Below are 57671 nucleotides of genomic sequence, written 5' to 3'. Positions count from 1 at the left end.
GATAACATCCAGCACTTTACCGCGAGTTACACGTACAAGCTTTCCCTGTGTATAAGGAGGTGTTTGAAAGTGCATACCGCGAATAACGCCAACATCACGGGACAGGGACTGGTTATCCTGTACAAAATTTACGCCTGGAACAACTTCTTCGAATGCACGTGCATTAAAAGTTTCGGAGAAAAAGCCCCGATCATCACCAAACTTTTTAGGTGAGAACAGGTAAACTCCGGGTAGTGAAAGTGCTTCCGCTTGCATAAAATATCCCAATTATTATTGGCTTTAAGAATGTGCCCTTTATACTGACCGCAATTGGCAAATAAAAGAGCCATGATGAATATATTCTGAATTAGGCTCAATAGGGAAGAAAACGGCGTTTATGTCAGCGGTTATGCGGCATTGGGATGATGGGGTAGACCTCAGAACATTCAGTGAAAAATGCATGGATGGATTTATTGGGCTGTCTGACGCTGGCTTCAGTGCGGATGAGTGCGAAATATTGGCCTACCACCCTGGTGTTGAAAACAACCCATTTCAGAGAATGTTGTATTCCCGTGCTATGCAATTTGGCATGGCGCCTATTGCTGTAAAGCAGTTGTCTGAATTGGAAGATGTACCGTCTGGTATTAAGCTTTCTGTACATTTTCATTGGATACATCAGGTCTTTTCAAAGATTAATACAGAAATAGAGGCTCATGATGCAGCTGATAAATTTCTAAAGAATGTGGAAAGTCTGAAAGATAGGGGGATTAGAATTGTTTGGACCATCCACAATGTAATTTCCCATGGTTCGCAATATGAAGCTATTGAATTGAACTTACGTATGCGGTTTGCAGAGTTAGCAGATATCATTCACGTAATGAATCCCAGAACTGCAGCACTTTGTGCACCGTATTATATGCTTGATTCCCAAAAAATACTTGAAGTACCACATCCATCATATGCGAATGTTTATGGTAGTTATCTGTCAAAGGCTCAGGCTCGGTTAGAGCTGGGGCTGCCTCCTAAGCAGCCTGTATTTCTTTTGTTTGGCTCGTTGATGCCCCAAAAGGGTACACGGCAGTTTCTTCAGGGAATGGACGAACTTCAGAAATACTTCGGTGGAGAGGCTATAGCACTGGTTGCTGGTAAAGCACGCCTTGGCAGTTTCTATGAAGAAGTACTAAAGCTTTCATCGCCCCGAATTGATGTAAAACTCATGGCAGGGCATGTAGATGATCAGCATATCCAGATGTTGTTTAAGGCCGCTGATGTGGTGGTTTGTCCGTATATTAAAGGATTGAATTCCGGTGTTGTGATGACAGCAGCCAGTTTTGGCAGGCCAGTTGTAGCACCGTCTTTTATTAAACCAACGCTCCGTGAAGTAACGGATGCTATTACGGAATTCGACCCCGCTGATTTTATCAGTTCATATGAAGCGTGTGCCGCAGCGTATGAAAAATCACAGAATTCAAATTTGGAATTAGAGCTGCTCACCTGGGCTGAAGCGAATGCTGCCCATGCTGTATCGGATAAGTTTTTTGGTGAGTTGAAAGCACGTTCATGACAGAACTTCCAGGATATAGAGCGCTAAGAAAAAGGGATTTTAGAGCTTCTCGGATTGGTGCTTTTGGCTCAGTTAAGCGGCAGAAGGTACTGCTGCCACGTAAAGGACTTAGTAGATCTTTTTTTATTGGTAGCGCCGATAATTGGTTTCTTGATCTGGAGATTGTTGCTGGTGGTAGAGAAGCGATAAGGAACGCGGTTTCGATTGAGTGGAGTTTTACAAATTCTTTTGGCAAGCCGCTTGAAATTGGTGATCAGGAATATACTGATTACCTGTTTGCTGATCCGGTAGGATTTTCTTCTCCACAGAGAGTATGGGTGAAACGCCCAAGAGACGCGGTTTTTGCAGTGGCAAAAATTTCTCGCTTAATAAAAGGCGTGGATGTTGGTATGTCCGCGAAGTTGAAGCTTCAGAAGTCCCTCTTGGGCTCCGGAGAAGCAAAAGAACGTTTGTCGCGTGATCGAGCGACACTTGGGAAGTTGCTTGTACAGGCTACCGAAGAAAAGCGGTATTGTGATGCAGGCGATATTTTAGCGCGGATGGTTTATCTGTGGCGTATGCCGGAGGATCGACGTCTGCTGGAAGCTTGCATCGATGCAAGGAAGCTTATTGAGCAGGATTTCCGCTTACCTGTCCCGAAGCAATCATATAAAGCAGGTCAATGTACCTGGGAATATACTCAGAGCTTAAGTGGCAATTTATCTGCAGATGGTCTTTTGTCACGTTGGCTCCTAAGCGAAGTATTATTGCTGATTGCTAACCTAAAGCAGCAAAAAATTAAAACTGTGGTGGTTAAAGGAAATGGTTTGCTGCTTGGCAGAACTTTAGCTCTTACGTTAGCTCAGCGAGCCTGTAATGAGGCCTTCGAAATTACGAGGGAAGCAGATATCCCGCTTCTTGAAGTCGAACAGGTTTCTCAGTTTATTTCCCTTGAAGAAGTCTACAGTTATTTATAGCCGAAGCTTGTTTCATCTGCCGATTTGCATAGAATATTTAGAAATTGATTTATTTGGAGATTTTATATGAAAAAGACCATCTATCCTGTGATTTTATCAGGTGGTTCTGGCTCGCGCCTTTGGCCGATGTCGAGGTCTAAATTTCCAAAACAGTTCCTGCCAATGCTTGGCAATAAGAGCTTGTTTGTGCAGGCACTTGAACGAGTTGGGACAGATTATGGCTTTGGCATGCCTTTGGTAGTCGCTAACGAACATCACCGTTTCATTGTAAATGAACAAGCAGATAAAGCTGGAATAGAATTGCAATCTGTTATTCTTGAACCAGTGGGCCGGAACACTGCACCAGCTATCGCGGTGGCTGCTCTTCAGGCCGCTAAGGCAGATCCTGATGCGTTACTTCTTTTCCTTGCCTCTGATCATGTGATTCTTGATACGCCGGGTTTCCATAAAGCTGTGAACGCAGCCGCTTGTGCCGCTAAAAAGGGTTACCTCGTATGTTTTGGTATGAACCCAACACGTGCGGAAACCGGATATGGGTATATTCAAGCTGGTGAGGCGATCGAGGGCGCTAAAGGCACATGTGTGATCGAAAGTTTTAAAGAAAAACCAGATGCTTCAACAGCAGCAGCGTACCTCGCAGATGGTGGTTACAGCTGGAATAGCGGTATGTTTATGTTTGCGGCTTCTACGATCCTTGAGGAATTTGAAAAATTGCAGCCTGAAATGCTCACTGCCTGCAAGATGGCGCTTGAGAGCGCCAAACCAGACCTGAATTTCCTCCGCATGGGGGAGAGGGAATTTGGTGGAGTTCCTGCTGACAGTATTGATTATGCCATTATGGAAAAAACTGACCGCGCAGCGGTGGTGCCCGCAGAATTTGGTTGGTCTGACGTAGGTAGTTTTTCTGCGCTTGCAGGTGTTCAAGATGCGGATGCAGATGGTAACGTAACCGTGGGCGATGTGCTCACTGTAGACACTAAAAATACCTTCGTGCACGGTGACGGGCATTTGATTGCCACAGTAGGTGTTGAAAATTTGGTTGTTGTCGCTACCGATGATGCAGTGATGATTGCTAACAAAGACCGTGATCAGGATGTAAAAAAAGTTGTGGAGCAACTGAAAGCCGGTAAACGAGCCGAAGTTGATTTTCATTCCACCGTCTACCGCCCTTGGGGTAATTACCGAACACTAGCAATGGGTGACCGCTATCAGGTAAAAGAAATTGAGGTTTATGCAGGCAAACGCTTAAGCCTTCAGAAACATCATCACCGGGCAGAACACTGGGTGATTGTAGAGGGTTCCGCTGTAGTCACCCGCGATGAAGAAGAAATGCTTCTCACTGAGAACCAAAGTGTTTATTTGCCGGTTGGAGCGGTGCACCGTCTTTATAATCCGGGCAAAATCCCGCTCAGATTAATTGAGGTGCAATCCGGTAGTTATCTGGGCGAAGATGATATTGTACGCCTTGAGGATGATTTTAATCGGGAAAACGATAAATAGGAGACTGCAATGCCTGTTGACCGTGTACCAGAGGGTTATTCAACCGTTGCACCTTTTATGGTGGTTTCAAACGCTAGAAAAGTGATTGATTTTCTGAAGCATACATTTGGCGCAGAAGTTAACGGACTTGTTTATGGTGATGTGGGACCAAGTGGCGAACGGCTCATCATGAACGCGGATATAACTGTGGGGACAAGCCGTGTGTTTGTTGCTGATGCACGAGACGGCAACGCGCCAGCCCCAACCTCGTTTTACTGTTATGTTGAAGATGTTGATGCTTGCCACGCGAGAGCGCTGGAGGCAGGTGGTGTTGAAATGATGCCGCCCATGGATATGTTTTATGGTGACAGGCATGGCGGTGTGATCGATCCGTGCGGTAACACTTGGTTTATTGCCAGCCATATTGAAGATGTTACAGATGAGGAAATGCAGCGCCGTGCCGATGAAGTGAATGCTGAAAGGCGAGTATTTGGATAAGATTACGGAAAGACTATATCCAACATGGATGCAACTACCGTTACCAAGTAATGTGGAACGAATAACGGCTTTGGAAGAAAAGCCCTATTTAAATAGGGCTAGTAACATACTTGAGCGAAGATTGTGGCCTTCTCCGTTATACCCAAATCGCGAAATATATTGGCCTAAACCGAATATAGAAGCACGAGCCGTTAGAGAGACTATTCTACCTCTGGACTATGACGACGGATTTGATGATGCGGAAAAAATTGATCGTTTTTTTAAAACAGCTACACCGAAGGGTGTTGTTGTATGGGGATTAGGGTGTGAAGAGTATGGCTTATATCAAGGTTGTTATACAAACTCATTTCGTGAATGGATAACTACTCAATTAGTATTTCAACCCGTTTGCGTGTTAGCTGTTGAACAGGAACTATGCTTGATTGTTGAGCACGCAACTCGTTTTTCCGTTATTGGAGGCGATTCTTCATTGATAGAATTGTTTGAGGAAATATGGGGAGGCGCAAGTGTGCTTAGAGGGGATTTTCTGAGTTATCTTGAGGAGGGATCTGTTGGTTTTGGAGCGGAGGATAATGAGGCAACGAAAAATTGGATTCTTCCATGGTGTGGTTGGTAGGCTTTATTATAAAAGCCCGCGGTCATATGGAAGCGGGCTTTTCTTTGTTCTTTTGTGAAGGATTACTGGAATGTAATCAACTGGCGCATTTGAGAGGCGAGGATTGGATCATCTCCGGCCATTGAAAGGTTCGCCATCAACCAGCCGATTTTACTACCGCAGTCAAAGCGCTTACCCTCAAAGTTAAGGGCATGGAAAGGTTGATTGCCGATCAGCTTATCGAGCGCATCCGTAAGCTGGATTTCACCGCCTGCACCAATTTCCTTGGCTGCCAAGTGTTCCATCACTTCAGGCTGAAGAATATAGCGTCCCACCACGGCTTCTGTGGATGGAGCATCTTCTGGGTGAGGTTTCTCCACCAGCCCTTTAACTTCCGTTAGCTTGCCACTGCTTTCCCCTGGGGTGATTACACCGTATTTGCTTGTATCTTCCTTAGCCACATCCATTGTCGCGATGATATTGCCGCCAACTTCATTGTAGGCTTGGATCATCTGCTTCAAGACACCTGGTTTACCTTTGATAAGGTCATCAGGAAGGGCAACAGCAAATGGGCTATCATTCACGAAAGAACGTGCACACCAGATAGCATGGCCAAGACCACGTGGGCGCATTTGTCGAACGTATGTGATACGGCCTTCTTCCAAAAGCATAGAACGGGAAAGCTCCAGTGCTTCTTCTTTGCCTTTTTCCTGCAGGATGCGTTCAAGCTCGTAGGCATGGTCGAAATGATCTTCCATCACTTGCTTGTTGCGGCCTGTAACCAGAATGATTTCTTCAATGCCAGCTTCAAGCGCTTCTTCAACCGCATACTGAATAAGCGGTTTATCAAGCACAGGCAGCATCTCTTTGGGAATAGCTTTAGTAGCAGGCAGGAAACGAGTGCCGAGACCTGCTACTGGTAATACAATTTTCTTAACGGGTTTAATCATGAGTATATCCTAAAGGAAATGTCTTCCGTAATTAGGCGATTATAATTCACCTAGGTATTTACGAGTAAGCCTTTTTCCTTCTTCTACCGCTGGTTGGTCATAAGCGTCAACGCCCATTAGGTGCGCTGTCACCACTGTTTCCAGCATGAAGGAAATAAATAAACCACCAAGGTTTTCTTCCGTCAGGCCGTCCACAACAAGTTCCCGCACCATTCTGCCTTTTGAACGCAGCGTATCCTGTGTCGCCTTACTTTGGCAGGTAACCATGTCACCAATAGTACGAGCCGCCATATAATCCAAACCGTATTTGCGGGCCTCTTCAGGATCAATGCGCGGACCTTTGCCGTAACTTGGAATTGTTACAATTGTGCAAAACTTATCGTTTGGACCGTCAAGATACAGCTGCAACTGGCTGTGCTGATCAACAGGGCCAACCGCGCGAACAGGCGTTGTGCCATGGCCGTCCTTACCAAGACTTTCCGCCCATAGTTGCCCGTGCCAGCGGGTAAAGGAACGAAGGCTTTCTGCATACGGCATTAAGAGAATTTGGGAAATGCCTCGATGCTTGGAAAGAGTTTGTGTGGCGGCTGCTCCCACAACAGCAACTGCTGTTTCCGGATTGTTTGCGAAATCCCTGCAAACCTCAGCTGCACCATTTCTGAAACCCTCAACAGATAGACCAGAAGCCGCAACAGGAAGCATGCCTACATTTGTCAGTACGCTGAAACGGCCGCCAACATCATCTGGGTGATCCAGAATAATACTGCCCATATCTTCGCCATAAGTGCGAAGGGCACGCTCACCCGGCTCTGTGATGAAAGAGAAATGGTCTTTGATTGGTTTGATCAGAACTGCACGTTCAAGCCAACTGCGACAAGCGAGGAGCTGCGCTAGTGTTTCACCTGTTGTTCCTGATTTAGAGATTGCAATGATGTGCGTGCGTGCAGGGTTTAGGCGGTTGAACAGACGATCCATCAGGAATGGATCAAGACTGTCTGGCGTATGAATATCAACGCCCGCTGCTCCTTGGTAGGGTGCAATAGCGATGGCCGCTTGTGCGCCCAGACTGGAGCCACCTGTGCCGAGAACAATTAAGTCCGTGAAGTTATTGCGTATATGGCTTGATAGTTCACGAATACCAACCATGTCTGCGGCATCGGATGTTTGTCGGGCAAAAGGTAAGAAGCCGTCTGCGGCAAATTTTGTTGCGAATTTTGTCGCTTTGTCGAGGTTTGCTAAATATGCATCCTTAAGACCAAGTTTATCAAATTGATCCAGTGCGCTGCTATCGCCGAATGAATAGCTAAACATTTTTATCCTTAATATATCAATAGAATGGCATGAAGCCTATTTACAGTCGCCCAACTATGAAACCGTGACTGAATGCAACCTTAACCAAATGGTCAAGATTTGCCAGTAATATAGCAGATTTTATAAGTATGACTGTCAATTAGCAAGTAAATGCATATTGTTACACCTGTGAGACAGATTACTTCTGACTTTGATGCTGATAGGGGCCTTCACGAAACCACAAGTTAAAAGCCCATTTTTCTCCCTCTAAAACCGGGCAGGCTGCATGTAAGCTTTTGGGATGGCGAATTTTAGTACCGGGGTTACAGTTGTGAAATACCAGTAGTTTTCCTCTTTCAGCAGGTACCTTTATATCCAATTTAGGGAAAGTCGTTTCACCACCTTTAGGTACGTCATTTAAATAGCCCAGGACGGTGATAAGTCTCTGACCCCAGTTTTTCATGTTTCGTGCTGCTGATGGTTCCTGAGGGTTAAAAGCATCAAAATGAGCACGGTATTCCTGGCCAGTTTCATAGTGGATAACTTGAAATCTCTCAGCATAATTGATCGGCAAGCCAAGAAGCCCTGCAATACGGGAAGCAATACGTTTTGTGCCAAGATCATGACTATGATCCAACCAGCATACTGAGTTTGTTCGTGCTTCTGTAACTTTGCCTTCATCAGTGCCTGAAACCTTGGCGCGCTTCATTCCTGCCCCATTTGCTGAAGCAATCAGATGTTTACATTCCATGGATGAAAGAAAATTATCCACGGAATAGACCCGAGGTTCTACACTTAGGTCAATAATAGCACGCTGCATAAATCCCCCTATAAGCTGCAGGCTACAGCCTAAAATTTGTAATTTATAATAGTAAAGCATATGCTGCTCTATATTCAAAGCGTTGGGGAGGCTATGGGGGAAATGATGAACGATTCCGTACTTGAAACTTTATGTAAGAAGCTTTCATCTACGAAAGTATTGATTGTTATGGGGATTCTAAGTGCCGCAACGATGTTTTTGGTGTTTCCGAACCTGCCTTATAACGGCGTGAAAACACTTGATGCGCGTTTCAGCTACGATGCCATAACAGTTATGCAGGTGTTGGATGGTTTGGGCGCAGATGGCAGAGAGTTTTATAAATGGGGCAGTAGCTTCATAGATATGGCCTACCCTTTCATTTACGGCAGCTTTTTTGTGGGTTTGATATATAGGTTAAGCCCGAACGAAAAATTTCGCATTTTAGCTATTATTCCAGTGATTACAGCGATGCTGGATTTTACTGAAAATTCTATGATCACTGCCATGATCTATAACTTCCCAAATATCCCGGAAAAGCAGGCTAGTATTACTGCTACTCTTTCTACTGCAAAATGGAGCAGTGTGTTTCTCTTTGAAGCGATTGTGGTTTTGTTTATTGCCATTCAATTGATCAGAAAAATTGCGCTTAGAAAAACAGCTTCATGATATTGCCATACTTATGTTTATCTTAACGAAATCAGCCCTTTGTGAAAGGGGTGAGAGTAGAAAGCGGGTGACAGGAGTTGTTTTTCTGCTCTAAGATCATCACAGGTTAAGTTATTTCGGGGAGCGAATGATGGTTCGCATGTTTATTGGCGCACTTGCTGTTGCTTTTATTTCATTTGGTGCTTCCGCACAGGAAGATGTTGATAACTATAAGGGGACAGGGGTTCAGCCACCTGCTGAAATTACCCTCGAGCAAGGCCCTCTTGTAGGTGATGTGCGATTACCTGCCGGTACTAGGGTTAATACAGACAAAACGGTTCTAACCGGTAGTGGCGTGAATTCTTATGGTCGGATTATTGCTTCTACCAAGGGATCTTCTTCTAAAGTTGTACGTTTTTTCCTTGATAATATGCCAGCTGCAGGTTGGAATCTGATTAGTGAGCTTCAAGATGAAGATATCATGCTGGTATATACAAAACCAAACCGAGTAGTGGTGATCATGCTTGAACGTGGTTCGCGGGCCACGGAAATTCGGATTACGATGACACCGCGTAGTTAGATATATTTCTATAGCAGAAAGATAAGGCGGCTTTGAGCCGCCTTTTTATTTAGAAAATTCCTCCGATAAACAGGAAGAAGGATGTCCGGCCCGCATTATTGTGGCTGCCACCTATAAAGATAGGGCCGATCGGACTTTCAACACCTGCGAATAAAGTTCCGCCCAGTATCAGGTCATCGGCGCTGAAATCATCCAGATCCGCCCATACGTTTCCAATTTCTGAGCTGAAACCCAGATAAAGCGGGGAATCAAACAATACTTTGCTATCGTCGCCCATACGTCGATAGAAGGTGAGACCCGCCTGTGTGATGTGTGAACCAGCCAGTTCATTTCTTGAAAAACCGGAAAGGCTTCTAAAGCCACCTAACTGGAACACATTTTGGAATTCTTCGTTATCTGAGAAATTCGTTCCGAATTCAGAGAAGAATGCGAGTGTATTTCGGCCCCAGCTTTTTGCCGCAGCGAATTCAAGCTGCAGTGAACCGTTAGAAAAGGCATCCCCCTGACCAACATCAACAATATAATTGGCATTCAGGATCATACCTTTGCGAGGGAAGGTAAGGCTATCAAGTGTATCAATGCGGAAATTAGCAAAAGCGCCAAGATCATCTACAATATCATTATCAATAATGGCTTGTAGTTGAGGATCTGTAATAAGGCCGCTTCTGCGCTCAATATCAATTAAGCTATAAGCGGCACCAACAGAAAAACTGCCCCACTGGCCAAAGTTTCGGCCTGCTGACAAACTGAAATCAAGCACATTAGCACCAAGTTCAAGTGTGATGATGCCATCTTCATCCCGAAATGGAACCCCCGTGCGCTGGAAACGGGCAGTGGCCTGCAAGAAGTGTTTTTCTTTATAGTCTAGTGGTTGGTAAAGCTGGGTTTGAAGGCGCTGGTTAGAGCCAATTTCCACTTCATTTCGCCATTCACCGCCAAGACCATTTAGGCCATTTCGCGTGTGTTGGAGACTAAGCTGGACGGAGCTTTCTCCGTTAAAGTTATCATCAAAAGCAACACCAAAGCGGAGTGTATCTTTAGCCCATTCCCGGTACTTGGCATCAATCGCCAACTTGCTGCCGCCAAGTTCGTGTTCATCAATAGTGTATTTTATGCGGTCAAAATACCCGAGACCGTATAGCTGGCTCAGCCCTCTTTCTAGCTTTGCTTTATCTAATTTATCGCCAGCGGTTATACCTAGAAATGCCTCAAGTTTTGCGGTGACGAGAGGGCTATCGTTTGTGATCTGGATTTCCCGGATGTAAGGGTCTGCATGCTGGGTCTTTGCTTCCCGTGCTTCTGCGAAAGCGGTCCACTGGGTATCATCAACACTGTAGGCGGCCAACTTGCTCTCGACTTGTACTGCGGCCTCCTTCCCAATAGCGGCAATTTCAAGGGTTTTTTTGAAATCTGTAAAGCTAAAGCCTTCCATATCGGGGGTTATGATAATGTCCCCGCTTTCTTCGTTGATGGAAGCAAGTTGGATGCGAGCATTTTGGTAAGTTAGAAGCGCTGAAATTTGTTTAAGTGCGCCAGTTATGCCACGGTTTTCGTGTGCATCTTTTTCTGGGTCGACTGCAAGGTTCACTACAATCACCCGGTCTGCGCACATATTACGGGCAACGGATACAGGTACGTTGTTAGCGATGCCGCCATCTACCAACAGCTTGCCGTTTAATTCAAATACAGGGAACAGGCTGGGGACAGACATAGAAGCCACGATAGCATCTGCCAGATTACCGTCACCTAAAACTACTTCACTGCCGTTCGAAAAATCAGTAGCAACTGCGCGAAACGGGATGGGAAGGTTATCAAAATCAATATTACCGTGACTACTTTTCAGCAAGCCTCTTATCACCTGGCTCAAGTTAGCGTTATCGATAAAGGCAGGTGGGTTCACTACTTTGCCGTCTACTATGCCGAACTGGTAAGGGATCAGGAAACTATCTGTATCCTGCTTTCGGCGGAAGGTTTGCTGTTGGCGGGGAATGCTGTTTGAAAGCACCGTATCCCAATCAATATCCTGAAGGGATTTTTTCATCTCGTTCACGGAAACACCACTAGCGTATAACCCGCCAACGATGGCTCCGAAACTGGTGCCTGCGATACAGTCTACCTGCACATTCATAGCTTCAAGCTGCTCTAGCACCCCGATGTGCGCTGCGCCTTTAGCACCGCCGCCAGATAGCACAAGGCCGATTTTAGGGCGCTCTACCTCTTGTTTTTGGTCGTGGCTGTCTGCCGTGAGTGATGTTGATAATAGTCCCATAAGGCACGCCGCTGAGGCCAGCCTTTTTACTGATGTTTTAAAACACACCATCCGTAAGATATCCGCTTCATTCCCTTATCCAGACTCTCTTCATATCTGGTTCTTGAGGGAACGGAAACATAAGATTATGGCAGCGATTGGAACTCAAACTAAGATGGCGCCTTAGAAGTTCCATTTCAGCTGAAACTGCACAACTGATTCAGTGATGCCTTCTATGCCAAATTTATTATGCCAATACTGTAATTCGATGCCAGTGAATAGCTTGCCTGGTCTTTCAAAAAATAGGGCACCGGTATCTACCAGAAGCCTTGGAATAATAAGCTGGTTGGCGCGGGTATGGCCTTCACTGCCTGCGAAATCTGCTACACCTTCGGTTAGGAAGGAGATATTTCCTATTTTAAAAGGGAGGTTCCAGACTGCCGTAATTTGGTGTGTGCTACCGGGTAAGTCCGGGTTGTCTCGGATATAGGCAATAAGGCGAAGGAAATTGAAGCCGGGAACATCAATATCTGTGGAAAGACCATAGAGATAGCGCGGGTTTTTGCCTTTAGGAAGTTCAAGCGAGCCTGCGAGATATAGATCACTGAAAGGGCCAAGCTTCAGCTTTGACTCTGTCATTTTGTTGAAGCTTAGGCGGAGAATACCTTCTGTATAGTGGCTGAAATCACCACCGTTTGGGAAGGATAAATCAGAAAAGGCGAAGAAATTACCATATTTGAAGGCGTTGGCATATTCGAGTGTGATGATATGCCGTTCATTGGGACCAAGCTCAAAGTTATTTCCGTACAGATACTGGATATTAGGAGCGTGGAACTTAAAAAAATCATCTGCTCGAACAGTGATAGAGGATACTAGCAACACAAGAACAACGAGGAAAACTTTCATCGGGTGTGACCTTGGCTAACGGTTTCTAAACCAAGGATACAGGAGGAAAGTAAACACTCTCTTGCTTGAAAGGGGGCTGAGAGCGCGACGCGAGCAGAGCGACCGCGCTCTCATACTTGAGATCAACTGTTAACTGATTTTGGCGAAACCAATCCAGTTTAGTTTCCAGTTAGTATCAAGCGACCTTATTTGAAGGTGATGCCTACCTGCTGTCAACCTTATTGTATCTCCCGGTTGGGTCTTCCATTTCCAATACCCGCCAGTGTTGAGTATTTTGCTGGTAGTTAGCTTCTTGCCATCAAGCCATAATTCAAAGCCTTTACCGTCACGTATGCTTGCTACACGGTGAGATAATTCGAACGTTCCAGCTTCTTGAATATCTACTTGATAATCTAATACAGCGTTTTCGCCGATACCGCCGCGGCCAGTGACACCAGCTGTCAGCCGGTGCTCATCGTGGGAATAAGCAGGGGTGGTGCCTTCTGCCTTACTGAAATGCTCGGCTTCCAGGCGGTTGGTAAGAGGAATCCAGCCGCCTTTGGTGATAACAGAATTGCTGTAGTCGCCCTGTCGGTTTTCCTGGACTGCAACTACACGGTATTCATAAATGTGTGGTGCCGCGTTTGCGTCCCGGAAAACAGGCTTCATAAGATTATCAGCAATCAAACGGAAACGCCCACCTTCGAAGAAGTTTCGGTAAACACGATAAGTGTGCAGGCCTTCACCAGTAACTGCATCCCAGCTGAGAGTTACCATATTTTCATTTTGGTCTAGTTTGAGGTTTTGAACAGTTGCCGGATATGCAGGTGTTGCCGCATAACGTTTTTTCGCACGGGTTTGTTCCGCAGCCAGTTCAGTTTCAAAGAGCTGAGTTTCGGCCGTTTTCGCAGGTGCTTCGCCATCCAGTGCAAGGCGGAAGCCTTCTATACCGCCAACAAAATCAGTAAAGCCAGCGCGGTGGGTTAGAGGGTTAGCTTTCCAGTGCCAGCTGTTACCGCGCACCACACGGCGTTCACATGTGCCATCTGTTCGAGCGCTTCCATCTGCGGGCGCATCTTCATAGTTGGGGTGATAACAATCTGCCAGAAATTCAAACACATTGCTGATCATATTATAGAGGCCAAATTGATTGGGCTTATAAGTGCCCACGATGGCAGTGAAACCTTCATGGTCAACACAGTTGAATTTACCGCCCGCGAAATTCACATAGCTTGTGTTTGTCGAGCGCTGGAGGAAGTTTTCACCAGCTAAATCTGATGTGTTTGCATAAGCGCATATTTCAGTGCCGTCTGGATCATCACCAAAATGAAATTTGGTGCGAGCACCGCCAAGAGCTGCATATTCCCATTCCGCTTCTGATGGCAGGCGATAAGGTTTTCCGGTTTCTTTTGCAATCCATTCTGCATAAGCATTTGCGCCTTTCCAGCCAATGCATACAACAGGCATATATTCACTGCGGGTTGGGAAATTACTGTCCCAACTGCCTTCTGAAAAAGGCTTCATCCAGTCATCTACCTCGTGGCGGCAGTTTTGTGGGGCATCATAATTTGTGGCTTCCACAAAGCGCCGGTATTCTTTCACCGTTACTTCGTAAATCCCCATGCTGAATGTTTTCAGGTTAACTGTGTGAACGGGTTTTGTCGTTTCCTGATCTTCACTGCCCATTTCAAATATAGCTGCGGGGATAGTTACCATAATCGGTTCGATAGGTTCCTGCGCCTGCGCACTGATGCCGCCAAGCAGGGCAGCTGCTGCTAGCGGGATGTATTTTGTTATTTTCTGCATACTCATTTCCTTGCTGTACGTAACTCTGGCGCGAAGCATGGTGAGCAAACCGTTGGAAATCTTATTGAAATTCTTAAAAATACAGAAAATAGAAAAATGATAGAAAAATATCGGGTGAAATCTATAGTGTGGCCCAGCCCGGTTTGAGGAAGTGTAAGGCGATTGAATAAGATGGTTTTGTTTGGGGATTTCAGATTTGATGAAAAGCAGAAAGTGCTTTTTAAATTTGGTAAACCTGTATCGCTTACGCAAAAGCAAACTGAACTTTTGGCACTTTTTATCAGTGAGCCGCAAACCATTTTCAGCAAGGAAGATATTCTTGATAAGGTGTGGGAAGGGCGCGCCGTATCAGAACAGGTGGTTTTCCAGAATATCAGCAAGCTGCGCAACGTGATCGCCAGCGATGCTATCAAAACTTTCTCAAAGCGCGGGTATCAGTGGCAAATTCCTTTTGATGAAGAAAAACCATCAGGTACACCTCCGCTTCCACGAAAAAAGAAAATCTGGTTTCCGTATATCTGGGGGCTTTCGTTAATCAGTATAATTTTTGTGTTTTTCTTTTCCCAGTCAGATAGCGCAGAGAAGGTATTCACAGAAAACATCAATTTCATTCCAATCATGGAACGGCATGAAGGGTTGATGACTGATGAAGTACAAACCATAAATCAGCGCCTGTCTGAGATTGCTCATACAGTTGAAGCTGATGATATTTCCGCCATACAATTTCTGAATTCTTCATTCATTGAACGATCAAAATTGCAGCTTGATAATGATGGCTTGTTAATGTCTGGCATGCTTCGCCAGAAGACTGGAAAATATATACTTTCGTATCGCATTCAGGGGGCATACAGGAATTGGGAAGCTCTTGTTATTGCATCGTCTCCGAAAGAACTTGCTGAAGCAGCAGCGCTACAAATTCAGCGGATCACCGTATCCAAATATTTCAGCCTTGAAGATGAGGCATTAGTTACATCAGAACTTGAGCTTTTGCATAGTGAGAACCCAGCGGATATTGATATATTAATTTCTCTCATCGGGCGGCATCTGGAAGAAGAAAATCAAGACGTAGCGGGTGCTTATATTGATGCCCTTCTTGGTATGGATGAAGTGCGAAAAGAGCCTGCCTACAAGGCTATTGGCTTTATGCTTAAAGGGAAACGCGCACTTGCACTAAGCCAGTTTGTGAATGCAGAGCCATATCTAAGGGAGGCTGCTGCTATCGCTTCCGGAGCTGATTTGCTTTTCATTCAGTCAGAAGTTTTGAAAGCATTGGCAGAGGTTGCTATCTCTGAGCGTAAGTATCCGGAGATTAAGCGTTTGCTTCTTGAAGCGGCATCTTTGGCCCGAATGGCGCAGGAACCCGTTAAGGAAGTGAGAGCATACACGCTCCTTTCCATTATGGCAGGCAAGCTGGCGCAGCATCAGGATAAATATGATTATCTCTATCAGGCGAAGCGTTTGATGCTGGATTACCGTTTTGATCGGTCACACTTTATGCTGGTGGATTATCATTTTGCTCTGTTTTCGGAAAATGTTGAAGAGCAGAAAAACTGGTACCGGCAAGCGTTGAAGAGGCCAGAAACACCGGAAAATGCATGGGTGCTTAAAAGTGCGGCTGATAACCTTGTAGAATTATTGATCAGTGAAAAGAACTGGGACGAAGCTTTTAATGTGTCTGAGCAGGTAGAGCATGATGCCACCAGTCACAAACTCAAGGCTAATATCTATTTTGGGCAAAGGAATACTGAAAAAGCGCTGGCTGAAGCTGAGGCCGCGTTTAATATCGCTCGTGTAAGCGGTGATCGCTGGGTGGGTGTTTATGCCGCTCTTATGTTGCTTGAGCATGCTGTGACGGTGGGTGATGAGATTAAAGCAGCGGAATACAGGCAGTATTTTCAAAGTAATCTGAAGGGGCGTTGGAAAGGTTGGCGTAAGGAACAGCTCGCTACCCTTGGTGTGTCATAAAGTATGAAATTGATAATACGCCATTAAAGACCATCATTGTGAAATCAATGATAAAGATAAACAGCATCAGGCCCTTAAATACATTCCAAACACCTTCGCCGCGCTTGTTTGCAAGAGCGGTGGGTACATTTCCGGCAAACTGTGAACCATGGGCTACAGCATTTACCAAAAGTAAAATAGCCCACTGAATATCTTTATCAAAATCGCTGATAAATATCAGAAGTAGAATATTCAAAATTGAGAGCGCCAGGTTAAAACCGCCAAGAAACGGCCCGGTTGCGATAAGTGTTTGAAACACAGGAGTGTCTCGGTGTTCCTTGGGGACAATGATTTTTGCAAAAATTTCCCGGCGAATATGAAAAACATGAAAAGCTGAAGCAAACCACAAAGCGTTTAAGATAAGCACCAGCTTCAGCATAGTATCTTCCTATTCAACCGTTACTGATTTTGCCAAGTTTCTTGGCTGGTCCACATCCGTGCCTTTTTCAACTGCCACATGATACGAGAGCAACTGAACAGGCAGTGCGTAGATCAGAGGCGCAGCAAGTTCACCAGCGGACGGCATTTTAAGTTTTGCGAAGAAACCTTCCTGACCCTCTGTATCATCAGACAAAAGAACAACTTTGCCTTGGCGAGCCATGATCTCTTGCAGGTTGGAAACGGTTTTATCAATCAGGTCATCTTTTGGTGCAATGCCAATAACCGGTACGTTTTCATCAATGAGCGCGATAGGGCCGTGTTTCAATTCACCCGCCGCATAGCCTTCTGCGTGAATATAGCTGATTTCCTTAAGTTTCAGGGCACCTTCCATAGCGATAGGAAAATGGATGCCGCGGCCCACAAAAAGGATATCCTGTGCTGTTGCAATTTGGCGTGCGATATCGGCGATAGCATCATCATTATGTAGCACTTTCGCCATCAAGCTTGGTACATGCTCAAGCTCTGCTACATACTCTGCTTCTTCGGATGCAGATAGTTTGCCTTTGGCCGCTGCCAGTTTGATGGAAAAGGCCGCCAGTACCGAAAGTTGGCAAGTGAAAGCCTTGGTACTAGCCACACCAATTTCGGGCCCCGCATAAATCGGGAATACCACATCGGCTTCACGGGCCATGGATGAACCAAGCACGTTCACAAGTGCCATAACATGCTGCCCAGCCGCTTTTGCGTGCTTAAGTGCCGCGAGTGTATCGGCGGTCTCGCCAGACTGGGAGATGAAAATGGCCAAGCCGCCATCAGGGTAAACTGGGTCGCGATAACGGAATTCCGACGCAATATCCACTTCAACCGGCACACGCGCCAGCTTCTCAATCCAGTAGCGCGCAACCTGAGCTGCATAAAAGCTGGTGCCACATGCGATGAGCGTTACCTTTGTAAGCCCTGCCAGATCAAATGGTATTTCCGGTAGCTTCACAGTCCCGGCGTTCGGGTCCAGGTACCTGCCGAGTGCTTGCGCCACTACTGTTGGCTGTTCGAATATCTCTTTTTGCATAAAGTGGCGGTGGTTGCCTTTATCCACCATGGTGTGCGCCACTTGGCTTACGCTTACAGGACGGTTTACTGCACTGCCATCCGCTTTGAAAACCTCTACAGAAGAATGTGTGATTTCAGCCCAGTCACCTTCTTCCAGATAGATAAGTTTGTTGGTGAGGCTCGCAAGCGCCATAGCGTCTGAGCCGAAATAGTTTTCACCGTCACCGATACCCACCACAAGTGGGCTACCGACACGAGCACCATACATCAGATCATCTTCACCACGGATGAGTACGCAAAGGGCAAAAGCCCCTTCAAGCCGGGAAACGGTTTTTTGGAATGCAGCACGCACTTCCATGCCGTCTTTCAGATATTCCGTTAGAAGCCTAGCTACAACTTCAGTATCCGTTTCACCTTCGAAATGAATACCTTTGGCGAGGAGTTCATCCTTAAGCGGTTTGAAGTTCTCAATGATGCCGTTATGAACAATAGCAACCCTGTCTGTCATATGTGGGTGGGCATTGGCTTCTGTGGGTTCGCCGTGTGTGGCCCAGCGTGTGTGACCAATACCTGTATTGCCTGTAAGTGGATGGTCTCGGAGAGCCTTTTCAAGATTAACGAGTTTTCCGGGCGCGCGCGTGCGGTTCAATTCACTCTTTTCAAGGGTTGCAATACCTGCGCTATCATAACCCCGATATTCAAGCCTGCGGAGACTTTCCAGAATGCGAGGGGTAGCAGGGGAAGTGCCTAGAATACCAACAATACCGCACATTATTTTTTCCCCTTCTGAGCTGCTTTTTTAGCAGCCTTTTCTTCTCTGAAGTTAGCGGCAAATTCCGGAATACCCCGTTGTCGGCCACGTGCCACTGCAAGGCTGTCTACCTCAACATCTTTGGTGATAATACTACCGGCACCAACAATGGCGCCATCACCAATAGTGACAGGGGCAACCAATGCTGAGTTTGAGCCAATGAAAGCGCCTGCACCGATAGAGGTTTTATATTTCAGAAAACCGTCATAATTACAGGTGATAGTGCCTGCGCCGATGTTGGCATCCGCACCAATTTCTGCATCCCCGAGGTATGTCAGGTGGCTTACCTTCACGCCTTCATGCAATTTGGTTTTTTTAATCTCTACGAAATTACCGATTTTGGAACCTTCACCAATATCAGCAGCAGGGCGTAAGCGCGCAAATGGTCCAATAGAGCTGTTTGCCCGAACATGGGCACCTTCAATATGGCTGTTTGCTTTTATGGTTACGCCGTTTTCGATAACTGAACCGGGGCCGAAGAAAACATTCGGTTCAATGGTAACGTCAAAGCCTAGCTTGGTATCGTGGCTGAAATAAACCGTATCAGGATCAGTCATTGTAACACCGCCATCAAGGGCTTGCTTGCGCCACTTTTTCTGCATGGCCAACTCAGCGCGGGCTAAATCTTCACGGCTGTTAATGCCAAGAACATCATCTTCTGAAGCTTCAACAACAGCTACATCAAAGCCGTCTTTCCGGGCAAATTCCACTAGATCTGTCAGGTAATATTCGCCAGCGGCATTATCGTTTGAAAGTTGATGCAGCCATTTCTTCGCATGCGAGCCGCTGATAAGCATCATACCGCTGTTACAAAGCGTGATGGCGCGTTCTTGTTCTGAGGCATCTTTGAATTCAACAATACGTTCTAATTTACCGTCTGTACTGGTGACAAGGCGGCCGTATTTCGCGGCATCTTCAGGGCGAAAGCCTAAAACGGTTAAGCCGTTTCCAACTTCAGACCCGCCTTTTGCGATCATTTCTTCCATCACAGAAAGTGGGATGAAAGGGACATCACCAAACAGGATGATAACATCACCACTGAAACCTTCAGGCAGGCTATCCACGGCAATACGTGCGGCATGGCCTGTGCCTAATTGTTCTGTTTGTTCAACGAAGTCAGCACCTGAAACGGCGTTCATCAATTGCTCTTTGCCGGCGCCGACAACCAGTATGTTTTCAACTGGATCAAGCTTATTTACAGTATCAAGCAGGTACATCAGCATTGGCTTGCCGCCCACACTGTGCAGCACTTTATGTGTGCTGGATTTCATGCGGGTGCCTTTACCTGCGGCGAGTATGATAGCTGCAAAGTTGCTGGTGCTCATGAAATAACGCCATCCCTAATTTCTTAAATAATGCGTGTACCTTAACGGGTTTAAGACGAATGTTCGAAAGAAAAATGGTGTTATTGTGCAAATATAGTGGCTATTTCAGCATTTCTTCTTCGGAAATAAGATGCCAGCTGGGTTTGCTGCCTTTTGCGGCCGCTTTCTTATCTTTCCGGTGAAGGAAAGCAGTCATCACTTTATGTTTGATGTGCGGTACAAACGGTATGTTAAAGCCCGGGTAAGGATTGAATGGATTATGCCTGCTGTAGGCCCAAATCTCCAGGCGGTTTGCACCAGCCTGTGCCTGACCACGCCCGTGAAAGCCGTTGGTGTTTGCTATCACAAGTGTGCCCGCTTTTGCGGTTAGGCCTTTAGGGGATGGTAAACCCATTTCTTCTAAATCTTCAGGGCCAGCTCTGAGGGAGCCTTTTTCTGAGTATTTATCATTCATTTTGGCGGCACCTGTGGATTTACGGTACTCCCACTTAAGACGCGCCGAGGTGCATTTGCTGGAGCCCGGTACATAGGTGAAGGGACCCATCTCCTCTGTAACATCCTCAAGGAAAAGCCATGCTTTCATCGTTGGATGAAATGTATCAGAATGCATGTTTTTCTGTGGGTCAGCCTTTTCCTGCCTGAAGCCGTTCCTGATACGCTGGATATATAGCATCGGCAGGGTAGCTTTGGCTCCCGTATAGGAGAGATAGTTTCTGAATTCCGTGTTTTCAGTTATGGCTTTAAGGGTTGGGGCCTTGCTGAGAGTATCTCTATCCAGAAGAAAGCGTTGAGTGGCTGTATCACCTTGGGTCATTTGCCGAACTTCACCCTTGTAGGCGGCGATTTCTTCCCTGATTGTGGCTACCTCTTCAGTTGTTATGAAATCTTCTATCGCGATAAAACCATCCGCATGAAAAGATTTGCGGTATGTTTTGGGCATCAAGCCCCTTAAGAGGAACCAGCGGATGTGGATGGCGCCTTGTGCGAGGAGTATTCTGCCTACATGTAAACCAAGCGTATTTAAAACCCTGGAGCCTAATATTGGATTCGCTTTGAAATTCTTGGCCTGGGTGCCAACTTCAAAAAGCCAGATCGGCCACATATGAACTTTAAATAGATTATACATATTAAGGTTTAGAGGTTTTCGCTAATAATGTCGACGAGCATACTTTTGACAGAAAAAAATACATGATCAAGCAATAGTTGCTGGTTTTATAAGGATATTTTCTGATATCCTATTTATCTGGTTCTCAGTGGTTTTCAGTTAGTACTGTGTTGCAAGTTTTTAGTCGGGGGCAACATATGTGGATTAACACTGATTAAGGTGATTTTGTGCAATATCTGCACCCTGAATTACTGGTCTTTATTTGTATAACGATAATTCCTATCGTTCTGCTGCATCACTACAAGCATATCAAACATATGGATAAGGGATTTATCTATATTTTTGCTGGTTGTATTTTCCTTAGCTTGTCTTCCGGTCTTGATTACGCAGATACCTATATCGATGTGGTGAAAAACTGGATCAGAAACGACATTGACCAACGCTTGTATCGCAGCGGTATTGTGATTTTTGGATATTTCCCGGGCATCGTTCTGATGGGGTTGGGGTTCAGAAATTGGCTCGCGCTAACCTTTCGGCTTGAGGAAGAAATCAAGCAGCGCAGTGAAATTGAGCAAGAACTGAAAGAACTTGCAAAAAGTAATGAAGAAATGGCGGAAAAAGCGAAAGCAGCAAACCGTGCCAAAAGTGATTTCCTCGCCAATATGAGCCACGAACTGAGAACGCCTCTTAATGCTATTATTGGGTTTTCAGAATTGATGGCCAGTGAAGTTTTCGGGAAGCTGGGAGCACCGCAATATAAAGAATATCTGGATATGGTGCACCGAAGTGGAAGCCACCTTCTTGATATTATTAATGATATTCTGGATCTTTCTAATATTGAAGTTGGCCGCATGCAGATGGTGGAGGAGGTTTTTTGCCTTAGTAAGCTGGTGCGTGACTGTGTGAAATTGCTTGATCCCATTATCCTGAAAGCAGGGCTGCAGACAGAGATATCTTTGAAGGAAGGGCTTATTGTTAAAGCAGACAGGCGTATGGTTCAGCAGATGGTCTTGAACCTCATATCTAATGCCATCAAGTTTACAGACCCCGGCGGGAAAGTAACAGTGGCTACACTGCCGATGCCTGATGATAGCTGTGCCTTTATGGTAAAGGATACAGGGTGCGGCATGAGCGAGGCCGAGGTTGTGCATGTGGTTCGGCCTTTTAACCAGCTTGAGGGCGCTATGACCCGTAGCCACGAAGGCGCGGGCCTCGGTCTTACGCTGGTGAAAACATTCGCCGAACTTCATGGTGGCGACATGTTCCTTGAATCTCTTAAAAATAGAGGCACATCCGTATGCCTGAAGTTTCCGCCCAGCCGTATGGTGCAACCTTCAAGTTTGGAGGCTTCAGCAAAATTAGAGACTTCCGCAGAAGCATATGACGAGCTAAGCTCCTATCAGCGGGTAACGGAAAATCCGGAAGATAAGTTTCAGGAGAATTTATAATCTCTGTGGGGTGAAGCTTATGAATATGTGCTGAGTATTATTTTTCTGAGTATTTAACGGGTTGTTTTAAGTATTTTAGTGTATTTTTAAGTTATTGAACAAATATGGGGTTTTCTATTGCATCCTGATTTGCTGATATTTTTAGGCATTTCCATCGTCCCTGTGCTTATTTTGGCACGTTACCGACGTGTTATGCGTCTTGATCGTGGTGTATATTTCATTCTTGTTGGTACAGCGCTTCTTAGTCTGGCAGCTCTTGTAGATTATCTTGAAGAAACGCTTCTTGAACCTTTTATGCTGATGATGGCGGATAAAGGGGAATGGAACCTGCTTGTCGCAGTGCTTGGGTATATCCCTGGTGTTTTCTTAACAGGTCTTGGGCTTTCAAGATGGTTTCATGTAACCCTCAAGCTGGAAAGCGAAATTAAAAAGCGTGAACGTGCGGAAGAGAGCCTGAAACGTCGCAGTGAACAGCTTAAGGAAGCGTTGGTTGCCGCGAGTGAAGCCAATCAGGCAAAGAGCGAATTTCTGGCGAAAATGAGCCACGAACTTAGAACGCCTCTAAATGCTATTATCGGCTTTTCTGAAGTAATGAATAATAAAGTGTACGGCAGTCTTGAAGTGCCTGAATATGCTGAATACGCCGAACATATTCATGAAAGCGGCAAGCTTCTTCTTGGTATCATTAATGATATTCTTGATTTAGCAAAGGTAGAAGCTGGGCAGATAACTATCACTGAGGAAGCGTTCTTTCTCCGGTCGCTCGTAACGGATTGCTTGCCAATTGTGCAGGCCAGAGCTAGCGAACAGGGGATTTATTTTGTCTCTAAAACAGAAGATGATCTTGTGCTGTGGGCCGATAAGCGCATCGTAAAACAGATGCTTCTTAACCTGCTTTCTAATGCGATTAAGTTTTCCCAGAAGGGTGGCGAAATTCTCGTTAAATCCTATGCGCGAACGGATGGTAGCCATGTGCTTGAGGTGTTCGACCACGGCGTTGGTATGACCAACGAAGAGATTGATTTAGCACTGGAGCCATTTTCGCAGGCGCAAGCTTCAAAAGTATATGGTGATAATGCGGGTGCTGGGCTTGGACTGGCGCTGGTGAATACTTTTATGGGGCTTCATGATGGCACTGTGGAACTTACATCCAAGAAGGGAAGAGGAACGCATGCACGCCTTATATTCCCTGCGTCCAGAGCTGTTAAACCATCTGATGATGATAGCCTTAATCATTCAATTATGGAAGATTTCCGGGCAAGTTAAAGCCCGCTCTGCGAAATGCAAAGCGGGCTTCATATTTTAACATTCAGCGAGTGATATCTTTATTCGTATTTCTTGATGAAATCGCGGATATCATTCAGGAATTTAAGGCGGCTTGGCTCATGCACATACATCATGTGGCCTGCTTCGTAATATGTGTATTCCACGCGGTCTTTGACAATATCTACTTCCGCCAGTGCGTTTTCTGCACCAAAGAAAGGTGTTGCGAAATCATAATATCCGCTGGTTACGAGAACACCCATATCCTTGTTGCGGCGCATAGCTTTGCCAAGGTACGGGATCACATTCACGAAACGACCGCCGTTCGGCACGCTTTTGCCCCATACGTTCCAGTTCCATTTCCAGCCTTTAGAAGCGCGCGCCGACATATTGTAAATGCGGCGACCAAGTTCCGGCTTTGAGAAGTCAACGCCCATAAAGTCAGTCAGGTGGCTGTTAATCGCTACATTGAAAGCATTGCCAGATGCATAGGCAAACGGGTCGCCCGAGAAAAACTCACCCGCGGCATCAGGTTCTTCACCCAGATAGCGGCTATCAAGGCGGCCAACCACTTTGCCTTCGTCGCGCATCAGTTCTTTGAAGAAACGGAAGACGTGAATACGCATGTTTGTGTTTTTCAGATATTGCTTTTTCAGGCCTGTGTATGCATGCAATTTATCAATGATTGCTTGTTCTTGCGCTGTGCTCAGACGATTACCTTGAATAAGTGCTTGGGCATATTCGCCCGCAGCAAATTCGCGCACTTCATTAAGGAAAGCTTCAAGGTTGGCAGGTTTGTTAGGTAGTTTGTTATGATACCAGGCCGTTGCGGCATAACTTGGCAGGAAGGAAACATAGCTCATGATGCTGCCATCCTGAATGCGACTGTTTTGGTAATCTAGAACAGCGGAGATCAGCATAATACCGTTCAGGCCAATATTGTGACGATTGGTAAGTTCATCCGCAAGAACAGCAGAACGCACAGTGCCGTAACTTTCGCCCGCAATGAACTTGGGGCTGTTCCAGCGGTTGTTGTTCTGAACCCACTGGCGGATAAAGCGTGCAACAGATTTACCGTCCTCCAGCACACCCCAGTGTTTCTGTGGATTGTTATCACCAAGCGAGCGGCTCATGCCGGTGCCGATTGGGTCAATGAAAACCAGATCAGTAGCATCCAGCACTGTTTCAGGGTTATCCATCACTTTGTATGGGGCTGCGCCGTCATCATCCGGATCGCTAGGGATAACTGCGCGCTTTGGGCCAAATACACCCATATGCAGCCACATGGAAGCAGAGCCCGGGCCCCCGTTGAACACAAATGTGACCGGGCGCGTGGACGGGTCTTTCGCATCCTTTTTAATATATTCATAAGCAAAGAAAGTGGCGTCAGCCTCGCCGTTTTCCATATAAGTGAATGTATCACCCGCGATGGTGCGGTAGTTAATCTTTTTGCCGCCAAAAGTGCCAGATTTTTCAGTGGTGAAAACCTGTGGTTCTTTCACTGGTGGATTGGCGTATTTCTTTTTGTCATCTGCAAGCGCAGAGCCAGCCAGAAGCACAGCTGAAAGCGCTGCGCCTGTAATAAATTTCTTCATGAGAACCCTCCCTATAACCGTGATAAAATTGGTAACGCGAATAGAGCGGTGGGCAAAGTAAAGTTTTTTTGTGCAAATGACAGTATAGGGTTGTTTGTTAAATTTTGTAATGTTATGTCGTAACAAATAAAGGATAAGGCAGATATACTATGGCCCATGTCACGACAGTTTTTTCCGCCGCAATGCTGCTTTGGGCTGGTGTGCCAGATGAAGCAGCAATCAAACGCGCAGCTCTTGATTATATTGAAAGTCAGCACAAACCAAACCCAAGCCAGATGGCAGGCGCGCTGCATGATGAGCTAAAGAAGCGTACTTATTGGCGGGATAAAAACGGCAAACCGTTTGTAATGGAAACATCGAAGGAAACCATGCTCCGTGTTGCTGAAACCTATAACGCTGATGGCAAAGGTTTTCCGGCACAGCCGAAAAAGATCATTGAGATACTGGACATGGACCAAAATGTTGCTTCAGTAAAGCTTACGGCGGATGACTGGATTGACTATATGCATTTGATGAAAGTGGATGGTGAATGGAAAATTATCAACGTTCTCTGGCAAATGCATGATACCACTAAACAGCAGAGCAAATAACTAACGCTCACCCACTAAAGTTCTGCGTTCGCTGGCGATAAGGGCTGTTAGGAAATCTCGCATTTTGATTAGGTGCGGGCGTTCAGCCAGTTCCGCGTGCATCGTCAACCACAATTCCCTGATCACACTTATCTCTCGCGGTAGTACGGTTGTAAGTGATTTCATTCTGTCAGCGACAAAGCACGGCAATAGTGCAATGCCGAGCCCGGCTTCAGCCGCGTGGGCTTGGCCTGTCACGCTGGTGGTGCGGAAGATAATGTTGGGCTCGGTGATAGCTTTATCCAGCATCTGGAGTTCAGGAACAGGAAGCAAATCATCCACATACCAGATGAACTGGTGTTGCTGTAGATCAGTAAGTCGCACAATGGGCGGGTGTTTCTGGAGGTAAGCTGGAGCCGCATAGAGCCGCAGTCGGTAATCCCCTAGTTTTTCGCTGACCACGCGACCGTGTTGGGGTTTTGCGAGCACAATCGCCGCATCCGCTTCCCGTTTGGTGAGCGATAAATGGCGTGTTTCGGCGACCAGCTCAAGCGCGATGCCGGGGTTATGCGCATGGAAGCTCTGCATGTGCCGCGCAAGAAATTGGCTGCCCACAGCTTCTGGGGACGCAAGACGAATGGTGCCTATGGGGCCAGTGCTTTCCGGCGTGATATCATGAAGAAGTTCTAGTGAACTGGCTTCAAGTTTTTCGGCATGCGTGAGCAGACGCCTACCGTCATCAGATAGCTTGTAGGCGCGGTTTTCACGTTCAAACAGATTGACACCAAGTTCTTCTTCAAGCGCTTTGATGCGCCGCGCAACTGTGGTGTGGTCTACCCCAAGCCTGAGCGCTGCGGAGGATAATTTACCTCGGCGAGCAAGCTCTAGAAAATAGCGGATATCGTTCCAGTCAAACATAATGATAGTTCTATAACAGTTTGTGCAAAAATGCACAATGAATGGTGCAAAACTTCTCAGTGACATGCATTTATGCAGGGTATAGGCTGCTTGCTGAATTTGGGAGGGTAGGGCTAAACCTTAAGCATGTGTTGGTTTTGGTTGGCTCTCCACAGTCAGAAAGAGGTTAGTATGTACGAGTGTCATCATTATATGGCTGGCGAGAAGGTGGAAGGCACCTCTGGTCGTTTTGGTCCTATCTTTAATCCGTCCACTGGTGAGCAGATTGGTAAAGTTGCTCTTGCTTCAAAAGCGGAAGTAGAAAAAGCAATTGAAACAGCAGAGAAGGCATTCCCAATGTGGTCTGCAACGTCTGTTGTGAAGCGCGCTCGCGTTATCCAGAACCTTGTGCATGTTCTTTATAAGCGCAAGGATGAGCTTGCTGAGGCGCTTTCGCGTGAACACGGTAAAGTATTCTCAGATGCGCAGGGTGATGTGCAGCGCGGCCTTGAGGTTGCTGAATTTGCGCAGGGTATCCCGCACCTGATTAAAGGCGAGTTCAACGATAACGTATCAACTGGTATTGATATGTATTCTATGCGTAAGCCGCTTGGTGTTGTTGCTGGTATCACGCCGTTTAACTTCCCAGCGATGATCCCACTATGGATGAGCTGTATGGCAATTGCATGTGGTAACACATATGTGCTGAAGCCATCTGAAAAAGACCCAACAGTTCCAATGCTAATTGCAGATTGCTGGAAAGAAGCTGGCCTTCCAGACGGCGTGTTTAACGTTGTGAACGGTGATAAAGAAGCAGTGGATACTGTGTGTACAGATCCGCGCGTGAAAGCTGTTTCCTTCGTTGGTTCAACACCAATTGCACAGTATGTTTACGCAACATCAACAGCAAATGGCAAACGTTGTCAGGCTATGGGCGGCGCGAAAAACCACATGGTTATCATGCCTGATGCTGATCTTGATCAGGTTGCTGATGCCCTTATTGGTGCGGCATATGGTTCAGCGGGCGAGCGCTGCATGGCGATCTCTGTAGCTGTGTGTGTGGGTGATGAAGTTGCCGACAAGCTTGTGAAGATGCTGAAGCCACGTGTTGAAGCGCTGAAAATCGGCCACTCAATGGATGCTGAAGCAGAAATGGGCCCACTTGTAACAGCTGAGCATATGGCGAAAGTTAAAGGCTATCTTGATCTTGCTGAGCAAGAAGGCGCAACTGTTGTTGTTGATGGTCGTGATTTCAAAAATGATCAGGAAGGCTATGAGAACGGTTACTATCTTGGTGGTTCCTTGTTCGATAACGTAACCCCTGAAATGCGCACCTACAAAGAAGAGATTTTTGGCCCGACGCTTCAGATCATGCGTGCTAAATCTTTTGATGAAGCCGCTGAACTACCAACAATCCACGAGTTTGGTAATGGTACAACGATCTTCACCCGTGATGGTGATACAGCACGCGAATATGTAAACCGCGTTGAAGTTGGTATGGTTGGCGTGAATGTGCCGATCCCTGTGCCGCTTGCGTTCCACACATTTGGCGGCTGGAAAAACTCTGCCTTTGGTGACATCAACCAGCACGGCATGGAAGGCGTACGTTTCTATACAAAAACAAAAACAGTAACGTCACGCTGGCCAACGGGCATTCGTTCGGGTGCAGAGTTTGTAATTCCGACACTTAATAGCTAAATTGTATTTTACCCGGTAGCCGAGGCTGCCGGGTACTTATTTTAGCGCATACAGAAAAACTGTAAGGTATTTCTGTTTTGCTAGACTAGGTAATGGGGGAATATATCCCCCTTATCACCATTAGCGGGGAGACAAGTCTAATGAAACTTAAAACAATTTTAATGGGCGCTGTTGCGCTTTCTGCGCTCGCTGCATGCCAGCCAGAAGCGTCAAATACTACAGCAACTGCTGCCGAAGCTGTGGCCGAAACACGTACAGCTGGCCTCGATACTGAATTCCACCTTGGTTATGAAAAATTCACACTGGATAACGGCCTGCGCGTAATTGTGCATGAAGACCGCAAAGCGCCGATCGTATCCGTTGGTGTATGGTTCCATGTGGGTTCTAAAGATGAGCCAACAGGCAAAACTGGTTTTGCACACCTGTTTGAACACCTGATGTTCAACGGCTCTGAAAACTATGATGATGAATTCTTCAAGCCATTTGAAGCCGTAGGCGCAACAGCGATGAACGGTACAACATGGTTTGACCGTACAAACTATTTTGAAAATGTTCCAACACCCGCACTTGAAATGGCGCTGTGGATGGAAAGTGACCGGATGGGCCACCTGCTTGGCGCGGTAACGCAAGACAAGCTGGATGAGCAAATCGGTGTAGTACAAAACGAAAAACGCCAAGGCGATAATAACCCATACGGCCAGTATGAATACCGCCAGCTTGAGGGCCTTTTCCCTCCTGGTCACCCATACCGTCATTCCACAATCGGTTCTCTGGAAGATCTTTCAAACGCGTCTCTTGATGATGTGAAAAACTGGTTTAAAGAATATTACGGTGCAGCGAATACTGTTATTGTTCTTGCTGGTGATATTGATGTGGCAACAGCTAAGCCACTGATGGAAAAATACTTTGGTGATATCGCGGCGGGCCCAGCGCTTAAGCAGCATAAAGCATGGATTCCAACGCGCGCAAATAACACCATTGAAGAAATGGTTGATCCAACAGCACCGCAAACACGCATCGCGCGTAGCTGGGCTGTGGCAACGCGGAACGATAAAGACGCCTACATGCTGAACCTTGCTTCAGAAATTCTGGGCGGCGGTAAAAACTCACGTCTTTATCAGGCACTGATTTATAACAACCAATTGGCAACAAGCGTGAATGTGGGCATTAACCCGCTTGAGCTTGCTTCTATGTTTGAAATCACTGTTGATCTTAAGCCAGACGCAGATGAGAAAAAAGCAGAAGAACTGATCAACGCTGAACTTGAAAAGTTTTTCGCTGAAGGCCCAACGGATGATGAGTTGAAGCGTGCGAAAACAAGCATTCTTGCTAACCGTATCCGCGGTCTGGAACAGATTGGTGGTTTCGGTGGTAAAGGTACGGCGCTTGCGCAGGCTGAACTTTATTCCGGTGATGCTGGTTTCTATGTGAAAACATTGAACTGGATGAACATGGCGACAAAAGCAGAAGTGAAAAACGCTGCTGATCGCTGGCTGAGTGAAGGTTATTACCAAATCACAATGCGCCCACAACCGAAATATACAACAACCGCTTCAACAGTTGATCGTTCGACTGGCCTTCCAGATGTTGGTTCACTGCCTGATCTGACATTCCCTGAAATTCAGGAAGCAACGCTTTCAAACGGCATGAAGGTTGTCGTTGCAAACCGCCCAACAGTGCCGGTTGTAACAATGGCAATGCAGTTTGATGCTGGTTATGCAGCTGATGCTGGCCGCCCACTAGGTACATCAAGCTTCGCGCTTTCCATGATGGATGAAGGTACAGCAACACGTTCGTCGCTTGAAATTTCCGCGGAAGCAGAAAGCCTTGGTGCAAACATTGGTACTGGTTCAAACCTTGATATGAGCACAGTGAGCGTTTCTGCGCTTAAAGCAAACCTCGGTGAAACACTGGCGCTTGCCGCGGATATCGTTCGTAATCCAGCCTTTGATCAAGGCGAGATTGACCGTCTGAAACCGCGCTGGATCGCTGGTATTGGTCAGGAAAAAGCAAACCCTGTTCAGCTTGCACTGCGCACGCTGCCAGCAATGCTTTATGGTGATGGCCATGCATACAGTGTTCCTTACACAGGTTCCGGTACTGAAGATTCCATCGGTGGTATGACACGTGATGATCTGGTGAAATTCCACACTGATTGGATCCGCCCAGATAACGCGACAATCTTTATGGTTGGTGATATCACACTGGATGAAGCAACAGCAGAACTTGAAAAAACATTTGGCGATTGGGCTGCGCCAGCGTCGGCGGTTCCAACAAAGAACATTGGGGAAGCTGCACTGCCTGAAAATGCGCGTGTTATCATCATGGATAAGCCGGGCTCACCGCAGTCTCTTATCCTTGCGGGCCACCTGTTCCCTGCAACTGGTGATGAAAACAACATGAGCCAGCAGATGGCGACTGATATCCTTGGTGGTGAGTTCACATCCCGTGTGAACATGAACCTCCGTGAAGATAAAGGCTGGGCATACGGCGCTTATACTTTCACAACAGATGCTCGTGGTCAGCGTATGATGCTGGTTTATGCACCAGTACAAACGGATAAGACCAAAGAATCTATCGCTGAGCTTATGAAAGAGTTCGATGGTTACCTTGGTGATAACCCAGCAACCCAAGCAGAGCTTTCTCGTTTGATCGTGAAGAACACAAGCCAGATGCCAGGCCAGTACGAAACGGCTGGTGCGGTTCTTGGTAGCTTGCTTTCAAATGATCGTTTTGGTCGCGGCAATGATTATGTGCCAAGCCTGAAGGGCAAATATGAAGCACTGAATATCGATGCGATTAAAACGCAAGCTCAGGCAACAATGAAGCCGGGCCAGCTTACATGGTTGATTGTTGGTGATCGTGCAAACATCGAAGCAGGCATTAAAGAGCTTGGTATCGGTAATGTTGAAGTTTGGGACGCAAACGGCAACAAAATCGATTAATCGGTAATGCATAAAGAATTAAGCGGTGCTTCGGCGCCGCTTTTCTTAGTTGGGAGTTTGGGGATTATAGAGCTCGATCGGGGAGACATGAGATGAAACATTTTTTGAAAGTGCTGAGCGTATCGCTATTGGCATTAACCGCGCTAGCGGATGATCACACCAATTGGCCGTATCCTGAAGATACGCCAAAGGTATCACCGGTAGATGTTGGCTTGGCAGGTCAGATGCCTGCGGATATTACGCGTTTTCTTATGGTGCGCGGTGCGGGTGGCACAGCCCTTTCAAAAGATGGTAAATCTCTTGCTTTCACATCAAACGTAACTGGCTCCCCGCAGCTGTGGATTATGGATGCAGCAGGCGGCCAGCCAAAGCAGCTTACTTACGGTAACGGGGTTACTTTCTTCCGGTGGCACCCTGATGGTGAACACCTGATTTACGGTGCGGATAACAACGGTGATGAGCGCGAAGCTTATTACATGATGAAACGGGATGGCCTTTCAGAACGTCAGTTAATGCCGTTTTCTGATGCTTTCCGCCGTTTCGGTAGCTTCTCCTCTGATGGCAGTAAATTCTCGTTTGCATCCACTGAACGTAATGGCCGTGATTTTGATATTTACGAAGCTGATACAGCAACGGGTGAAAGCCGTTTATTGTTTCAGGCTGAGTTCGGTTATTTCCCAGCGAGTTATCAGCCAAATGGTGACCATTTGATTATCACCCAAACGGTGGGTGAAGACGCAAATAATGTATTCCTTTTGAATACAAAAAACAAAGAACTGAAAACGCTGTTTAAACCAGAGGTTTCTTCAGCTTATCAAGGGTTTGCTTGGGCTGCGGATGGTTCGCACTTCTATTATTCAACCAATCAGGACCGCGAATATACGGCGCTCGCGAAATATGATCTGGCAAGCGGCAAGGTTACCACCCTGTATGAAGGTGATCATGACGTTGAAGCCGTGCGCCTGAACGGCGATAAAACATATCTTTCGTGGCAAACTAACCATGGTGGTTATAGCAAGCTTCATGTGATGAACGTGAAGACAGGCAAGATGGTGAAAACTGCTGAACTACCAGACGGTGTGTACAGCACATCATGGAGCGAAGGTTCAAAACTTTCCGTTCGTATTTCTGCCTTTGACCGCCCGGGAGATGTATTTGTTTGGGATGTAAAATCCGGTGATGTAGAACAGGTTTATGCTTCTAATCTAGCGGGCCTTAATGCGGCAACGATGGTGAAGCCAGAGTCTATCACTTTTAAGGCGCGTGACGGCGTTACGGTTCAGGGCCTTCTCTATCTGCCGAAGGGTGTGAAGAAGCCCGCTGTTGTGGTGGATGTACACGGCGGGCCAACCGCACAGGCGCGCCCTGTATGGCTGGGCAGAACCCAGTATCTGGTTGGTAAAGGCATTGCTGTTCTAGATATCAATGTCCGCGGCTCCACAGGATTTGGTAAAACATACGCTCGCCTCGATAATATGGAAAAGCGCCGTGATAGCGTGCGGGATCTTGCTGATGCCATCGCATGGATGAAAGAAGATGGCCGTGTGGACGGTGACCGTGCTGCCGTTATGGGCGGTTCTTATGGCGGTTATATGGTGAATGCCGTTATGGGCCTTTACCCTGAAGCCTTTAAAGCTGGTGCTTCTTTTGTTGGTGTATCTAACTGGGTACGCGCGCTTGAAGAAGCTTCGCCGGGCCTTAAGGCGAGCGACCTTATTGAATATGGCGATATCCGTGAAGAAAAATGGCAGAAGTTTTATGCCGAGAATTCACCGATTAATAACGCGCACCGCATCAAGGCACCGATGTTCTTCGAGCATGGTGTGAATGATCCGCGTGATCCGGTTACAGAATCTGACCGCATGGTAAAAGTTATTAGAGATAATGGTTTTGAAGTGGAGTATCTGCGTTTCCCTGATGAAGGGCATTCAGTCCGCAAAATGAAAAACCGCATAACATATGGCCGCAGGCTTGCTGCTTTCCTTGAGAAGCATCTGGCTGCGGAAAAGTAATAAGTAAAAGTACTGAAGGGACACTAGAGTGGATTTTTCACTTAACGAAGATCAGCGTGCTATCCAGGAAATGGCGCGCAGCTTCACCGCTGATATGATCACCCCAAACGCGCATATTTGGGATGAAGAAAAGGTTTGGCCACGTGATGTGGCGAAAGCAGCGGGCGAGCTGGGTTTTGGCAGCATTTATATTAGTGAAGAAGCAGGTGGCTGCGCGCTAAGCCGCGTTGAATCTGTGCTGATTTTTGAACAGCTTTCACAAGGGTGTCCCTCAACTGCCGCGATGATTTCTATCCATAATATGGCTACATGGATGATTGATGAGTTTGGTACAGAAGGCCAACGCGACCGTTTCCTTGGTGACCTGACTACCCTTAACAAGCTTGCAAGTTATTGCCTTACAGAGCCGGGTGCTGGTTCTGATGCTGCAGCCCTTAAAACCAAGGCTGTTAAAGACGGTGACGAATATGTGCTGAATGGCGCCAAAGCCTTTATCTCAGGCGGCGGTGAAAGTGATGTTTATGTAGTGATGGCCCGCACTTCTGACGATGGCGCAAAAGGCATCAGCTGCTTTGTTGTTGAAAAAGACACACCGGGTCTATCCTTTGGTGCGCAGGAAAAGAAGCTGGGATGGCACAGCCAGCCAACCGCTGCTGTTATGTTTGATGATTGCCGCATTCCAGCAAGCAATCTTGTGGGTGCTGAAGGGCAGGGTTTCAAAATTGCGATGATGGGCCTTGATGGTGGCCGTCTTAATATCGGTGCTTGTTCTATCGGCGGTGCCCAGCGTGCACTGGATGAAGCTGTAGCTTACACAAAAGACCGCAAGCAGTTTGGCCGTTCAATCGCTGATTTTCAGGCAACCCAGTTCAAACTCGCTGATATGGCAACAGAGCTTGAGGCAGCTCGCTTACTTCTTTATGCAGCTGCGCAGAAGGTTTCAAACAAAGCGCCAGATGCTGCATCAGCTGCTGCGATGGCAAAACGTTTTGCCACTGACACAGGCTTTGATGTGGTGAATAACGCACTGCAGCTTCATGGTGGTTACGGCTACCTGCAGGATTACCCGATCGAACGCATTCTGCGCGATCTTCGTGTGCACCAAATCCTTGAAGGTACAAACGAGATTATGCGCGTTGTTATCAGCCGGGCACTATTGAAGGATTAAGAGTATGAGTGACGCAGAAGTATTATTTGAAACCCGCGGCAATATCGGCCTGATAACGCTTAACCGCCCGAAAGCGCTGAATAGCTTAACTGGCGGCATGGCAACGCTTATCAAAGCACAGCTTGCTGATTGGGCAACCAAGCCCTCTGTTCATGCGGTTGTGGTTGTGGGTGCTGGCGAGAAAGCATTCTGTGCTGGCGGCGATGTTGTGAAGGTTTGCAAATCTTATCAAGCTGGCACAGAAGAGTGGCGTGAATTCTTCCATGAAGAATATCTGATGAATGTAGCCATTGATGAATTCCCGAAACCATACATCAGCTTTGTTGATGGGATTACGATGGGCGGCGGCGTTGGCGTTTCTATCCCCGGGGATTTCTGGGTGGCGTCTGAGAAAACGCTTTTCGCAATGCCTGAAACAGGCCTTGGTTTGTTCCCTGATGTTGGTGGTGGCTGGTTCCTGCCGCGCCTTCCGGGTGAAACGGGTATGTTCCTTGCGCTTACGGGCGCGCGTCTTAAGGCGGCTGATCTATATGCGCTTGGTATCGCAAGCCATGTGGTGGCAAGCGATAAGGTTGATGGGGTAATTGATGCACTCGCTGCGGCTGAGATTAAAGATAATGATGATGCGGCGGAAGTGCTTGCGAAGTTCCATGCTGACCCGGAGCCTGCACCGCTTTCACCACACTTTGATGATATTGATGATCACTTCGATGGTACATCCGTTGAAGCCATCATGGAAAGCCTCAAAGCGGATGAAGGTGAATGGGCACAGAAGCAGTTTAAAATCCTGTCCGGTAAATCACCAACCAGCATGAAGGTAACATACGAGCAGCTTAAACGCGGGCAGGGTATGGAAACTTTCCGCGAGAACATGAAAATGGAATACCGGATTGTGTGTAACACGATGAAGGGGAATGATTTCTTCGAAGGTGTTCGTGCGATCTTGCTTGATAAAGATAACGCGCCAGTGTGGCAACCTGCGAACCTCGCTGATGTAAGCGAAGCGGCCGTGGAAGCACATTTTGAAAGCCTCGGCGACAAAGAAATAGAACTATAAAAGGGATTTGGGATTATGAGTATCGTTGCGTTTATTGGCCTTGGAAATATGGGCCTGCCGATGGCGAAAAACCTGTTGGGTGCTGGGCACACTGTACGCGGGTTTGATCTGTCTGAAGAAGTACGTGCTGCATGCACTGAAGCAGGTGGTATTGCTTGCGCGGCCGTTACTGAAGCAGTTGAAGGTGCGGATGTGGTTATCACTATGTTGCCGTCAGGTGCGATTGTTAAATCTGTTTACGGTGAAGTGTTTACGGCAGCAAAGGCTGGCGCGCTTTTCATTGATAGCTCAACAATTGATGTGGCAACAGCGCGTGAAGTTGCAAGTGAGGCTGCTGATAAAGGCTTTACAATGGTTGATGCGCCGGTTTCTGGTGGTGTTGGCGGCGCGGCTGCTGGCACGCTTGCTTTTATGGTGGGCGGTACTGAGGAAGCTTTCAAATCTGCTGAGCCAATCCTTGATCCAATGGGAGCAAAGATTGTGCATTGCGGCCAGTCCGGTAATGGGCAAGCGGCGAAGGCCTGTAATAACATGTTGCTGGCGATTTCTATGATTGGTGTGTCTGAAGCTTTTAATCTTGGCCGTTCGCTTGGCCTTGATGATCAAACCTTCTTCGATGTGGCATCAAACGCATCTGGTCAGTGTTGGTCTTTAACGAGCTATTGCCCAGTACCTGGCCCAGTTGAAACATCACCAGCGAATAAGGATTATAATCCAGGCTTTGCAACTGCACTGATGCTGAAAGACTTGCGTCTTGCAATGGAGGCCGCGGGTAGCACTGGTGCCAATACACCGCTTGGTAAGTTAAGTGAAGAGATTTACACAGCTATGAATGATGCTGGTAACGGTGGCGTGGATTTCTCAGGCGTTATCAAACACCTATCGGGCGACCTGTAAACAGATCGCCTCAATAAGCGAGAATAAAATGAAGAGGGGCTTTCGGGCCCCTTTTTATATGGCAGAGGCTCGGTATTCCGGGCTAGGTGTACCGTTTGGGCCCATTGGCTTGCCTGAAGCACCGTAGCGGATAACTGCTTGAGTACGGTTGGAAACACCAAGCACTTTAAAGATAGAATGCATATGTGCTTTCACTGTACCTTCTGCGATATTAAGGCGTGCTGCGATTTCTTTGTTTGGAAGACCATCAGCTGCCATCGCTAAAATTTGTTTTTGGCGGTAGGATAGGCGGTTCAGGTCTACGCCTTCATTGGCCGTTGTCGCTGGGATGTTTTCTTGGAAACGGCTGAAATCGTTCGATGATGTTGCGTGTAGATTCGGCGCTTTTACCTTGCCGTAATGGCCAGCAGTACTGTCAGTTGGCAGGCGCATAGCGCGGCGAACTGTTGTGATCATAGTATTTACAGATGCTGTACGCGGCACAGTTAGTGTGCCCATCCAGCGGCTTTCAGGAACATGTGTATCATTGGCAACTGTTACAATTGCAATTCCTGGATACAGGCGGCGAATAAGTTTAACCCAGTCTTCTCCCTGCTTGGAAAGGCTGTCTGGGTGCAGAATGATCAATGACAGATCGGTATGAGCAGCTGTTTTTGCCAAAAACTCATGTTCTGAACCTGCCTCTATAATATCTGTGAATGATGCTGAAACTGCGACCACCTCCCTGAGAGAGAGTCTGAAGATTTCTTCGCTGTCGACGATTAGTGCTTTCATTTTTATCCTCGCTTATACTAAATCGGTTTGTCGTGTTGTTATGAACCGAAACCCACTGTGTGGAAGTGTTATTATATGTGGTGTTTATTACCCAAACTTCCATAGTTTCACCATAGCCTAACTGAAAGTTGAACTGGGAGGTATGCGGTGAAATGAGTTTTCGGTGCGGTGAAAGGAGGGTTTATGAAACTAGTTTATCGGTATTGTGCCTTAAGTGTTGCGTTTGGCTTATTAAAGACGTTACAAACTTTTTAAATAATCACCCAAAGATTATAGGGACAGAATGACAATTACCCCAACGTCCATGCCGAATTGGCAAGCTTGTGAAGCGGCTCTTCAGCATATCAATTCCAGACAACAAGAGATGGTTGATACCGTTATCAAGTGGTCGCACATCAACAGCGGTAGCCGGAATCTTGATGGCCTTGCCAAAATGGAAGAAATTATCATTAAAGCATTTGAACCGCTCGGCGCTGAAATTGAGCTGATTCAGCTTGATGATGGTGAACTGGTAAATGCGGCAGGGGAAATTGTAACGGTTAAAAATGGCCGGACAATTCGTATTTTTAAACGCCCAGAGGCGAACCGAAAGGTGTTGATGACGGGGCATACAGATACGGTGTTTGCGGTTGATCATCCGTTTCAAACCACAACATGGCTCGATGATAACACCCTGAACGGCCCAGGTGTGGCAGATATGAAGGGTGGCATTCTCGTGATGTTGAATGCCCTGATGGCATTTGAAGAAACACCACTCGCACAGTCCGTAGGGTGGGAAATCCTGTTATCGCCAGATGAAGAAACAGGCTCTCTTGCCTCTGCAAAGGTATTGGCTGAACGCGCTAAAACTGCTGATATTGGTATGACGTATGAACCCGCACTTGCGGACGGTACGCTTGCTGGTGCGCGTAAGGGCAGTGGTAACTATTCTCTTATCGTGAATGGTAAGGCGGCACATGCGGGGCGCGAGTTCCATAACGGCCGTAATGCAGTCGTGCTGCTTTCCGAGATGATTGGTGAATTGGCTGCACTTACAGGCGGCAGGCCGGAACTTACGGTAAACCCCGCTGTGATCAGTGGCGGCGTAGCGCCAAATGTGGTGCCTGATAAAGCCTGGTGCAAATTCAATGTCCGCCTTAAAGAGCCTGAGGATGCAGTTTGGTTTGAAGAGCAAGTAAAAGCCATTGTCGAACGTGGTAATACTAAAGATGGGTTTGAAGTTATACTCCATGGTGGTATCAACAGGCCTCCGAAAGCTTTATCTGACGCGAACCTGAAACTTATGGACGCTATTAAGGCTTGTGGGCTGGAACTTGGTATTGATATCAATTATGTTCCTACAGGTGGTTGTTGCGAAGGAAATAACCTCGCGGCGGCTGGCCTTCCAAATGTAGACACGCTCGGTGTTCGTGGTGGTATGATCCATTCAGCAGATGAGTTTGTTGTTGCAGACAGTTTTTCAGAACGCGCAAAACTTTCAGCGCTTATTCTGATGGCTTTTGCCAGTGGTCAACTTGATCATGTTGTGAAAGCTAAGGCCTGATTAAGAAAATCAGGCCGTAGGCAACCGGGGCCCTTCAAGTTGCCCGGACGCTAGGGATTTTCTTGCGCAAAACAGGTGAGGACGCGAGAGAAGCCCACAAAACATAAGGAAAAATCACATGTTTGTGGTTCGACCCGTACGTTTAGACGATCTCGATGGGCTGATGGAACTCGCCCATAAAACAGGGACAGGTTTAACAACTTTACCAGCACACCGTCCCGCACTTCAGGAAAAAATAGAAGATTCAATTACCGCGTTTTCATTGCCCGAGGGGAGCAGTGATAAACACGGCTATTTGCTGGTTTTGGAAGATACTGAAAAGGGTAAAATCGCAGGCACAAGTGCACTTATTGTGAATGTTGGCCTTGATAAACCTTTCTACAGCTACCGCATTCTGCATCAGGCGCAGCTTAGTAAAGAGCCGGAAATGCGTGTAGACACACAGCTTTTGCAGCTGTCGAATGATTTCACAGGGGCTACAGAGATGGCGACCCTGTTCCTTAACCCTGATTATCACCATGTTGGTAAGCTTGGTAAATTGCTTGCAAAAGCACGTTATATGCTTATCGCTTCACATCCGAAACGGTTTGGTGAGCAGGTTATCGCGGAAATCCGTGGTTGGGTTGATGAAAATGGCGAAAGCCCATTTTGGGAAGCAATTGGCCGCCATTTCTTTGGTATGGATTTCACCGTGGCTGACGAAATCAATGGTCGTGGCAACAGCCAGTTCATCTCTGACCTCATGCCAAAGCATCCGATTTATACTGCACTTCTGCCAAAAGAAGCACGTGATGTGATTGGGCGCCCGCATGATGGTGCAGCACCGGCGAAGCGCCTTCTCGAAAAAGAAGGTTTCCACTTCTCAGGTGCGGTTGATATTTTTGATGCTGGCCCTGAGATGGTTGTTCAGAAAAACGCTATCTGGACCGCGCGCAAAAGCGTGATGGGAGCCCTTGGCGGCTGTGTTGACGGCGAAGGTCATGATCCAATGCATCTTGCCTGCAACCCTGTTTTGGATAATTTCCGCGTGACATTGACGAATGTGGTTGAAGGTACAAGCGGCCTGTGGCTGCCATCTGAAGCAGCTTCAGTACTTGAACTGAAAGAAGGGGATGCAATGCGGTATGCCCCAGTTGACCCAATCACACCAAAAGCCGGAGAATAATCATGACACAATTTATTGGTGGTAACTGGCTTGATGGAAACGGCCAGGAATTCAGCTCGTTTGACCCTTCAAATAATGAAGTGATCTGGAGCGGTAAAGAAGCAACATCTGATCAGGTTCAAGCCGCTGTGGATGCAGCTAAAGATGCGTTTGACGATTGGGCGCTTACGTCCCTTGAGGATCGTTTAGTGATCATCCGCAAATATGGTGAACTACTGAAAGAGCGCAAAGCCGAGATGGCAGAACTTGTTGCAAAAGATGCTGGTAAAGTACTTTGGGATGCAACGGGCGAAGCAACGGCAATGGCGAATAAAATTGAAATTTCGCTCAAGGCATTTGAAGAACGCACAGGTACACGAGAAGCGGTAAACGGTGCTATTCGTTCGCGCCTGACGCACCGTCCGCACGGCGTTATGGCGGTGTTTGGTCCGTATAACTTCCCTGGCCATTTGCCGAATGGTCACATAGTACCAGCGCTAATCGCGGGCAATACAATTGTATTTAAGCCAAGTGAGATAACACCAGCTGTTGCTGAGCTTATGGTGAAGACATGGGAAGAGGCAGGTCTACCTAAAGGCGTACTGAACCTTGTACAGGGTGGCCGCGCGACAGGTGAAGCGCTTGTATCAGCAGAGGGTATTGATGGTCTTCTCTTCACAGGTAGTGCAAAAACGGGGCAGGCAATCTCCCGCGCACTTCTTGATCGCCCACATATCATTCAGGCGCTTGAGCTTGGTGGCAATAACCCTCTGATCGTACATGAAGCGGCAGATACACAGGCCGCTGCGGTTATGACGATCCTTTCCGCCTTCGTAAGCTCGGGTCAGCGCTGTACATGCGCGCGCCGCCTTATCGTGCCTGTAGGCGCAGAAGGTGATGCATTCGTTGACGCACTTGCCTCTGCGATGGATAAAATTGAAGTAGGCGCCTGGGGCGATGACGAACAGCCATTTATGGGGCCTGTTGTTTCTGCGCACGCCGCTGATCTTGTTCTTAAGGCACAGGAAGGCTTGATTGCGTCTGGGGCGACAGCCATCCGCGAAGTAAAGCGGATGGATCGTGGTGATGCTTATCTCACACCGGGTCTTGTCGATGTAACGAACGCTTCGGATGTGCCTGACGAGGAAGTATTTGGTCCAATGCTTCAGTTAACACGCGTTGCGGATTTTGAAGCAGCGGTGAAGGAAGCGAATAATACCAAATATGGTCTTGCTTCGGGTCTGATTTCAGATAACCGCGATCTTTATGAAAGCTTCTACCCACGTGCTCGTGCTGGTATCGTAAACTGGAACCAGCAACTTACAGGCGCTGCTTCTACAGCACCGTTTGGCGGCATTGGCTGGTCAGGCAATCACCGTCCAAGCGCTTACTATGCGGCGGATTACTGTTCATTTGCAGTAGCAAGCATGGAAAATGCTGAAGGTAAGGTTGAAGTAGCTGCAATGCCGCAAGGCCTTAAACTTGGTGGAGATGCATAATGGCGAACTGGCAAGAAGTTAACTTTGATGGCCTTGTGGGTGCTACGCACAACTATGCGGGCCTTTCCTACGGTAACGTAGCATCTGCAAAGCACAAGGGCATGGTAGCCAACCCACGCGAGGGTGCGCTTCAGGGCCTTGATAAAATGCAGCACTTGCGTGATTTGGGTATGACACAGGGTATCCTGCCTCCGCATGATCGCCCTCATATTTCAACGCTTCGTAACTTGGGCTTTACTGGAACCGATGCTGAAATTCTGGTGAATGCCTACCGCGCCAATCCGGCGCTTGTGGCGAATCTGTCGTCATCAAGCACGATGTGGACAGCGAATGCGGCTACAGTAACGCCAGCGCCTGATGCGGCGGACGGTAGAACGCATTTCACGCCAGCGAACCTTGCCGCGATGTATCACCGTTCAATTGAGGCGCCAACAACAGGCCGTATCCTCGCGGCTATGTTCCCTGAAGGGGGGCGTTTTGCGCACCATGCGCCAATCCCTGGTGGTGTGCATATGGGCGATGAAGGCGCTGCGAACCATAACCGTTTCTGCGCAGATTATGGTGAAGTTGGTGTTTCCCTGTTTGTTTACGGTCGTGGTGCTTTTGAAAAAGCGGATGATCTTACCTACCCAGGGCGCCAGACACTGGAAAGTTGCCATTCTATTTTCGCGCAGCACGGTGTGAACCCACATAAAATGCTGCTGGTTCGTCAGAACCCGGCAGCGATTAACGCTGGTGCGTTCCATAACGATGTGGTTTCCGTGTGTAACAAGAATGTTTTCTTCTATCATGAAGAAGCATTTGAAGATCCAGCCTTCCTTTGCGAGCAAATCCAGAAAGCCATGGGCGATGTGGAAATGCAGTTTGTGAAAGTGCCCGCTGCCAAGGTTCCAATGGCAGATGCGGTTTCATCCTATCTGTTTAATAGCCAGCTCATTAGCACGCCGGGCCGCGACGGTATGACCCTTATCCTTCCAACAGAGGTGGAAGAAACTGCGTCTACTAAGGCCTATGTGGATGAACTTGTGGCAAGCGGTGGACCGATTTCCAATGCTGATTATATGGATGTGCGCCAAAGCATGCGTAATGGTGGTGGCCCAGCGTGTCTCCGTCTTCGTGTAGCGCTTTCAGATGATGATATCGCAGCGATGGGTTCAAACAGCATTATTACGGATGATCTCTTGGGTAGCCTGCGTACATGGGTGAAGAAGCATTACCGTGACCGTGTGATGCCGGAAGATCTGGGTGATGTAAGCCTGATGGAAGAAAACTTTACAGCGCTTGATGAGCTTACCCAAATTCTGAAAATTGGCAGTGTATATGATTTCCAGCGTGCTTAAGCGCTAGAACAACACTTAAGGAAAGGCCAGCCTGCGGGTTGGCCTTTTTTATTGAGGTGCGTTAGGTTCTCGGCCAGATAATTTGATCCAGTGGCATATAATCTGAACGAATGACCCGAGATTGCGGGATAATGGTAAGTGCTGGGTCCTCTATAGGTTTTCCGTCAATATGTGTGGAGCAAATGGAAAACAGATAAGTTACTTCATCATTATAATCAGCCATCGGTAGGTGAAGGCTGGATAGCGTGGCTTTCCTGCCGTTGATATCGCTGATTTGCCTTTCAATGAAGCCTATTGCTGGTGTTTTCACAAGGCGCTCATAGTAATCGATTTCATAGAGCTGCTTTTCTTTATCTCGATAGGCCAGAATATTATGGCCGCTTATGTCCTGCTTTAAGTTTCTGGTGATGTTAGCACCGCACCGGGCGATAATAATGGTATCAGTATCAATGTATGCGAGCAGGGCTGTGTTGGCTTCATGCTCAGAAGGAAGCGCTTCAAAATTGATGTCGCTGCGGTGAGGACAGATATGGGGAGACTGAAGAGCGGCGTTCTTCCACATGGCAAATATATACCGTGTCGTTTCAGAGAAGAAAAATTGCTCCATATTGAACACCCAACTTACTCATAAGTAATCACTACAGACATCTTACAGATAGTGAATTAAAATCTAAAGACGAAAAGTGAATATTTACTAAACAGAGTTGTACAATTAAATGGCAGCGCGAGTGATATAGTATGTTTCTTCTTCTGGAATGCCGGCGCCAATATCTGAATAAGAAATACTTAAGTTATTTGCTGCTGTAATGCCTACACTTCGGTAATCAGTAAAGTGCTTTGGGATAGGGGATGCTTGGGTCATACCAAGATAATAGCGCACATTGCCTGCTTCATCTGTTAGCGGCAGGTGGACTGTACAGGCTAGGAACACAGTACCGTTTTTACCCCGTAAAGGACGCTCCGTGGAACCCGCGCAAGGAAGCTCTCTAAGGTTTTTATAATAATGTGAATAAGCCATCACATGTTCGGGTGGCAGCAGGTCAAAAAGGTTTTTGCCTGTCATTTTTTCATGCAGGTAGCCCTGAATACCTGTGCCGATAACACGTATCATAATTTCTCTGGGGCCTAGATGTTCGAATAACACTACCTGATTAAGATGTTTTCCAAGTGAGGTGGGAGAGAATACCGACTTTTTGGGGCATAGTGCACCAGCTTCCCGCGGCAATGATAACCACGTGTCTATCAGCCGTTCAGTGGCAGCTGAAGATCTAAAACCGGATAATATTTTATTCATACCCACTCAAAACGCTCAAAACATATGTTCATTCACGTGATTCTCAGATTTTCAGCCGAAAACCTGCCAAATGAATGACTGTAAATTGTTATCTGCACTATTAGGTGGCGATTTCCTTTCCCCCACAGAAAGTTCGCCCGTATGCAATAAGCCAAACCAAAGATTAATCAAGTGAATTAATAAGACCGATCTGTCTAAAACGCCTTATTATCCAGCCATTACAGCGTAATATCAGAGGCTTGCAGGTAGGTGTATGATCACGAAAATGCCAAGCAGACGTGACTGGACTGAAAAGCGCTGATCTTTATCTTATGAGATAAGGAGAGAGTGCACATGTTTATTAAAAAATCAAAAAGCTGGATGCTGAAAGAAAACAGCGTAACCAGTGAAAGTCTTTACCTGAACCGCCGGAAGTTTATCACTGGCGCGGCTGCTACAGCGGGCATAGCGGGCCTGGCTTCTGTAGGGGCTGGCGCGTTCACAGCAGACGAAAAACGCGTTCTTAAAGAACTGAAGTACCGTCAGACAGATTTCACAGCGGGTGATGCACTCACGCCAGAGCAAGCGGTAACACAGTATAACAATTATTATGAATTTGGTGTCGGTAAAGGTGATCCTGCCCGGAATGCTTGGCGCCTGCAGCCACAGCCATGGTCCGTGGAAGTGAACGGCCTTGTAGACAAGCCTGCTACATACGCGTTTGAAGACCTTGTAGACATGAACCAGCTTGAAGAGCGGATTTACCGCCTTCGCTGTGTTGAGGCATGGTCCATGGTTATTCCGTGGATTGGTGTGCCGCTCAGAAAAATCCTTGAAAAGGTTGGTGTTCAAAACGGTGCCAAGTATGTAGCGTTCCAAACACTGGCAGACAGGGAACAAATGCCCGGCCTTAGAAGCCGCGTGCTTGATTGGCCTTATGTTGAAGGTCTGCGCATTGATGAAGCGATGAATGATTTGGCCTTTATTGCAGTTGGCCTGTTCGGGAAAGAAATCCCGAACCAGAATGGTGCGCCGCTTCGCCTCGTGGTGCCATGGAAATATGGCTATAAATCCATTAAATCAATTGTGCGCATCACGCTTACAGATAAAGAGCCTCCAACCAGCTGGAATATTTCAGCGCCGCAGGAATATGGTTTTTATTCCAATGTGAACCCTGAAGTTAGCCACCCACGCTGGAGCCAGGCACGGGAACGCCGCATTGGTGAATTTGGTCGCCGGAAAACACTGAAGTTTAATGGCTATGGCGAACAGGTTGCACATCTGTATGATGGTATGGATTTGAGAAAATTCTACTAGGCTGCTGATGAGGATCACGAATAAACAACTGCGCATGGTGGGCAAACCAATTGTGTTTGTCCTTATGCTTATCCCGGCTGTATGGCTCTCATGGAACTGGTATCAGGCGTTTCAGTATCTGCCCAATGATCTGGGTTTTAATCCGCAGGAAACATCAAACCGTTTTACGGGTGATTGGGCCATGCGGATTCTGTTGATCTCGCTGGCGTTAACACCGCTTTCAAAGCTTATAAAATCCCCTAAGCCAGTATTATTCCGGCGTATGATAGGGCTTTTTGCCTTCTTTTATGTATGCCTGCATATCATCAGTTATGTATGGCTTGATATGCTCTTTGATTGGGCTGAGCTTTGGCAGGATGTGCTGAAGCGGCTATACATTACTGTGGGCTTGGGGGCGTTTCTGCTTCTTATTCCGCTTGCGGTAACCAGCACGCAGGGCTGGATCAAGCGTATGGGCGCGAAGAGTTGGCAGCGGCTTCACAAAGCGGTTTATGTTGTAGGTGTGTTGGTAATCATTCACTTTGTGATGATGCGGAAAGGCTTTCAGATAGAGCCGCTTGTTTACGGCGGTATTTTAGGCCTGTTGTTCGTTCTTAGAATAAAGGCGGTGCAACAAGTGTTCCGCAGAAGAAAAGCAATATAAGTTTTCAGAAATAGAAACCCTGCCTTATACATTGAAGAAGCAAGCTTGGAGGCAGGGGTAGTTATGTCGATTGTTTATACATTTACCAAACGTTTTATTTTCGTTCTTTTGATTATTCTGGCGCTCATTGCAGCTTTTGAATTTTTTATTTCAAGAGAGAGCGTTTCCGATAATCTTGAAACGCCGAAGCTCAGTGAAACGCAGGACACATTCAAAATTGTTACCTTTAATGTGGGGCTGCTTGACCTGCGTTACTTTGGAGTAACTGTCTTTAAACCAGCAGATTTTGTGGAAGAAAGATTTGTGAAGTTGGCGCCTGCCTTAAAAGCGCTTGATGCGGATATCGTCGCTTTGCAGGAAGTTTATGAAACGGATCATATCACCAAATTGCTGGCCGATGTTCAGGATGTATATCCATACTCCTTTTATAAAGAATCTGCGGTATTTCGCCTGAATAACGGGCTAGTACTACTTTCCAAATTTCCGCTAAGGAAAACGGGGCTTTATCCCATAGAAGCGGGCCCAATCGACGAAACTGTATTTGGCAGCAAGGCTGCTATGTCTGTGGTCGTGAAGCTGGATGAAGAAAGAGAACTAAGCCTTATCAATATTCATCCGACAAGCGGTGGCACGCTGGATGTGCAAGATTCTGCTGCAATTATGGAGGACCGCCGGCTTCAACTAGAGCAGGCGCACCAGTTGGATGTGCAAAATAATATAAAATACAGCATGATTTTAGGGGATTATAACACGAGCCCGAAAATCGCCTCGGCTAACTATGAGTATTTGAAACAATATGGATATGTGGATGCGTATGCCCGTTACTGCGGTGAGCATAATTGCAGCCTTTCAATGACATGGGACCCGGATAACCCGTTAAATATTGGTAGTACGCACGCGGATTCTTTAACTCAGCGAATTGACCATATTTTCTTGTCGTCAAACCTTACTAAGGCCAGCGAAGTGCGAAAAGCTGAAGTGATTTTCAGTGATCCCGTTGTAGAGATTGAAGGTAAGGGCGTAGTTCCAATATCGGATCATTACGGTGTTGCTATCGAACTATATCTTCCGGCCAAGAAATAATAGCTAAAGGAGAGGCTTGCCTCTCCTTCGTAGGATCAGTTGACTAGATATTAAGCTCAAGATTGATGTGGCGGCCGCCGCAGATTTTCTCAATGCGGTCGCTGGCTTCATCAAGCTCTTCACCCAGTTTCTTAAGCTCGCTAAGTGTCAGGCCGTTTTTCACAACAAAATCCCAAAGACCACTGATCTCGCCGTTCATGGCGAACACAACGATGTTGATCAGCTTGTCATATTCTTTTTTGGGGAGTTCTGATTTAAGGCTTTTCACAACGCACTGGCATTCTTCTACCGTTGCGTCTTTATCTTCTACACAGCCTTCATAGATTTTCTTTTCAGCTTCCTTTGGTGTGATTTTATCACCAGCTGATGCAGGGCCTGAAAAGGCAAGCATAAGGGCAGCGGCAGCACCGAATAGTGCATGTTTCATGTGGTTTCTCCTCGCAAGTCACATATGTAAAATGCGCCGTCTGCCATCATTTTACGTAGCAGTTATTTAGGGCGCCTTAAGATCATATAGTTAGAGATTGCGGTCATTTTAAGGGTGCCGTCCTGATTAAATGTTTTGTAGGCCGCTTTAATAAGCCCGATATTGGGGCGGGATTTGCTTTCTCTGGTACCTAAAATCTCTGTTTCAACAGAAAGAGTTTCACCGGGGAAAACAGGTTCAAGCCAACGAATTTCATCAAGGCCCGGAGAGCCCATGCTGGCGGCACCTGTGGCTTTTACATGGTCAACGAGCATGCGCATCATCATGGCACCTGTATGCCAGCCGCTGGCGCAAAGTTTACCAAATACGGAATGTTTGGCGGCTTCATCATCCAGATGAAAAGGTTGCGGGTCGTACTTGGAAGCAAACTCAAGTATTTCTTCGCGGGTTACTTCATACGAGCCAAATTTTTGAACATCACCAACTGCAATATCTTCAAAGAAAACTTTATACATAAATATATCCCTCTGTTCCTGATGAAGGTGGAGTGTATGGGCTTAAAGTCAAGCAAGCTTGCATGCACTCCAGAGAGCCGTTAGGACAAAAGGGTAAAGGAGAATGCATTGATTAAGTCATGGATAGGGTTACTGGTTTTTGCGGGGCTTGCCTATGTGCTGGACGGTGTGTTTAAAGCATACCGTTCACCTGTTCCTGCGCCTATCGTGCTTATGGCTTTGCTCGCTATCTTCTATACGGCATTTGGGTTGCCGGACTTTCTTGCCAAATCAGCAGAGCAGCTTTTCAGGGTGTTTCCTCTGTTGTTTATCCCTGCACTTGTCGGGGTGGTGGTTCTGCTTGAAACGGTAGCAGATAATATCTGGGTGTTACTTTTCGCGGTTACACTCAGCAGCCTTCTGGGGCTTGTTGTAGCAGGACGCATTTATTTGATTTTTGCGAAAACCAAAGGAACAGTAGATGACTGAATTTTTTTGGTTTTTAAGTGTGTGCGGGCTTTACGGTATGGCAGATGTGTTATACCGCCGATCAGGGCGAAAACATTTTTTCCACCCAGTGATACTCCCGACACTCGTACTGGTATCTACGCTGCATTTTACCAGCCTTGAATATGCGGTATTTGAGCGCGCTACCTATGTGTTTGATGTGCTTTTAATGGCTGCGATGGCGGCGCTTTCTGTGCCGCTTTACAGAAATTTTTCGGCTATTCGCCGTAATCCTGTTGCTATCCTGTCTGCGCTTGTTGGTGGATCTGTCGCAGGAAGCGGCAGCGCGGTGGCAGTTGCCCTCTGGGCGAAAACATCGCCAGATGTGGTTACAAGTCTTTACGTAAAGTCTATTACAACTCCTATGGCTGTTGCGGTGGTTGAGCCCCTAGGCGGTATTCCTGCCATTAGTGCGGTGGTGGTAATCCTTACAGGATTGATTGTCGCCCTTATCGGCCCAAGTGTTTTGAGGATAGTTGGCGTTGATCACCAAGTTGCACAAGGTATTGCTATGGGCACAGCTGGGCACGCGCTCGGTATGGCAGAAAGTATCAGGCACAGTGATCTGATGGGCGCTGCTGCTGCGTTTGCCATGGCAATAAATGGCCTTCTTACAGCCCTGTTTCTACCTCTGTTTCTTGGTTAGCTTACAGGAATGTGAAACCTGTGATGTTTGACATTTTATAGCGTTGCCACCACACTCCCGAAAACCATAAAGGTAGGGGAGGTTTCATGAAAAAATTTCTAAAGGGTGCGCTTGCTGCAAGCACCATTCTGGCAGGTAGTGTGGGCGCGTTGGCAGCCGATATCACTATCATTCATGCAGGTGAATTACTCGCAAAGCCGGGTGAAGCGCCAAAGAAAAATCAAACAGTTGTTGTTGAAGGTGGCCGCGTTAAAGAAGTGCGTTCAGGTTTCGCAAATGCTTCTGATTTTGGCGAAGGCACGAAGGTCGTTGATCTGAAGGATAGCTTTGTAATGCCGGGGCTTATGGATATGCATGTGCATATTCAGATGGAACTTGGCCCAAATAATGACAGTGAAAAGCTGCGCCTTTCAAAGGCTGATGTAGGCATGCAGAGTGTGGGTTTTGCCCGTAAAACGCTTATGGCTGGATTCACATCAGTGCGTGATTTGGGTAATGAGTTCACTCATCTCTATGCGCTACGTGACGCGACGGCGAAAGGCTGGGTGCACGGACCGCGTATTATTGGCGGCCGTATGATTGCCGCAACAGGTGGCCACGGCGATATCGACGGCATGCGTCATGATCTGCTTGAGAAATATACATCCAACACTATTTGTGATGGTGCTGATGACTGTATGAAAGCGGTGCGTAAGGCCGTAAAATATGGCGCGGATGTTATCAAGATCACTGCAACAGGTGGTGTGTTGTCTGATACCAATACTGGTACAGCCCAGCAAATGACCGACGATGAAATGAAGGTTATTATGGATACTGCTCACGGTCTTGGCCGTAAGGTAGCAGCGCACGCGCACGCCGCAGGCGGTATTAACGCGGCTCTACGCGCTGGTGTGGATAGTATTGAGCACGGTACTTACGCCGATGACGAATCTATTCGCCTGTTTAAGGAAAACGGCGCTTACATGGTACCAACACTTCTTGCAGGTGAAACTGTGGTTCGTATGGCCAAGTCTGGCGCAATTAAATCACCAGACATTCGCGCGAAAGCACTTCGTGTTGGTGCTGATCTTATTGAGAATTTTGCGAAGGTTTCAAAAGCTGGCGTGAAGATCGCCTATGGTACCGATAGCGGTGTTTCCCGCCACGGTACAAACGCAGAAGAAGCGGTGTTGATGCACCAGGCTGGTATGAAGCCGATGGATATATTGGTGACAGCTACGGTAAACGCTGCGGATCTCGCGAATATGTCTGATAGCTTAGGCACACTCGAGGCTGGAAAATATGCAGATATTATCGCGACAGATGGCAGCCCGCTTAAGGATATTAAAGAGTTGCTCGATGTAGATTTCGTGATGAAAGATGGCAAGGTTTATAAAAATAAATAAACCGCATTTTAGCGCTGAATATAAAGGCCTGCTGACGAAAGTTAGCAGGCTTTTTCTTTTGTCCTCTTGTAAATTCTCCATAAGGATCAATGTATTAAACTAGGTATGTTGGCTTAACATCTCTAACGGGGGCTTATAATGATAAAACAAATTAGTACGGCAGCAATCTTGGCGGCGACAGCATTTCAACCAGTTTTTGCAGAGGAAAATGTTGGCGCAACGCTAACAGTTGAGGAGCGTATTTATGGCGCGTCTAACTTTTGGAAAGAAGTAACCTATAATTTCGCCCATTGGCAGGCTGTGCCTGACCTTGATTGGGATGAAGCATATCAGGAAGCGCTTCCCAGAATTATCAATGCGAAATCAGATTTTGAATATTTCATGGAGCTTAAAAAGCTCTGTGCGCAACTGAAAGATGGGCATACGAACATATATTTCCCAGATAGTATGGTTGATGCTAATCGGGACCGTTTCCCACTACAGCTTCGTTCCATTAACAGTAGAGCAATCGTTGAAAATGTAGCTCGTGAATATGCAGAACAAATCCCGCGCGGTAGTGAAGTTTTGGCAGTTGATGGCAAACCAGTTAAGCAGATGATGGAAGAGGATATATATCCTTATATCTCCACGTCAGCACCGCATATGTACCCGATCATTGCAATTGGTAGCTATCACAGGCTCGGGGTAGGTGTTCTGACGGGGCCAAACGATAGTGTGGGTACATTGCTTATTGAAACTCCCACGGGTGAACAAAAGACAATAGAACTGCCGCGTAACCGCAATGATGGTGATGTTGACTGGGCTTTCACTAACGAGAAGACGGAAACCGTTGAATTTAAATGGCTTGAAGATGGTAAGGCATATATCGCGCTGAACAGCTTTAGCAGAGAAGAGGTGGTGACGGGTTTCAAAGAAAACCTACCAGAGCTTTATAAAGCGGATAGCATTGTTGTGGATTTGCGAAGAAATGGCGGCGGTAGTGGTTCTTATGCCGCAGAGATATTGAAAAGCTTCACAGATAAGCCTTTTTATTCTTCCGCATGGAAAACACCTATTCATAAGGGCGCTCATAAAGCATGGGGTAAATATGCGGATATGGCCGAAAGTCTGGAAAAGTACCGTGAATATTATGAAGGTCATCCTATGGAAGTGCATGAACCAGAGCCTTTCATACCAGAGGCTGGGGATAAGCTCAAAGTACCAACAGTGTTCCTTATCGGCCCCTCAACTGCATCTGCCGCAGAAGATATACTGATTATGGCGGATGATATCGAGCATATCACCATGATGGGGGAACCAACATATGGTTCAACCGGGCAACCATTGATGATGGACCTGCCTGGCGGTGGCCGGGCCCGCGTATCGGCGAAACGAGATTATTACCGCGATGGTAAAGAGTTTATCGGCGTTGGGGTCTTGCCGGATATTGAAGTGAAACGCACGGTTGAAGGTGTCCGTAACGGTACTGATGAAGTGTTGACAGAAGCTATTCAGTTTCTCGGTACGCGCAAATAAACTCATGAGTTTAAGGTAACAATCCAAAATATTAAAAGGGAGCCAATATGTGTTGGCTCCCGCCAAATTTGGAGCGTTTTAGTTACCTTTTGTAAAGCAGTTCTCGCTATACCTAGCCTCATATTAATGTAACGTGAGTTCTGAAGTTTGATTTATAAGTTGGTGTTAAAAGATGCTCGGGCCTTGTTGGGGGCGGCCGCAATGTCCATTGTGGGTGCGCTTCTATCGTCCATGTTCTTTGTTCACTTCAACGATGATTTTGGTCTTGCTCGCGCTCGCTGGTGGTGGGAAATCATGATGAATCTGCAGGCATTGTCCTGCGCTTTTGTATGGTTTTGCTACGTTGACCGATTACGTGATGCTGATGGTAACCCAAGGCCTGTTATGAAAGTACGCATGTGGGCGGCACTGTTGCTTACGCTCACGCCTGCATGGGTTACGCTTTATGCAGCCTACTGTAATTGGTTTGTAGAGCGGCCTGAAATGCATGATCTCAATCCTATCTTTGTTCTAGTGATTGTTTCATGGGTTGTGTCCATTCTTATCCCTCGGGCTATGTATCTGACCGGGGACAAAACCGAACCTTTTAGTGTCTGGAAACTCATTAAACCTACGAGAACTTTCTGGAGGTTTTTAGCGGTAATCATTGTTGTATTGGTGGGTGCTTTACAGCTTTTTAGCTTGAAAATTGCTTATATGATTTCACCGTTTTTGTTGTTTTTTATCACGTCCATAGGATATTTTCAGGCCGGGATTGGTATAGAAGCGACAGAAAATAAAAATAACGGCCTTTAATATTCACTCTCTGGTTCCCTAAAAGTTCAACAGGCTCTATACTGGTGTGGTTCAATCACCAAGGACCAACCAATGGGTATTAAACGCCATTCTGATCGTGGTTTACTGGGTGCCTTCGGCTTGCTGCTCACCGGGGTGATTGTTTCTTATCTGGTATTTCAATATTTTGATTTTGATGGCGAAGCTGCGCCCACCACACTGCGCTCCAGATTACAGTGGGAACTTATTCTGAATTTACAGATACTAAGTTTGGCCTGTGTCTGGTTCTTTTTCGTGGACTACCTTGAGGGTTTCAAAGGGTTCCGGCGGCAAGCCATGAAACTCAGGATATATCTGGGGTACATAATGGTTTTAATGCCCCTGTGGATTGTGTTAACCGCTGTGGCAAATAACTGGTTTGTGGTTAGGGCAACCCAAACTGAAATTCATATACTCATTGTTGTAGTTATCTTTGTTCGCCTGGGTTTTGGCTTGGCGATCCGCTACTATAATGTGTTGGCTGAAAAGGCGAACGAGCCATCCGATAAACCCGTCGAGTTCAAGGATAATTATTTTGATTATGTGCTGTACCTTGGTGGTTCAGCGTTCCTTGTATGGTGCGTATATGTGGATGGTTACTGGCATTATGTGGTATTGCCATTCCTGTTTTACCTGAAGGCTTCTGTGGCTTATGTAAGGCTTGGGCGCGCCATTGTTAAAAAGAAAGAAGCTTAGGCAATAGAAACCCGGTTTCTACCTGTATCTTTCGCGCGGTATAACGCAGTATCAGCTTCCTGAAGTAAATCTCTCAGCCTCGGTTCTGTCCCGCCTTCCCAAATCTTTAACCCGAATGAAGCGGTAAGGTTGATAGAGGTTCCATATACATTGATGGGCGTTTTCTCTATTTTCTTGCGGAGACGCTGTGCTATTGCTTCTGCTCGGGTCGCACTGATTTTGGGAAGGAAAATAGCAAATTCTTCGCCGCCAACACGGCCCACAATATCCTGAGATCTGAGTGCGGATGAAATACGCTTACTGAAAGCTATCAGGGTTTCATCCCCAGTAGCGTGGCCGTATGTGTCATTAATATCCTTGAAGAAATCAATATCCGCCACAAGTACAGCAAAGGTTTCATCCTTTTCCACAGATTGGCGTAGGACAGGCTTTACGGTATCCGAAAAACCACGTCTGTTGAGAAGCTGGGTGAGCACGTCGCGCTCTGCAAGGGTTTTAAGCTTGTCTTGCGTGTCTTGCCATTCACTTACGTCTGCAGCGCATAGCATGATGGCGTCATCCGCCATACGGCGGGCAATTAGGTCTACAACCCTGTCGACACGTGTTTTAACCCCTTTAACGGCGAGCTCTTGTTCATCTGAATTCACAATGGAGGTAACAAGTTCCTGCATTACTTTTGGCACATAATCATTCTGTCTCGGGCTGGCCTGAAACAGAAGCCGCATTGTGCTATTCACTGTTTTTGGAACACCAACATCTGAGAAAATAGCGATACCAAGAGGGATGAATTCAAGAATACTATCCAGTGATATTTCCAGATGCCTGAGGGAGGAAAGCAGGCTTTCGTTTGCTCTTACAGCAAGTGTGGCATCATAAATTGTGCTAAGGACCGCGGGTTCACCATCTTCCCAAATGATGCGCTCGTCAGAAACATCCAGCCAGATTTCATCACCATCTGTTGTGTAATTACTTACTCTGTTGCGTTCGGGCTGTTCATCGCCGTTTTGAATTTTACGCCAGCGTTCGGCAATCTGCCTTTGGCGGCGCTTAGGGATGTGGGTACCAAGATCGCCCGCAGAAATAAAAGAGGCACAATCATCATATTTGAGAAGGTGGGCAATTCGGTCGTTTGCATATAGGATATCAAAGCCTCGGTGGACTGTGATACCCACCAAAGATCCATCGAAAACCTCACGTAGCGAGGTGGAGGAAATTTTTCTCTCAGCTGCCATTTGTCACCAACCCCCGGAATTTACTGAATGGTAGCATGTCAAAGATTAAGAAACTTTAACCAAATTTTACCTATGTAGTAAATATCTTTTTATATCAGATATTTAGATGGTTATTGGTTATATGGTTAATTTTTTCTGGGCTTGTGCAGATAAACCATCGTATGATTATGCCTCGAGAGGGGTAAGTGTATGCAGACGGTTTTTGAATCAGCGGATTATGCGGAAGTAATGGTTAAGCGCAGTGTGCTTGAAGCTGCAGGCATGCATGTGCTGATGAGTGATTTCCACAGCGCTGGTGCTATTCCCCATGTTACGAACGACACTGGCTACCGCCTTCAGGTGGTTGAAGAGGATGTAAAACAAGCTCTGATGCTCTTGCACCCTGAAATAGATCCGGAAGATCTGGTGCCTGCTCCTGAAGCGAAGCCTGCCCCAAAGAAACAAGAGCGTGGGCTTATACAGGCACTTATGCCCTTTATTCTTGTTAAGGGCGGTATTTTGATGGCGGTTGCTATCTACTTTCTCTTTATATTTTAGACAAAAAAACGGGGCAAATTGCCCCGCTCTTTGTGATCTTGATTGTTCGCTTGTTTAGTTAGCGAAACGGAAGTGGAGCACATCACCGTCCACTACAATATATTCCTTACCTTCAAGGCGCATCTTGCCCGCATCTTTCGCGCCCTGTTCGCCGCCGTTACCTACGAAATCATCATAAGCTGTTGTTTCAGCGCGGATAAAGCCGGTTTCGAAATCGGTATGGATCACACCAGCCGCCTGCGGTGCCTTGGTACCTGTTGTAATAGTCCAGGCACGTGCTTCCTTCGGGCCCACGGTGAAGTAAGTGATAAGTTCAAGAAGGTCATATCCTGCGCGGATAACGCGCGCCAGGCCAGTTTGGCCAAGGCCCAGAGTTTCAAGGAATTCTGTTTTTTCTTCTTCTTCATCAAGCTGAGCAATTTCCGCCTCAACTGCTGCTGAGATAACAACACAGCCTGAACCTTGCTTGGCAGCCATTTCTTCAACCGCTTTGGAGAATTCGTTACCCGTCGCCGCACTATCTTCATCAACGTTACAGATGTAAAGGATCGGCTTCGATGTAAGAAGCTGCATGCCTGCAAGTGTTTTGATATCTTCTTCGTCAGTAAGTTCAAGTGTGCGAGCAGGTTTACCTTCTTTAAGAAGTGGGATGATTTTATCAATCATCGCCATAACGGCGATCGCTTCTTTATCACCACCACGTACTTTGCGGCCAAGACCGTGTACACGGCCTTCCAGGCTTTCAAGGTCAGCCAGCATAAGCTCCATTTCGATGGTCTCAGCATCTGATACCGGATCAACACGGCCATCAACGTGGGTGATGTCATCATCTTCAAAACAGCGAAGTACGTGGCAGATAGCATCAGTTTCACGGATGTTTGCCAGAAACTGGTTACCAAGGCCTTCACCTTTGGAGGCACCGCGAACAAGGCCCGCGATATCAACAAAAGATAGCTGTGTTGGAATAATTTCTTTTGAACCAGCAAGTTTTGCAAGTTCGAACAAGCGTGTATCTGGTACAGGAACCTGTCCAACATTGGGTTCAATGGTACAGAAAGGATAGTTTGCCGCTGCCGCGCTCGCAGTGTTTGTAAGCGCGTTAAAGAGTGTTGATTTACCTACGTTTGGCAGGCCAACAATACCACACTTGAAACCCATTATTTGTCTCCGCTCTTGAGGGCGCGTAAAGCGTCTGCCATCGGCCCATCGCTTGAATTCTGTTTAAGTGCCGGGCGCGCGCTGATGGTGCGGGCCACTGGCTTTTTATTCGTTGTTTCTTCTGCTGGTTTTTCAGCAGGCTTTTTATTACCTGTAGAAGGGCGAGGCGGTGCCATTGTGCGCGCTACTTCGCTCATGAACCTGGGGTTATCACCCTTGGCTAGCTGATCGCATTCAGATGCAATGGCGCCCAGTAGCTTATCGAGTGTCGGTTGCTCGGCCTTTGCGAAGTCACCAAGCACATGGCCATGTACACGGGCTTTGTCGCCCGGATGGCCAATACCAATGCGGATACGGGTGAAATCAGCCCCGATATGGGAAGTGATAGACCGAATACCGTTGTGCCCAGCGGCGCCGCCGCCAACTTTTACTTTGGTTTTCGCAAATGCCAGATCAAGTTCATCATAAAATACCACTACATCTTTCAGCACCAGCTTATAGAAGCGCATAGCTTCGCCTACGCTGCGGCCACTTTCGTTCATATAGGTTTGTGGTTTGATGATGATGATTTTTTCGCCAGCGATTGTGCCTTCATGGGTGAGGGCCTGCCAGCGTTTCTTTTCAGGCAAAAAATTATGGCGGCGGACAATTTCGTCCACCGCCATAAATCCAACATTGTGCCGGTTGTTTTCATACTTGCTGCCTGGGTTGCCTAATCCGACAAATAGCAGCATGGAAAATCCTCCGGCCTTAGAGCAGAGCTCTAATTATTCTTCTGTTGCAGCTTCTTCTTCGCCAGTGTCAGCATCTGCAGCAGCGTTCTCAGCAGACTTCAGGCCTGATGGAGCAACGATTGCACAGATTACAAAATCACGATCAGTGATTGTTGGTGTAACGCCTTTAGGAAGAGTTACGTTAGAAATCTTAACTGCTTCACCAAGGTCAAGGTCAGCAACAGATGCTTCGATGAACTCAGGAATAGAATCAGCAGGAACGTTAAGTTCGATTTCGTGACGAGTGTGGTTGATAACGCCGCCGCGCTTCAGACCAGCAGACTCTTCTTCACCAGTAACTTTTACAGGTACAGACATAACAACCGTTGCACCTTTACCAAGGCGAAGGAAGTCGATGTGTAGTGGTGTATCA

53 protein-coding genes (2 of these 53 running past the window's edge) are annotated in these 57671 nt (G+C 46.9%); 31 read left to right on the top strand and 22 right to left on the bottom strand.

Features of this window, described 5'->3' with window-relative positions; all coding sequences use genetic code 11:
* Positions 1 to 255 carry the beginning of a dTDP-4-dehydrorhamnose 3,5-epimerase gene (gene rfbC / locus MF542_RS00790; RefSeq protein WP_247014933.1) on the bottom strand. 309 nt of this gene lie to the left of the window's left edge, so only the first 255 of its 564 coding nucleotides appear in the window; it begins with the start codon at positions 253 to 255; the stop codon falls past the left edge of the window.
* A gap of 121 nt (positions 256 to 376) precedes the next feature.
* Here rfbC and MF542_RS00785 point away from each other — a divergent pair, with 121 nt between their 5' ends.
* From MF542_RS00785 to MF542_RS00765, 5 genes are all read left to right on the top strand, one after another.
* Positions 377 to 1543: a glycosyltransferase gene (locus tag MF542_RS00785; RefSeq protein WP_247014931.1), complete on the top strand. Its 1167-nt coding sequence runs from the start codon at positions 377 to 379 to the stop codon at positions 1541 to 1543.
* Entirely contained in the window at positions 1540 to 2499 is a 960-nt protein-coding gene (locus MF542_RS00780) for a hypothetical protein (protein WP_247014929.1), read from the top strand. The genes MF542_RS00785 and MF542_RS00780 overlap by 4 nt, the downstream gene beginning before the upstream one ends.
* Positions 2500 to 2565: 66 nt before the next feature.
* Entirely contained in the window at positions 2566 to 3999 is a 1434-nt protein-coding gene (locus MF542_RS00775) for a mannose-1-phosphate guanylyltransferase/mannose-6-phosphate isomerase (protein ID WP_247014927.1), read from the top strand.
* Positions 4000 to 4008: 9 nt separating this feature from the next.
* Entirely contained in the window at positions 4009 to 4476 is a 468-nt protein-coding gene (locus tag MF542_RS00770) for a VOC family protein (RefSeq protein ID WP_247014925.1), read from the top strand.
* A complete protein-coding gene (locus MF542_RS00765) occupies positions 4469 to 5092 on the top strand; it encodes a hypothetical protein (RefSeq protein ID WP_247014923.1) in 624 nt (207 codons plus the stop codon). The genes MF542_RS00770 and MF542_RS00765 overlap by 8 nt, the downstream gene beginning before the upstream one ends.
* A gap of 62 nt (positions 5093 to 5154) precedes the next feature.
* On the opposite strand, the gene galU is transcribed toward MF542_RS00765, so the two are convergent.
* From galU to MF542_RS00750, 3 genes are all read right to left on the bottom strand, one after another.
* Entirely contained in the window at positions 5155 to 6021 is an 867-nt protein-coding gene (gene galU, locus MF542_RS00760) for a UTP--glucose-1-phosphate uridylyltransferase GalU (RefSeq protein WP_247014921.1), read from the bottom strand.
* Positions 6022 to 6060: 39 nt separating this feature from the next.
* Positions 6061 to 7332 (bottom strand): hypothetical protein, encoded by a 1272-nt coding sequence (locus tag MF542_RS00755; RefSeq protein WP_247014919.1) that lies wholly within the window; start codon positions 7330 to 7332, stop codon positions 6061 to 6063.
* 178 nt (positions 7333 to 7510) lie between these two features.
* Complete coding sequence (locus tag MF542_RS00750; protein WP_247014917.1) at positions 7511 to 8131, bottom strand: 2OG-Fe(II) oxygenase; 621 nt, start codon at positions 8129 to 8131, stop codon at positions 7511 to 7513.
* 105 nt (positions 8132 to 8236) lie between these two features.
* Between MF542_RS00750 and MF542_RS00745 the strand changes: the two genes are divergently transcribed.
* Together MF542_RS00745 and MF542_RS00740 are read left to right on the top strand one after the other, a co-directional pair.
* A complete protein-coding gene (locus MF542_RS00745) occupies positions 8237 to 8776 on the top strand; it encodes a hypothetical protein (RefSeq protein WP_247014915.1) in 540 nt (179 codons plus the stop codon).
* A 130-nt stretch (positions 8777 to 8906) separates the two neighbouring features.
* Positions 8907 to 9335, top strand: coding sequence for a hypothetical protein (locus tag MF542_RS00740; protein ID WP_247014913.1), 429 nt, complete (start codon positions 8907 to 8909; stop codon positions 9333 to 9335).
* Between the two features lie 49 nt (positions 9336 to 9384).
* Here the strand turns inward: MF542_RS00740 and MF542_RS00735 are convergent, their stop codons facing one another.
* From MF542_RS00735 to MF542_RS00725, 3 genes are all read right to left on the bottom strand, one after another.
* Positions 9385 to 11604 carry a patatin-like phospholipase family protein gene (locus tag MF542_RS00735; protein ID WP_247014911.1) on the bottom strand — a complete coding sequence of 740 codons (2220 nt, stop codon included), beginning with the start codon at positions 11602 to 11604 and terminating at the stop codon, positions 9385 to 9387.
* Between the two features lie 162 nt (positions 11605 to 11766).
* Positions 11767 to 12489 carry a hypothetical protein gene (locus MF542_RS00730; protein WP_247014908.1) on the bottom strand — a complete coding sequence of 241 codons (723 nt, stop codon included), beginning with the start codon at positions 12487 to 12489 and terminating at the stop codon, positions 11767 to 11769.
* 129 nt (positions 12490 to 12618) lie between these two features.
* Positions 12619 to 14274 carry an SUMF1/EgtB/PvdO family nonheme iron enzyme gene (locus tag MF542_RS00725; RefSeq protein ID WP_247014906.1) on the bottom strand — a complete coding sequence of 552 codons (1656 nt, stop codon included), beginning with the start codon at positions 14272 to 14274 and terminating at the stop codon, positions 12619 to 12621.
* Between the two features lie 171 nt (positions 14275 to 14445).
* Between MF542_RS00725 and MF542_RS00720 the strand changes: the two genes are divergently transcribed.
* Entirely contained in the window at positions 14446 to 16239 is a 1794-nt protein-coding gene (locus MF542_RS00720; RefSeq protein WP_247015961.1) for a winged helix-turn-helix domain-containing protein, read from the top strand.
* On the opposite strand, the gene MF542_RS00715 is transcribed toward MF542_RS00720, so the two are convergent.
* The 4 genes from MF542_RS00715 to MF542_RS00700 form a co-directional block, all read right to left on the bottom strand.
* Entirely contained in the window at positions 16220 to 16657 is a 438-nt protein-coding gene (locus tag MF542_RS00715) for a hypothetical protein (protein ID WP_247014903.1), read from the bottom strand. The two genes, MF542_RS00720 and MF542_RS00715, sit on opposite strands and share 20 nt — an antisense overlap.
* Positions 16658 to 16666: 9 nt before the next feature.
* A complete protein-coding gene (glmS, locus tag MF542_RS00710) occupies positions 16667 to 18481 on the bottom strand; it encodes a glutamine--fructose-6-phosphate transaminase (isomerizing) (protein ID WP_247014902.1) in 1815 nt (604 codons plus the stop codon).
* A complete protein-coding gene (gene glmU / locus MF542_RS00705) occupies positions 18481 to 19845 on the bottom strand; it encodes a bifunctional UDP-N-acetylglucosamine diphosphorylase/glucosamine-1-phosphate N-acetyltransferase GlmU (protein WP_247014900.1) in 1365 nt (454 codons plus the stop codon). The genes glmS and glmU overlap by 1 nt, the downstream gene beginning before the upstream one ends.
* Positions 19846 to 19945: 100 nt before the next feature.
* Complete coding sequence (locus tag MF542_RS00700; RefSeq protein WP_247014898.1) at positions 19946 to 20785, bottom strand: phytanoyl-CoA dioxygenase family protein; 840 nt, start codon at positions 20783 to 20785, stop codon at positions 19946 to 19948.
* A gap of 482 nt (positions 20786 to 21267) precedes the next feature.
* Here MF542_RS00700 and MF542_RS00695 point away from each other — a divergent pair, with 482 nt between their 5' ends.
* Both MF542_RS00695 and MF542_RS00690 read left to right on the top strand, forming a co-directional pair.
* Positions 21268 to 22398 (top strand): sensor histidine kinase, encoded by a 1131-nt coding sequence (locus MF542_RS00695; RefSeq protein WP_247014896.1) that lies wholly within the window; start codon positions 21268 to 21270, stop codon positions 22396 to 22398.
* A gap of 117 nt (positions 22399 to 22515) precedes the next feature.
* Positions 22516 to 23664, top strand: a complete 1149-nt coding sequence (locus MF542_RS00690; protein WP_247014894.1) for a sensor histidine kinase — start codon at positions 22516 to 22518, stop codon at positions 23662 to 23664.
* Positions 23665 to 23723: 59 nt separating this feature from the next.
* Here MF542_RS00690 and MF542_RS00685 read toward each other — a convergent pair whose 3' ends face one another.
* Positions 23724 to 25256, bottom strand: coding sequence for a S10 family peptidase (locus tag MF542_RS00685; protein WP_247014892.1), 1533 nt, complete (start codon positions 25254 to 25256; stop codon positions 23724 to 23726).
* A 149-nt stretch (positions 25257 to 25405) separates the two neighbouring features.
* Between MF542_RS00685 and MF542_RS00680 the strand changes: the two genes are divergently transcribed.
* A complete protein-coding gene (locus MF542_RS00680; RefSeq protein ID WP_247014890.1) occupies positions 25406 to 25846 on the top strand; it encodes a nuclear transport factor 2 family protein in 441 nt (146 codons plus the stop codon).
* Here MF542_RS00680 and MF542_RS00675 read toward each other — a convergent pair whose 3' ends face one another.
* A complete protein-coding gene (locus tag MF542_RS00675; RefSeq protein WP_247014888.1) occupies positions 25847 to 26743 on the bottom strand; it encodes a LysR family transcriptional regulator in 897 nt (298 codons plus the stop codon).
* Positions 26744 to 26914: 171 nt separating this feature from the next.
* On the opposite strand from MF542_RS00675, the gene MF542_RS00670 reads away from it, so the two are divergent.
* The 6 genes from MF542_RS00670 (at position 26915) to mmsB (ending at position 36499) form a co-directional block, all read left to right on the top strand.
* A complete protein-coding gene (locus tag MF542_RS00670) occupies positions 26915 to 28420 on the top strand; it encodes a CoA-acylating methylmalonate-semialdehyde dehydrogenase (RefSeq protein ID WP_247014886.1) in 1506 nt (501 codons plus the stop codon).
* A 140-nt stretch (positions 28421 to 28560) separates the two neighbouring features.
* Positions 28561 to 31365, top strand: coding sequence for a M16 family metallopeptidase (locus tag MF542_RS00665; RefSeq protein ID WP_247014884.1), 2805 nt, complete (start codon positions 28561 to 28563; stop codon positions 31363 to 31365).
* A 92-nt stretch (positions 31366 to 31457) separates the two neighbouring features.
* Positions 31458 to 33377 carry a S9 family peptidase gene (locus MF542_RS00660; protein WP_247014882.1) on the top strand — a complete coding sequence of 640 codons (1920 nt, stop codon included), beginning with the start codon at positions 31458 to 31460 and terminating at the stop codon, positions 33375 to 33377.
* A gap of 28 nt (positions 33378 to 33405) precedes the next feature.
* Positions 33406 to 34545, top strand: coding sequence for an acyl-CoA dehydrogenase family protein (locus tag MF542_RS17740; RefSeq protein WP_247014880.1), 1140 nt, complete (start codon positions 33406 to 33408; stop codon positions 34543 to 34545).
* 4 nt (positions 34546 to 34549) lie between these two features.
* A complete protein-coding gene (locus MF542_RS00650) occupies positions 34550 to 35602 on the top strand; it encodes an enoyl-CoA hydratase/isomerase family protein (RefSeq protein WP_247014878.1) in 1053 nt (350 codons plus the stop codon).
* A 15-nt stretch (positions 35603 to 35617) separates the two neighbouring features.
* Positions 35618 to 36499 carry a 3-hydroxyisobutyrate dehydrogenase gene (gene mmsB, locus MF542_RS00645; RefSeq protein WP_247014876.1) on the top strand — a complete coding sequence of 294 codons (882 nt, stop codon included), beginning with the start codon at positions 35618 to 35620 and terminating at the stop codon, positions 36497 to 36499.
* A 54-nt stretch (positions 36500 to 36553) separates the two neighbouring features.
* Here mmsB and MF542_RS00640 read toward each other — a convergent pair whose 3' ends face one another.
* Positions 36554 to 37273, bottom strand: a complete 720-nt coding sequence (locus tag MF542_RS00640) for a response regulator transcription factor (RefSeq protein WP_247014874.1) — start codon at positions 37271 to 37273, stop codon at positions 36554 to 36556.
* A gap of 283 nt (positions 37274 to 37556) precedes the next feature.
* On the opposite strand from MF542_RS00640, the gene MF542_RS00635 reads away from it, so the two are divergent.
* From MF542_RS00635 to astB, 4 genes are all read left to right on the top strand, one after another.
* Positions 37557 to 38816 (top strand): hydrolase, encoded by a 1260-nt coding sequence (locus MF542_RS00635; protein WP_247014872.1) that lies wholly within the window; start codon positions 37557 to 37559, stop codon positions 38814 to 38816.
* Between the two features lie 118 nt (positions 38817 to 38934).
* Positions 38935 to 39981 carry an arginine N-succinyltransferase gene (locus MF542_RS00630; protein WP_247014870.1) on the top strand — a complete coding sequence of 349 codons (1047 nt, stop codon included), beginning with the start codon at positions 38935 to 38937 and terminating at the stop codon, positions 39979 to 39981.
* 2 nt (positions 39982 to 39983) lie between these two features.
* A complete protein-coding gene (gene astD, locus MF542_RS00625; RefSeq protein WP_247014868.1) occupies positions 39984 to 41459 on the top strand; it encodes a succinylglutamate-semialdehyde dehydrogenase in 1476 nt (491 codons plus the stop codon).
* Complete coding sequence (gene astB, locus MF542_RS00620) at positions 41459 to 42799, top strand: N-succinylarginine dihydrolase (RefSeq protein ID WP_247014865.1); 1341 nt, start codon at positions 41459 to 41461, stop codon at positions 42797 to 42799. The genes astD and astB overlap by 1 nt, the downstream gene beginning before the upstream one ends.
* Positions 42800 to 42860: 61 nt before the next feature.
* On the opposite strand, the gene MF542_RS00615 is transcribed toward astB, so the two are convergent.
* Complete coding sequence (locus MF542_RS00615) at positions 42861 to 43406, bottom strand: hypothetical protein (protein ID WP_247014863.1); 546 nt, start codon at positions 43404 to 43406, stop codon at positions 42861 to 42863.
* Between the two features lie 105 nt (positions 43407 to 43511).
* Entirely contained in the window at positions 43512 to 44093 is a 582-nt protein-coding gene (locus MF542_RS00610; protein WP_247014861.1) for a PAS domain-containing protein, read from the bottom strand.
* Between the two features lie 333 nt (positions 44094 to 44426).
* Here MF542_RS00610 and msrP point away from each other — a divergent pair, with 333 nt between their 5' ends.
* From msrP to MF542_RS00595, 3 genes are all read left to right on the top strand, one after another.
* Positions 44427 to 45389 carry a protein-methionine-sulfoxide reductase catalytic subunit MsrP gene (gene msrP / locus MF542_RS00605; RefSeq protein ID WP_247014859.1) on the top strand — a complete coding sequence of 321 codons (963 nt, stop codon included), beginning with the start codon at positions 44427 to 44429 and terminating at the stop codon, positions 45387 to 45389.
* A gap of 7 nt (positions 45390 to 45396) precedes the next feature.
* Entirely contained in the window at positions 45397 to 46032 is a 636-nt protein-coding gene (locus tag MF542_RS00600) for a protein-methionine-sulfoxide reductase heme-binding subunit MsrQ (protein ID WP_247014857.1), read from the top strand.
* Positions 46033 to 46095: 63 nt separating this feature from the next.
* A complete protein-coding gene (locus MF542_RS00595; RefSeq protein WP_247014855.1) occupies positions 46096 to 47115 on the top strand; it encodes an endonuclease/exonuclease/phosphatase family protein in 1020 nt (339 codons plus the stop codon).
* Between the two features lie 43 nt (positions 47116 to 47158).
* Here MF542_RS00595 and MF542_RS00590 read toward each other — a convergent pair whose 3' ends face one another.
* Positions 47159 to 47542: a hypothetical protein gene (locus tag MF542_RS00590; protein WP_247014853.1), complete on the bottom strand. Its 384-nt coding sequence runs from the start codon at positions 47540 to 47542 to the stop codon at positions 47159 to 47161.
* Between the two features lie 62 nt (positions 47543 to 47604).
* On the bottom strand, positions 47605 to 48057 hold the full coding sequence (locus MF542_RS00585) for a MaoC family dehydratase (RefSeq protein ID WP_247014851.1): 453 nt from the start codon (positions 48055 to 48057) through the stop codon (positions 47605 to 47607).
* A 108-nt stretch (positions 48058 to 48165) separates the two neighbouring features.
* On the opposite strand from MF542_RS00585, the gene MF542_RS00580 reads away from it, so the two are divergent.
* The 6 genes from MF542_RS00580 to MF542_RS00555 all read left to right on the top strand — a co-directional run bounded on the left by MF542_RS00580 (position 48166) and on the right by MF542_RS00555 (position 53598).
* Entirely contained in the window at positions 48166 to 48525 is a 360-nt protein-coding gene (locus tag MF542_RS00580) for a CidA/LrgA family protein (RefSeq protein WP_247014849.1), read from the top strand.
* A complete protein-coding gene (locus tag MF542_RS00575; RefSeq protein WP_247014847.1) occupies positions 48518 to 49189 on the top strand; it encodes an LrgB family protein in 672 nt (223 codons plus the stop codon). The genes MF542_RS00580 and MF542_RS00575 overlap by 8 nt, the downstream gene beginning before the upstream one ends.
* A gap of 86 nt (positions 49190 to 49275) precedes the next feature.
* Positions 49276 to 50574, top strand: a complete 1299-nt coding sequence (locus tag MF542_RS00570) for a metal-dependent hydrolase family protein (RefSeq protein WP_247014845.1) — start codon at positions 49276 to 49278, stop codon at positions 50572 to 50574.
* 138 nt (positions 50575 to 50712) lie between these two features.
* Complete coding sequence (locus MF542_RS00565) at positions 50713 to 52089, top strand: S41 family peptidase (protein ID WP_247014843.1); 1377 nt, start codon at positions 50713 to 50715, stop codon at positions 52087 to 52089.
* Between the two features lie 201 nt (positions 52090 to 52290).
* Positions 52291 to 52884 carry a hypothetical protein gene (locus MF542_RS00560; protein ID WP_247014841.1) on the top strand — a complete coding sequence of 198 codons (594 nt, stop codon included), beginning with the start codon at positions 52291 to 52293 and terminating at the stop codon, positions 52882 to 52884.
* 72 nt (positions 52885 to 52956) lie between these two features.
* Positions 52957 to 53598 (top strand): hypothetical protein, encoded by a 642-nt coding sequence (locus MF542_RS00555; protein ID WP_247014839.1) that lies wholly within the window; start codon positions 52957 to 52959, stop codon positions 53596 to 53598.
* Here the strand turns inward: MF542_RS00555 and MF542_RS00550 are convergent.
* Positions 53595 to 54830 carry a sensor domain-containing diguanylate cyclase gene (locus tag MF542_RS00550; RefSeq protein ID WP_247014838.1) on the bottom strand — a complete coding sequence of 412 codons (1236 nt, stop codon included), beginning with the start codon at positions 54828 to 54830 and terminating at the stop codon, positions 53595 to 53597. The genes MF542_RS00555 and MF542_RS00550 overlap by 4 nt on opposite strands.
* Before the next feature lie 189 nt (positions 54831 to 55019).
* Here MF542_RS00550 and MF542_RS00545 point away from each other — a divergent pair, with 189 nt between their 5' ends.
* Positions 55020 to 55367, top strand: a complete 348-nt coding sequence (locus MF542_RS00545) for a putative signal transducing protein (RefSeq protein WP_247014836.1) — start codon at positions 55020 to 55022, stop codon at positions 55365 to 55367.
* Positions 55368 to 55421: 54 nt separating this feature from the next.
* On the opposite strand, the gene ychF is transcribed toward MF542_RS00545, so the two are convergent.
* The 3 genes in view from ychF to MF542_RS00530 are tightly spaced (at most 33 nt apart) and all read right to left on the bottom strand, a layout consistent with a single transcriptional unit that may run on beyond the window.
* On the bottom strand, positions 55422 to 56525 hold the full coding sequence (ychF, locus tag MF542_RS00540) for a redox-regulated ATPase YchF (RefSeq protein WP_247014834.1): 1104 nt from the start codon (positions 56523 to 56525) through the stop codon (positions 55422 to 55424).
* The gene (gene pth / locus MF542_RS00535) at positions 56525 to 57259 is read right to left on the bottom strand and encodes an aminoacyl-tRNA hydrolase (protein WP_247014832.1); all 735 of its coding nucleotides are present in this window, start codon (positions 57257 to 57259) and stop codon (positions 56525 to 56527) included. The genes ychF and pth overlap by 1 nt, the downstream gene beginning before the upstream one ends.
* Before the next feature lie 33 nt (positions 57260 to 57292).
* Positions 57293 to 57671, bottom strand: partial view of a 50S ribosomal protein L25/general stress protein Ctc gene (locus MF542_RS00530; protein ID WP_247014830.1) — the 3' portion only. Its footprint extends 260 nt past the window's final position; 379 of the gene's 639 nt are visible here — the last part of the coding sequence; its start codon lies beyond the right edge, outside the window; it ends in the stop codon at positions 57293 to 57295.

This window comes from Kordiimonas laminariae, from assembly GCF_023008165.1.
GTDB lineage: Bacteria > Pseudomonadota > Alphaproteobacteria > Sphingomonadales > Kordiimonadaceae > Kordiimonas > Kordiimonas laminariae.
The sequence above is the reverse complement of the archived record's forward strand: the minus strand, read 5'-3'. Positions and strand labels throughout refer to the sequence as shown.

Coding starts and splice junctions, on each gene's coding strand:
- ychF (WP_247014834.1), bottom strand. CDS start 56,525: ATGGGTTTCAAGTGTGGTATTGTTGGCCTGCCAAACGTAGGTAAATCA.
- MF542_RS00565 (WP_247014843.1), top strand. CDS start 50,713: ATGATAAAACAAATTAGTACGGCAGCAATCTTGGCGGCGACAGCATTT.
- MF542_RS00685 (WP_247014892.1), bottom strand. CDS start 25,256: ATGAAGAAATTTATTACAGGCGCAGCGCTTTCAGCTGTGCTTCTGGCT.
- MF542_RS00600 (WP_247014857.1), top strand. CDS start 45,397: ATGAGGATCACGAATAAACAACTGCGCATGGTGGGCAAACCAATTGTG.
- MF542_RS00700 (WP_247014898.1), bottom strand. CDS start 20,785: ATGCCCAAAACATACCGCAAATCTTTTCATGCGGATGGTTTTATCGCG.
- MF542_RS00755 (WP_247014919.1), bottom strand. CDS start 7,332: ATGTTTAGCTATTCATTCGGCGATAGCAGCGCACTGGATCAATTTGAT.
- MF542_RS00660 (WP_247014882.1), top strand. CDS start 31,458: ATGAAACATTTTTTGAAAGTGCTGAGCGTATCGCTATTGGCATTAACC.
- MF542_RS00730 (WP_247014908.1), bottom strand. CDS start 12,489: ATGAAAGTTTTCCTCGTTGTTCTTGTGTTGCTAGTATCCTCTATCACT.
- MF542_RS00640 (WP_247014874.1), bottom strand. CDS start 37,273: ATGAAAGCACTAATCGTCGACAGCGAAGAAATCTTCAGACTCTCTCTC.
- glmU (WP_247014900.1), bottom strand. CDS start 19,845: ATGAGCACCAGCAACTTTGCAGCTATCATACTCGCCGCAGGTAAAGGC.
- astB (WP_247014865.1), top strand. CDS start 41,459: ATGGCGAACTGGCAAGAAGTTAACTTTGATGGCCTTGTGGGTGCTACG.
- MF542_RS00770 (WP_247014925.1), top strand. CDS start 4,009: ATGCCTGTTGACCGTGTACCAGAGGGTTATTCAACCGTTGCACCTTTT.
- MF542_RS00585 (WP_247014851.1), bottom strand. CDS start 48,057: ATGTATAAAGTTTTCTTTGAAGATATTGCAGTTGGTGATGTTCAAAAA.
- MF542_RS00575 (WP_247014847.1), top strand. CDS start 48,518: ATGACTGAATTTTTTTGGTTTTTAAGTGTGTGCGGGCTTTACGGTATG.
- MF542_RS00550 (WP_247014838.1), bottom strand. CDS start 54,830: ATGGCAGCTGAGAGAAAAATTTCCTCCACCTCGCTACGTGAGGTTTTC.
- MF542_RS00630 (WP_247014870.1), top strand. CDS start 38,935: ATGTTTGTGGTTCGACCCGTACGTTTAGACGATCTCGATGGGCTGATG.
- MF542_RS00650 (WP_247014878.1), top strand. CDS start 34,550: ATGAGTGACGCAGAAGTATTATTTGAAACCCGCGGCAATATCGGCCTG.
- MF542_RS00595 (WP_247014855.1), top strand. CDS start 46,096: ATGTCGATTGTTTATACATTTACCAAACGTTTTATTTTCGTTCTTTTG.
- MF542_RS00695 (WP_247014896.1), top strand. CDS start 21,268: ATGGATAAGGGATTTATCTATATTTTTGCTGGTTGTATTTTCCTTAGC.
- MF542_RS00735 (WP_247014911.1), bottom strand. CDS start 11,604: ATGGGACTATTATCAACATCACTCACGGCAGACAGCCACGACCAAAAA.
- MF542_RS00665 (WP_247014884.1), top strand. CDS start 28,561: ATGAAACTTAAAACAATTTTAATGGGCGCTGTTGCGCTTTCTGCGCTC.
- MF542_RS00785 (WP_247014931.1), top strand. CDS start 377: ATGTCAGCGGTTATGCGGCATTGGGATGATGGGGTAGACCTCAGAACA.
- MF542_RS00780 (WP_247014929.1), top strand. CDS start 1,540: ATGACAGAACTTCCAGGATATAGAGCGCTAAGAAAAAGGGATTTTAGA.
- MF542_RS00720 (WP_247015961.1), top strand. CDS start 14,446: ATGGTTTTGTTTGGGGATTTCAGATTTGATGAAAAGCAGAAAGTGCTT.
- MF542_RS00615 (WP_247014863.1), bottom strand. CDS start 43,406: ATGGAGCAATTTTTCTTCTCTGAAACGACACGGTATATATTTGCCATG.
- MF542_RS00590 (WP_247014853.1), bottom strand. CDS start 47,542: ATGAAACATGCACTATTCGGTGCTGCCGCTGCCCTTATGCTTGCCTTT.
- MF542_RS00555 (WP_247014839.1), top strand. CDS start 52,957: ATGGGTATTAAACGCCATTCTGATCGTGGTTTACTGGGTGCCTTCGGC.
- MF542_RS00715 (WP_247014903.1), bottom strand. CDS start 16,657: ATGCTGAAGCTGGTGCTTATCTTAAACGCTTTGTGGTTTGCTTCAGCT.
- MF542_RS00545 (WP_247014836.1), top strand. CDS start 55,020: ATGCAGACGGTTTTTGAATCAGCGGATTATGCGGAAGTAATGGTTAAG.
- MF542_RS00675 (WP_247014888.1), bottom strand. CDS start 26,743: ATGTTTGACTGGAACGATATCCGCTATTTTCTAGAGCTTGCTCGCCGA.
- MF542_RS00560 (WP_247014841.1), top strand. CDS start 52,291: ATGTCCATTGTGGGTGCGCTTCTATCGTCCATGTTCTTTGTTCACTTC.
- MF542_RS00745 (WP_247014915.1), top strand. CDS start 8,237: ATGAACGATTCCGTACTTGAAACTTTATGTAAGAAGCTTTCATCTACG.
- galU (WP_247014921.1), bottom strand. CDS start 6,021: ATGATTAAACCCGTTAAGAAAATTGTATTACCAGTAGCAGGTCTCGGC.
- astD (WP_247014868.1), top strand. CDS start 39,984: ATGACACAATTTATTGGTGGTAACTGGCTTGATGGAAACGGCCAGGAA.
- MF542_RS00635 (WP_247014872.1), top strand. CDS start 37,557: ATGACAATTACCCCAACGTCCATGCCGAATTGGCAAGCTTGTGAAGCG.
- MF542_RS00740 (WP_247014913.1), top strand. CDS start 8,907: ATGGTTCGCATGTTTATTGGCGCACTTGCTGTTGCTTTTATTTCATTT.
- mmsB (WP_247014876.1), top strand. CDS start 35,618: ATGAGTATCGTTGCGTTTATTGGCCTTGGAAATATGGGCCTGCCGATG.
- MF542_RS00680 (WP_247014890.1), top strand. CDS start 25,406: ATGGCCCATGTCACGACAGTTTTTTCCGCCGCAATGCTGCTTTGGGCT.
- MF542_RS00610 (WP_247014861.1), bottom strand. CDS start 44,093: ATGAATAAAATATTATCCGGTTTTAGATCTTCAGCTGCCACTGAACGG.
- MF542_RS00570 (WP_247014845.1), top strand. CDS start 49,276: ATGAAAAAATTTCTAAAGGGTGCGCTTGCTGCAAGCACCATTCTGGCA.
- MF542_RS00750 (WP_247014917.1), bottom strand. CDS start 8,131: ATGCAGCGTGCTATTATTGACCTAAGTGTAGAACCTCGGGTCTATTCC.
- MF542_RS00670 (WP_247014886.1), top strand. CDS start 26,915: ATGTACGAGTGTCATCATTATATGGCTGGCGAGAAGGTGGAAGGCACC.
- msrP (WP_247014859.1), top strand. CDS start 44,427: ATGTTTATTAAAAAATCAAAAAGCTGGATGCTGAAAGAAAACAGCGTA.
- pth (WP_247014832.1), bottom strand. CDS start 57,259: ATGCTGCTATTTGTCGGATTAGGCAACCCAGGCAGCAAGTATGAAAAC.
- MF542_RS00775 (WP_247014927.1), top strand. CDS start 2,566: ATGAAAAAGACCATCTATCCTGTGATTTTATCAGGTGGTTCTGGCTCG.
- glmS (WP_247014902.1), bottom strand. CDS start 18,481: ATGTGCGGTATTGTTGGTATTCTAGGCACTTCCCCTGCTACCCCTCGC.
- MF542_RS00725 (WP_247014906.1), bottom strand. CDS start 14,274: ATGCAGAAAATAACAAAATACATCCCGCTAGCAGCAGCTGCCCTGCTT.